Below are 55,157 nucleotides of genomic sequence, written 5' to 3'. Positions count from 1 at the left end.
GGTTGCCCCCAACACGCTTTCCAAGCGTGCGCCCTAGGCCACTAGGCGAATCCTCCGCCGCAAACAATACAAGACGTTGAGGGGTGCTCGCGAACGTGATCGTCGCGGGGAGGGCGGGCCGGGGTCCGGCTCGATTCCGGGGCCTTCCATCCGCTAGGGTGGGGCCAGCCCCTCACGTGGCGCTATCTCACCCAACTCCCCCAGGGCCGGAAGGCAGCAAGGGTAAGTGGGCTCTGGCGGGTGCGTGGGGGGCGCTTTGCGTTCCGGGCGGGGTCCGGGATGCCCTCCAGGGGCTTCGGCGGGCCGCTGATGTCGGTGGGCCCGGATAACCTCGTATACGTGTCGTCCCTTGCGCTGTACCGCCGCTACCGCCCCGAGTCGTTCGCCGAGGTCATCGGGCAGGAGCATGTCACTGCCCCGCTGATGCAGGCCCTGCGCAACAACCGGGTCAATCACGCGTACCTGTTCAGCGGGCCGCGCGGCTGCGGCAAGACCACCAGCGCGCGCATCCTCGCCCGGTGCCTGAACTGTGAGCAGGGTCCCACCCCCACCCCCTGCGGGGAGTGCCAGTCCTGCCGGGACCTGGCCAGGAACGGGCCGGGGTCCATCGACGTCATCGAGATCGACGCCGCCTCGCACGGTGGTGTGGACGACGCCCGTGACCTGCGCGAGAAGGCCTTCTTCGGGCCGGCGTCCAGCCGCTACAAGATCTACATCATCGACGAGGCCCACATGGTCACCTCGGCGGGCTTCAACGCCCTGCTGAAGGTGGTCGAGGAGCCGCCGGAGCACCTCAAGTTCATCTTCGCCACCACGGAGCCGGAGAAGGTGATCGGGACCATCCGGTCCAGGACGCACCACTACCCCTTCCGGCTCGTGCCGCCCGGCACCCTGCGGGACTACCTGGGCGAGGTCTGCGGGCGCGAGGGCGCCCAGGTCGAGGACGGCGTGCTGCCGCTGGTCGTGCGCGCCGGCGCCGGGTCCGTACGTGACTCGATGTCCGTCATGGACCAGCTGCTCGCCGGCGCCGCCGACGACGGTGTGACGTATGCCATGGCCACCTCCCTGCTCGGCTACACCGACAGCTCGCTGCTCGACTCCGTCGTCGACGCCTTCGCCGCCGGGGACGGGGCGGCCGCGTTCGAGGTCGTCGACCGGGTCGTCGAGAGGGGCAACGACCCGCGCCGGTTCGTCGCCGACCTGCTGGAGCGGCTGCGCGACCTGGTGATCCTGGCCGCCGTGCCGGACGCCGGGGAGAAGGGGCTGATCGACGCCCCCGCCGATGTCGTGGAGCGGATGCAGGCCCAGGCGTCCGTGTTCGGGGCCGCCGAGCTGTCGCGCGCCGCCGACCTGGTCAACACCGGGCTCACCGAGATGCGGGGCGCGACCTCGCCGCGGCTGCAGCTGGAGCTGATCTGCGCCCGGGTGCTGCTGCCCGCCGCCTTCGACGACGAGCGGTCCTTCCAGGCCCGGCTCGACCGGCTGGAGCGCAGCGGCCCGCCCGCCGCCGCGGCCTTCGCCGCGCAGCCGGCCGCCGCGCCCGCCATGGGCTACGTGCCCGGGCCCGAGGCGCATGCCATGGCGCCCGCCGGTCCCGGTGGGGGTGCGGCCGCCGCACGCGCCGCCGCGCCCGCGCCCGCCCCGGTGCAGGCTCCCGAGCCGGTTCAGGCCGCCCCGGCCCCAGCCCCGGCCCCCGCGCCCGCTGCCGCTCCCGCCCCGGCCGCCCCCGCCCCGGCCGCCCCCGCCCCCGGTGCCTGGCCCGGCGCCGCGCAGCCCGGGAGCGGCGCGCCCGGTGCCTGGCCCGGCGCCGCGGCCCCGGCCGCCGCAGCTCCCGCCGCGGGTGCCTGGCCCGGCGCCGCCGCGTCCGCCCCGGCCCCCACTCCCGCGCCCGCCGCCCCGCCCGCCGCCCCCGCTCCGGCCGCCGCGGCCCCCGCGCCCTCCCCCGGCATGGCCGCCGGAGCCGGGCAGGTGCAGGCGATGTGGCCCGGCGTGCTGGAGGCCGTCAAGAACCGCCGTCGCTTCACCTGGATCCTGCTCAGCCAGAACGCGCAGGTCACCGGCTTCGACGGGACCACCCTCCAGCTGGGCTTCCCCAATGCCGGAGCCCGCGACAACTTCGCCAGCAGCGGCAGCGAGGACGTCCTGAAGGCGGTCCTGTCCGAGCAGTTCCAGGTCAACTGGAAGATCGAGGCCGTCGTCGGCGGCGGAGCCCCGGCCCCGATCCAGACCTCCTCGTACGGCTCCTCGTACGGGGCCCCGGCCGCGCCCGCCCCCGCCTACGGCCCGCCGCAGACCCAGGCACAGCAGCAGGCTCCCGCCCCGCAGGCCCCGCCCGCCCCGCAGTACACGCCGCAGCAGCCGTCCCAGCAGTCGGCTCCCGCCCCGCAGCCCCCCGTACAGCAGGCGCCCCCGCCGGTCGCCCCCGAGGACGACTTCGCCGAGGAGGACGATCCCGACCTCGTCGAGAGCGCGCTGACCGGACACGACCTGATCGTGCGCGAGCTCGGAGCCACCGTTGTGGAGGAATACACAAATGAGTGACCGGTCCTGATTGGGTGGCCGCACGAAGGCGACCGCGCCGTCCCGGCTAGTCTGAGCAGCGTGAAGGTCCTCGTCATCGGCGGCGGCGCCCGCGAACATGCCCTGTGCCGCTCTCTGTCCCTCGACCCCGACGTCTCCGCGCTGTACTGCGCTCCCGGCAACGCCGGCATCGCCGAGGTGGCCGAGCTCCGCCCGGTCGACGCCCTCGACGGTGCTGCCGTCGCCGCTCTCGCCACCGAACTCGAAGCCGGGCTGGTCGTCGTCGGTCCGGAGGCCCCGCTGGTCGCCGGCGTCGCCGACGCCGTGCGCGCCGCCGGGATCCCCGTCTTCGGCCCGTCCGCCGAGGCGGCCCAACTCGAAGGCTCCAAGGCCTTCGCCAAGGACGTGATGGCCGCGGCCGGGGTCCCGACCGCGCGCAGCTACGTCTGCACCACCCCCGAGGAGGTGGACGAGGCCCTCGACGCCTTCGGCGCCCCGTACGTCGTCAAGGACGACGGCCTCGCCGCCGGCAAGGGCGTCGTGGTCACCGAGGACCTGGCCGCCGCCCGCGCGCACGCGCTCGCCTGCGACCGGGTGGTCATCGAGGAGTACCTCGACGGCCCCGAGGTCTCCCTCTTCGCCATCACCGACGGCGTCACCGTGGTCCCGCTCCAGCCGGCGCAGGACTTCAAGCGCGCCCTGGACGGCGACGAGGGCCCCAACACCGGCGGCATGGGTGCGTACTCCCCGCTGCCCTGGGCCGACCCGAAGCTGGTCGACGAGGTCATGGAGCTGGTCCTCCAGCCGACCGTCGACGAGCTCCGCCGCCGCGGCACCCCTTTCTCCGGGCTGCTCTACGCGGGCCTCGCGATCACCAGCCGCGGTACCCGGGTCATCGAGTTCAACGCGCGCTTCGGCGACCCCGAGACCCAGGTGGTCCTGGCCCGGCTGCGCACGCCGCTCGCGGGCGTGCTGCTGGGCGCCGCCAAGGGCACCCTGGACGCCCTGCCCCCGCTGGTCTGGCGTGAGGACGCGGCCGTCACGGTGGTCATCGCCTCCCACAACTACCCCGAGACCCCCCGCACCGGGGACCCGATCGAGGGTCTGGCCGAGGTGGCCGCCGAGGACGGGCCGGACGCCTACGTGCTGCACGCCGGGACCCGGCACGAGGGCGACGCGGTGGTCAGCGCGGGCGGCCGGGTGCTGTCGGTGACGGCGACCGGTTCCGATCTGGCGCAGGCGCGCGAGAAGGCGTATAAGGCGGTGGCGCGCATCCGTCTCGACGGCTCGCAGCACCGTACGGATATTGCGGCCAAGGCGGCCGAGGGCCGCTGACCAGCGGCTCCGCAGACCCGCGGGCCCGGTGCGCACCTCGTGCGCCCGGGCCCGCGGGCGTGTCCGCGTGCGACTGCATCCGGCCGCGTTCGAACGCATCCACCTTTACCCAAAGCCATTCCATCGGGTGATCGTCACCCGGTCTGCCTGACGGCCGCGCGTGCCCCAACTAGGGTGCGATGCCAAGCATTCCGGCACTTGGCCCACCGGCATTGCGATGTCAGTGGCGGGTGTCACAGTGGGGGAGTGAGCAACGTCGCCGCAGGGCAGAGGGGGTGAGGTCCGGCCGTGTCCGGAACCGGTTCGATCATGGAAGCGGGCGCACCGTCCGCGCGTTCCCGCGCTCTGGCCGTGCTGCGCGTGCGCAGCAGGGCCTCGGCCGTCGGGCTGCTGCCCGCCGCCCTCGCGGTGGTCCTCGTGGCCGCCCGGGCGACGGGCCGGCTGGCGGGTGACCCCTGGCCCACGGTGACCCTCGTCGTGTGCGTCGTCGCCGCGATCGTGCTGCTCGTCGGCGGTGCCTTCGCCGCGGTGGTGCTCCGGGCGAGCCCCGCAGTGACGCCGACGGTGCCGCTCTCGGAGGCCGCCGCGCCCGATCTCTACCGGCTGGTGCGGGACCTGGCCGACCGGATGGACGTGCCGCCGCCCTCCGCGATAGCCCTGACGCCGGACTGCGACAGCTGGCTGGAGGACCGCAGCCACGCGGCCCACCGTCGCGGCGCCGCCCGCGTCTTCGGCGGCGCGTCCGGACCCGTCGGGCCGGAGTCCGAGCCGGGCGCCGCCCCGGTGCTGGTGATCGGCTCGCCTTTCCTGTGGTGGATGCGGGTCGCGGAGCTACGGGCGGTCCTCGCGCCCGTCGTCGCCGGTACGGGCCCTTCCGCGCATCCGGACATAGCCGACGCGCGCGGCTTCGTACGCGGCCTGGACGCGGCCGTGGACGTGGGCAGCCGGCGCGGCCTCGCCTGGATCGCCCCGCCGGCCCGGCTGCTGCTGCGGCTGTGCCGGACGGACGCCGCCGAGATGGAGCGCGGGGTGGCCGCGGCCGCCTCGGAGCGTGCACAGGGTGTGGATTACGGGCTGCGCATCGTCGCCCAGGAGCAGGTCGGCCTCGCCTACGCGGGCTGGGACCGGCTGCTGACCCGGGTTGCGCTGCCCGCCTGGCGGATGGGCCGCTGGCCGGCGCACCTCGACGCCGGGGTGGTCTCCGCGCTGACCGAGCTGTCCCGGCGGGACCGGCTGGCCGACGGCTTCACCTCGCGGCTGGGCGAGCGCCCCGCCTGCGACCTGCTGGAGCAGCCCGGGCTCATCGACGAGGCGACCTCGCTGCTGGCCGCGCGGCTCTTCCACGGAGGTCCGGCCGAGGCCGGTCCGGACTGGTCCCCGGTGGACTGGACGGCGTACCCGGAGGAGGTCGTGGACCGCAAGTGGCGGACGGAGGCGGCCCGCCTGCACGCGGCGCTGGACGCCCTGGCCGTCCCTGCGGGGCTGCCCGCCGGCCCTGCGGGGCTGCCCGCCGGCCCTGCGGGATCCCCCGCACCGGCCGCTCCGGCCTCCCCTGCCGCTCCGGCCTCCCCTGCCGCCCCGGGCGGCTCCGCCGGGGCCGCGGCCCGCCCCGGCTCGTCGGGCGCCTCAGGAGCGGCCGGAGCGGCGGGTCCCGCCACGCTCGCGGCCGCCGACTCCCCCTCCCCCACCGGGGACGCCTTCGCCGGGCCCACCCTGGAGCGGGTGCTGGGCTACCTCACCGACCTCGGCGGCGAGGGCGCAGCCGGCGAGGCGCTGGCCGGCCGGATCACCGGGGAGCTGGCCCGCGAGGAACGCGCCGCCGGACCTGTCGCCGGGGCCGGGAAGGCGCGCGGCGCGGACGCCGTCCCGCTGTTCCCGCTCCAGCCGCCGCGCAGCGGCCGGGACCTGCTGGCCGACCACGTCACGGCGATGGTGTGCTGCGCGGCCGTGGACTCGGCCGGGGCCACCCCCGGGCTGGACTGGCTCGACGGGCCGGTCCTGCTGGTGGGCGGCGACCGCCGCTCCGACCTGGCGCCGCGCGTGCTGTGCCTGGTCGAGGAGGGGAACCCGGAGCCGCTGCGGGACTGGCTCTCGGCCCTCGGCGTCCGCCCGGAGAAGCCGGTCCGCCTGGTCTGAGGCGGGTCGAGGACGCCCCCCGGGAGGGCTACGGCTCGTACGGGAAACCGGATGTCAATGTTCCGGTCCCGCCAATTCGCGACGAACAGTGACGGAGTGCGTGCGTTATGTGATGTGCTGGGACCGGTCGCGGCTGGATGTTCCGAAGCGGGTGCCGGGAAACACCGTCTCAGCTCAGCCAGGAACCGCGCGCCGAAGCGATGTACGCCCGTTCGGGGGAGCGAGGGAGGGGAGCGGTCATGGGTGCGGACCAGATCCGGCGTTGGGAGTCAGGTGCGCTCGCGCACGCGGTGAACGACCCCTTCGGGCAGGGCCCCCTGCCCTGGTTCCGGGGCAGTGAGCTCTACTTCGACGACACCGGCCAGGTCGTGCCCTGGTACGTGGACCCGGCCGCCGCGGCGGCCGGCACCGGCCAGATCCCCCGCGCCCGCGGCAACGGCGGTCCCCGCACCGCCGACGACGTGCACCGCCAGATCAAGGGCTTCGCGTCCACCGGCGCCGTCACCCCCGGCGAGGCCATCGACTTCCACATCACCGTCGACCCGCCCCAGCAGTTCTCCGTCGACGTCTACCGGATCGGCCACTACGGCGGCGACGGAGCCTCCAAGATCACCACCAGCCCCCGGCTCTCCGGCATCGTCCAGCCGGCCCCCCTCGCCGCCGACCGCACCGTCTCCTGCCACCACTGGTGGCTGTCCTGGCGCCTGCAGGTCCCCTCCTACTGGAGCGTCGGCGCGTACGTCGCCGTGCTCACCACCGCCGACGGCTACCGCTCCCACATCCCCTTCACGGTCCGCGACGACCACCCCGCCGACCTCCTGCTCCTGCTCCCCGACATCACCTGGCAGGCCTACAACCTCTATCCGGAGGACGGCCGCAGCGGCGCCAGCCTCTACCACGCCTGGGACGAGGAGGGCCGGCTGCTCGGCGAGCAGGACGCCGCCGTCACCGTGTCCTTCGACCGCCCCTACGCGGGCGCGGGCCTGCCCCTGCACGTCGGCCACGCCTACGACTTCATCCGCTGGGCCGAGCGCTACGGCTACGACATCGCCTACGCCGACACCCGCGACCTGCACGCCGGCCGCGTGGACCCCACCCGCTACCGCGGCCTGGTCTTCCCCGGCCACGACGAGTACTGGTCGGCGCCCATGCGCCGCACCGTCGAGCGCGCCCGGCGGCACGGCACCTCGCTCGTCTTCCTCTCCGCCAACACCATGTACTGGCAGGTCGAGCTCGGCCCGTCGCCCTCCGGGGTCGACGACCGGCTCCTCACCTGCCGAAAACGGCGCGGCCCGGGCCGCCCCAGCCTGTGGCGCGAGGTCGACCGCCCGGAGCAGCAGCTGCTCGGCATCCAGTACGCGGGCCGGGTCCCCGAACCCGCGCCCCTGATCGTGCGCAACGCCACCCACTGGCTCTGGGACTCCACCGGCGCGGGCGAGAACGACGAGTTGCCCGGCCTGGTCGCGGGTGAGGCCGACCGCTACTTCCCGCGCACCCAGCTCCCCGAGCACCAGGACCGGATCCTGCTGGCACACTCCCCGTACCTCGACAGCGAGGGCCACCGCCGCCACCAGGAGACCTCCCTCTACCGGGCGCCCAGCGGCGCGCTGGTCTTCGCCTCGGGCACCTTCGCCTGGTCCCCGGCCCTCGACCGCCCCGGCCACGTGGACGAGCGCGTGCAGCGGGCCACGGCCAATCTCCTCGACCGGATCTGCAAGCACGACTGACCCCGCGACTGACCCCGCGACCGGCCCGCGACCGGCTCGCGGCCGACCCCGCGACGGCCCGCGATCGACGCCGCGACCGGCCCGCGGCGCGGACCCCTGTCCACGGGAGGGGAGTCAGGTGCGCGAGAATCGGGGTGCGCTTCATACAGAACCACAGGGAGACCCCGTGTCCGGATTCGTCGAAAAGCCCGAGCCGGTTCAGGTTCCGGGCCTCGTCCACCTCCACACCGGCAAGGTGCGCGACCTCTACCGTGACGAGGACGGCCGCCTCGTCATGGTCGCCAGCGACCGCATGTCCGCCTTCGACTGGGTGCTGCCCACCGAGATCCCGGACAAGGGCCGCGTCCTGACGCAGCTCTCCCTGTGGTGGTTCGACCAGCTCGCGGACCTCGTCCCGAACCACGTCATCTCCACCGACCTGCCCGCCGGCGCCCCCGCCGACTGGGCCGGCCGCACCCTGATCTGCAAGAACCTCGACATGGTCCCGGTCGAGTGCGTGGCCCGCGGCTACCTCACCGGCTCCGGTCTCGTCGAGTACGACCAGACCCGCACGGTCTGCGGGCTGGCCCTCCCCGAGGGGCTCGTGGACGGCTCCGAGCTGCCCGCCCCGATCTTCACCCCGGCCGCCAAGGCCGCCGTCGGCGAGCACGACGAGAACGTCTCCTACGAGGAGGTCGCGCGCACCGCCGGTGCCGAGACGGCGGCGCTGCTGCGCCAGACCACTCTCGCCGTGTACAGCCGCGCCCGGGAGATCGCGCGTGAACGCGGGATCATCCTGGCGGACACCAAGTTCGAGTTCGGTTTCGACCCGGAGGACGGCACCCTGATCGCCGCGGACGAGGTGCTGACCCCGGACTCCTCCCGCTTCTGGCCGGCCGACGCGTGGGAGCCGGGCCGCTCGCAGCCCTCCTTCGACAAGCAGTACGTCCGCGACTGGCTGGCCTCCCCCGAGTCCGGCTGGGACCGCAAGGGCGAGCTCCCGCCGCCGGCCCTGCCGGCGGAGGTCGTCGCCCGGACCCGCGCCAAGTACATCGAGGCCTTCGAGCGCCTCACCGGCCAGTCCTGGTCGTAGAGACGCAGGGACGAGAGAAGCCCCCCGGTCCGAGGACCGGGGGGCTTCTTCGTTACAGAGCGGACAACGCGACTCGAACGCGCGACATCCACCTTGGCAAGGTGGTGCTCTACCAACTGAGCTATGTCCGCAGGTGCGCCGTAACGCGAGAACTACTATACCCAACCTCGCTCGCGTGCGAGACGCACTGCCGTGTGCCGGTTCTCCGCACCCAGCTTCGTCGCCGCCGAGGACAGATAGTTCCGTACCGTCCCCTGCGACAGCGAGGCCCGCTCCGCGATCTCGGCGATCGGTGCCCCGTCCGCCGCGAGTTCGAGCACTTCCGCCTCCCGCGCGGTCAGCGGCGAGTCCCCCGCGCTGATCGCGTCGGCCGCCAACTCAGGGTCCACATAACGGCCTCCGGCGTGCACGGTACGGATCAGCTCGGCCAGCCGCTGCGCCGAAACGGTCTTCGGGGCGAAGGCCCGCACCCCCGCCGCCAGTGCCCGCTTCAGGTGCCCGGGGCGGCCGTGACTGGTCACGATCATGGTCTTGCAGCCGGGCAGTTCGGCCCGCAGGGATGTGGCGACACTCACACCGTCCGCCCCCGGCATCTGCAGGTCCAGCACCGCCACGTCCGGCCGGTGGGCCCGCGCCATCGCCAGCGCCTCGGGGCCCGAGGCCGCCTCCGCGACGACGAGCAGGTCGTCCTCCAGTGCGAGCAGCGCCGCCAACGCGCCCCGGATCAGATGCTCGTCATCGGCGAGCAGTACGCGTACGGGGCTCACGCCCGCACCTCCAGTCCTTGCAGTCGTCGGTCCGGGATCTGTGCCAGCAGCCGGAAGCGGCCGTCGCCGACCAGCCCCGCCTGCAACGTCCCGTCCAGGGCCGCGAGTCGTTCCCGCAGCCCGGCCAGCCCCGAGCCAGGCGGCCCGGCCGGGGCCTCGGGCGCCCCGTCGTTCTCCACCACCAGCGTCACGGATCCCGTCTCCTCGGCGGTCAGCCGGATCAGGCAGCGGTGCGCGTCCCCGTGCCGCAGGATGTTCGTCGTCGCCTCCCGCACCACCCAGCCGAGGGCCGACTGGACCTCGGCCGGCAGTTCCCTGCCCCGCACGGCCCGGAAGTCCACGCGGCAGTCCATCCCGGCCGCGCTGAGCACCCCGCGCGCGCCCTCCAGTTCCACCGAGAGGTCCGCCTCCCGGTAGCCCCGCACCACGTCCCGTACCTCCCGCTGGGACTCCTGGGCGATCCGCTGCACCTCGATCATCTGCTCCACCGCCTCCGGCCGTTCGCGCCGGGCCAGCTGTATCGCCAGCTCGCTCTTGAGCGCGATCACCGCCAGGTTGCGGCCCATCACGTCGTGCAGGTCACGGCCGAACCGCAGGCGTTCCTCCGCCACCGCGAGGCGTGACTGCACCTCGCGGGCCCGGTCGAGCTCGTGGACGGTCCTCAGCAGCCAGGCCGAGAACCCGCTGGTGGCGCTGAAGAAAAGGCAGCACAGCAGCACCCCGGCGAAGTACCCCAGAGCATGTGCGGCCGGCAGGCCCAGGGCGAGCGCGGGCACCCCCGTTCCGGCCGCCGCGACCGGGGCGACGTACCGCATGCTCCGCACCGATCGCATGCAGAGCACCAGCGATCCGGCGGTGAAACAGGTGAGCCCCAACACCAGCATCGGAGCCAACGCCGGCTCGTCGATCTTCCCGGCCGCCTTCAGGGCGAGGATTCCCAGGACGGCCGCGGCCGTCAGGGAGGCCGTGGTCACCGCCGGCCGGGTGGGGCGTTCACGCCGCCCCACCACCCAGGTGAGCGCCTTGGAGGAGAGCACCCCGCACAGCACCGCATGGGCGCACAGCAGCAGGAAGAGCGAGAAGGGCAGCGCCCGGTCGGAGGAGTTCTCGGCGGCGGAGCCCAGCGCCGGCAGTCCGAACGACATGATCTCGATGAGCACGAACAGATGGAACGACCACCGCGTGTACAGCTCGACCTTCCCCGCACTGCTGCGGTTCTTCCACCACCCGGTCATTTTCGACACGGTTCCCGTCCCCCGACTCGCTCTACCGGCGCGGTTCCCAGCGGAACCACCGCTGGACAGCAAACACGGTGATCACGGTCCAGGCCAATGTGTTCAGCCCGGCCCCCAGCAGGTCCCCGCCGGCCGAGCCGCCGCTCCACCCGGCCCGTACGAGGGTCATCACCCCGCTCAGCGGCAGCAGTTCGCACAGCGAGGCCGCCAGGTCCGGCAGCGAGTCGGCCGGGAGGAACAGCCCCGAGCCGAGCACGGTCGCCAGGAACAGCGGCAGCGTGGTGAGGCCCGCGGTCTCCACGGTCCGGGTGACGGAGCTGGTCAGCGCGGACAGCCCGGCCAGCAGCACGATGCCCGCGAGGACGGCCGCCACCAGCAGCAGGGGGTTCCGCGGCATGCGCACGTCCAGGGCGATCGCGCCGCCCACGCAGAGGACGGCGATCTGCCCGAGTGCCAGCACGGCGGCGGGCAGGGCGGTTCCGGCGAGGATCTCCAGGTCGGTCGCCTCACCGGTACGGAGCCGCTTGAGGACGAGCTCCTCGCACCGGGCCACGTAGGCGGACACCAGGTTCATGTGGACGACGAGGATCAGCACCATGCCGATTCCGCCGGTCAGGGTGGCCTCGCCGACGGCCTCGACGGCCTCGGCGCCCTCGGCCCCGCTCAGCGAGGAGCGCAGGACGAACACCATCAGCAGGGGCATCAGGACGGCCAGGCCGAGCGCCGCCCGGTTGCGCACCAGCAGGGTGAGCTCCGAACGGCCGAGCGCGGTGAGCCGGCCGGGGTTCAGGGTGAGCATGGTCATCGGGTCCCCGCCTTCGCGTCGTCCTCGGTGCGGCCGCCGGCGGTGCGGCGGTTCTCCGCGATCTCCAGGAAGGCCTCCTCCAGGGAGGCGGACCGGGCGTCGAGCCCGGCCAGTTCCACGCCGCCCTCCCGGGCCCAGCACAGCAGTTCGCCCAGGTCGGCCTGGAGGTGTTCCGTACGGATCTCCACGCGCTGCCCGCAGGCCGCCGCGCGCAGCCCCAGCGGGAGCCGGGCCGCGGGCACCCCGGCCGGCAGGGTGAAGCGGATCCGGGCCGGGCGGGTGGCGGTCACCTCGGCCGGGCTGCCGGAGAGGACGAGTTCGCCCTCGTGGAGGATGGCGAGCCGGTCCGCGAGCTCCTCGGCCTCCTCCAGGTAATGCGTGGTCAGCAGCACCGTGGTGCCCTGCGCGCGCAGCTCCCGGACCAGCGCCCAGGTGTCCCGGCGCCCCTCCGGGTCCATTCCGGTGGTCGGTTCGTCCAGGAAGAGCACCTCGGGCCGGCCGAGCAGGGCCAGCGCCAGGTCCAGGCGCCGCCGTTCCCCGCCGGACAGCTGTTTGACGCGTACGGAGGACCGCGCGGCCAGGCCGACCAGTTCCAGCACCTCCGCCGCCGGGCGGGCGCCCGTGGTGACCCCGCCCCACATCCGGACGGTCTCGGCCACCGTCAGGTCGGAGGGGAAACCGCCCTCCTGGAGCATGACCCCGGTGCGCGGGCGGACCTCGGCCCTCCGTGTGTACGGGTCGAGGCCGAAGACGCGGATTTGGCCCTCGCTCGGCGCGGCCAGCCCCTCCAGCAGTTCGACGGTGGAGGTCTTGCCCGCGCCGTTGGTGCCGAGCAGGGCGAAGATCTCGCCCCGGGCCACGGAGAAGGAGACGCCCCGTACGGCCTCGAACCCTCCTGCGTAGCCGCGGCGCAGGCCCTCGGCTTCGATCACGGTGTCAGTCATGATCCAAGGCTCGCGGCGCCGGAGCCGGGTCGGCAGTGCGCGCTGTCACCGCCGCCGATGACATTTGTCAGTGGGCCCGGCGCCCTGGGTGCCGACGTCGGGGAAACACGAAGAAGGCCCCGATCGCAATGATCGGGGCCTTCTTCATACAGAGCGGACGACGCGACTCGAACGCGCGACATCCACCTTGGCAAGGTGGTGCTCTACCAACTGAGCTACGTCCGCATGCACTGCATTGCATTGCCGTGGGGCGATGCGTGCATCACTCTACCCGATCCACAGCAGTGGTTCGGAGGTGATGCAGAGCGGGTGACAGGAATCGCACACTGCGCCTTCCCTCTGGAAGAGGGATGTTCTGCTACTGAACTACACCCGCACGACCTTGGAGGCTTTGACCTGCGGTCTGGCCCCTCGGCGTGATCCACACACTAGCCGACGGATGGGGGTGCATGGCAAATCGACGCTCAGTGAGCCGCGTTGTAGGCCTCGTAGATCTTCTTCGGGATGCGCCCGCGCGGCGGCACGTCGAACTGGTTCGACCGGGCCCAGGCGCGGACGACCGCCGGGTCCGGGGCAACGGCGGTGTGCTTGAAGGCCTTCCCCGAGCGCGACTGGCGGCGGCCGGCGGCCACGAAGGGGGCGAGGCCCTTCCGCAGTTTCTTTGCGTTCGCCACATTGAGGTCGATCTCGTAGGACTTTCCGTCCAGAGCGAACACGACCGTTTCCGCCGCTTCCCCGCCATCGATGTCGTCGGAGAACGTGACTACTACGCGCTGCGCCACGGATATCGGTCCCTTCGTGCGACGTCGCCACCTGCTGACGTGGGGCGATGTCGCCTGTGTGGATGTTTCGGGGCAATGCAACTTTCATCCGGAATCCGGAGTGATTCCTTTGTACCTCGATTCCCATTGCATTGCGAAGCCCAGTTAATTCTCTCCGCGTGTCCCACCGCAATGCCGGGCGCGTGGTTTTCCGGCGGATTTTGCGAAGCGTTGGTGAAGCCGAAACGGCCCGGTGATCACGCCCCCGGCATATCTACCCGCGTAGAAATTTCAGCCGGGTACGCTGATGGAACCGCCTTCGCACCAACCACCACACGGGAGTGCCCGATGGCACGCGTCGTAGTCGACGTCATGCTCAAGCCGGAGATCCTCGACCCCCAGGGCCAGGCGGTGCAGCGTGCACTGCCGCGCCTGGGCTTCGAAGGGATCGCCGACGTCCGCCAGGGGAAGCGCTTCGAGCTCGAGGTGGAGGGACCGGTCGACCAGGCCGCCCTCGACCGCATCCACAAGATGGCCGAAACGTTCCTCGCCAACACCGTCATCGAAGACTTCACCGTGAAGGTCGAGGCCTGACGGTGACCACTCGCATCGGAGTCGTCACGTTCCCCGGAACGCTCGACGACCGTGACTCGCTGCGCGCCGTCCGCCTCGCGGGGGCCGAGCCGGTCTCGCTGTGGCACCGCGACAAGGACCTGCACCAGGTCGACGCGGTCGTCCTCGCGGGCGGCTTCTCCTACGGGGACTACCTGCGCGCCGGGGCCATCTCCCGTTTCTCGCCGGTGATGGAGACCATCATCGAGCAGGCCAAGGGCGGCATGCCCGTCCTGGGCATCTGCAACGGCTTCCAGGTCCTCACCGAGGCCCACCTGCTGCCGGGGGCGATGCTCCGGAACAACCACCTGCACTTCATCTGCCGCGACCAGAAGCTGCGGGTGGAGAACGCGGAGACCGCGTGGACCGGCGACTACACCGCCGGCCAGGAGATCTCCGTACCGCTCAAGAACATGGACGGCCGCTACACCGCCGACGAGCGCACGCTCGACGAACTGGAGGCCGAAGGCCGAGTGGCCTTCCGCTACCTGGACGGCAACCCGAACGGTTCGCTGCGCGACATCGCCGGCATCACCAACGCCGCGGGCAACGTCGTCGGTCTCATGCCGCACCCCGAGCACGCGGTCGAGCCGCTGATCGGGACGGGCCGCACCGACGGCCTCCCGTTCTTCACCTCGGTCCTGAAGAAGCTGGTCAGCGCATGAGCCTCGACACCGTCAAGAACGCCACCGAAACCCCGGACGCCTCCCAGCCCTGGAAGGAACTCGGCCTCAAGGAGGACGAGTACGCCCGGATCCGGGAGATCCTCGGCCGCCGCCCCACGGGCGCCGAGCTCGCCATGTACTCGGTCATGTGGTCCGAGCACTGCTCGTACAAGAGCAGCAAGGTCCACCTGAAGCAGTTCGGCGAGAAGGCCCCCCAGAACGACGCCATGCTCGTCGGCATCGGCGAGAACGCCGGCGTCGTCGACGTCGGCCAGGGCTACGCGGTCACCTTCAAGGTCGAGTCGCACAACCACCCGAGCTACATCGAGCCCTACCAGGGTGCGGCCACCGGCATCGGCGGCATCGTCCGCGACATCCTCGCGATGGGCGCCCGCCCGGTCGCCGTCGTGGACCCGCTGCGCTTCGGTGCCGCCGACCACCCCGACACCCGGCGCGTCCTGCCCGGCGTCGTCGCGGGCATCGGCGGCTACGGCAACTGCCTGGGCCTGCCCAACATCGGCGGCGAGGTCGTCTTCGACGCCTGCTACCAGGGCAACCCGCTGGTCAACGCCGGCTGCATCGGCGTGATGAAGCACGAGGACATCCACCTCGCCCAGGCCTCCGGCCCCGGCAACAAGGTCATCCTCTACGGCGCCCGCACCGGCGGCGACGGCATCGGCGGCGTCTCGGTCCTCGCGTCCGAGACCTTCGACGACACCAAGCCCACCAAGCGCCCCGCCGTCCAGGTCGGCGACCCCTTCCAGGAGAAGCTCCTCATCGAGTGCACCCTGGAGATCTTCAAGGAGAAGCTGGTCGCGGGCATCCAGGACCTCGGCGGCGCCGGGCTCTCCTGCGCGACCTCCGAGCTCGCCTCCGCCGGCTCCGGCGGCATGCGGGTCGAGCTGGACACCGTGCCGCTGCGCGACGCGACGCTCTCGCCCGAGGAAATCCTCATGAGCGAGTCGCAGGAGCGCATGTGCGCGATCGTCGAGCCGCAGCACGTCGACCGCTTCATGGAGATCTGCGAGAAGTGGGACGTCATCGCCACCGTCATCGGTGAGGTGACCGAGGGCGAGCGCCTGGAGATCTTCTGGCACGGCGAGCAGATCGTGGACGTGCCCCCGGGCACCGTCGCCCACGAGGGTCCCGTCTACAACCGCCCCTACGCGCGCCCCTCCTGGCAGGACGCGCTCCAGGCGGACGACGCCGGCAAGCTGCCGCGCCCGCAGACCTCCGAGGAGCTGCGCGCGCAGGTCCTCGCGCTGGTCTCCTCCCCGAACCAGGCGTCGAAGTCGTGGGTCACCGACCAGTACGACCGCTTCGTCCAGGGCAACACCGTCCTCTCGCAGCCCGAGGACGCGGGCATGGTCCGCATCGACGAGGAGTCCAACCTCGGCGTGGCCATGGCCACCGACGGCAACGGCCGCTTCGCCAAGCTCGACCCGTACACGGGCGCGCAGCTGGCGCTGGCGGAGTCGTACCGCAACGTGGCGGCGACCGGCGCCAAGCCGCTCGCCATCTCCGACTGCCTGAACTTCGGTTCCCCCGAGGACCCGGACGTCATGTGGCAGTTCGCCGAGGCCTGCCGCGGTCTGGCGGACGGCTGCCTGGAGCTGGGCACCCCGGTGACCGGCGGCAACGTCTCGCTCTACAACCAGACCGGTGACATCGCGATCCACCCGACCCCGGTCGTGGCGGTCCTCGGTGTGATCGACGACGTCAACCGCCGTACGCCGATGGCCTTCAAGGAGGCCGGCCAGCTGCTGTACCTGCTGGGCGACACGGCCGAGGAGTTCGGCGGTTCGGCCTGGTCGCAGGTGGTCCACGACCACCTCGGCGGCATGCCGCCGAAGGTGGACCTGGGCCGCGAGAAGCTGCTCGGCGAGATCCTGATCTCCGCCTCGCGCGACGGCATGATCGATGCCGCGCACGACCTGTCCGACGGCGGCGTGATCCAGGCGCTCACCGAGTCCTGCCTGCGCGGCGGCAACGGCGCCCGGATCGTGGTGCCCGAGGGCCTGGACGCCTTCACCTTCCTGTTCTCCGAGTCCGCGGGCCGCGCCATCGTGGCCGTCCCGCGCAGCGAGGAGCTCCGCTTCACCGACATGTGCGGTGCGCGCGGCCTGCCGGTCACCCGCATCGGTGTGGTGGACGGCGAGGAGATCGAGATCCAGGGAGAGTTCACCCTCCCCCTGGCCGAGCTCCGCGAGGCCCACGAGACGACGATCCCGGCCCTGCTGGCCTGATCCCACCGCCTCCACCACGAGCCCCCGCCCGCATCACGCGGCCGGGGGCTCGTGGCGTCGGTGGAACCGACGGCCCGAGTAGGGTCGGGGCATGCCGCCCCGAGGGAAGAAGCCGCGTACCTACGACCCCGCGAAGATCCGTACGGCCGTCACCGCGCAGTTCGCGCATGTGTGCCGGGCCGTCGGGGAGTTGGGGCCCGAGCAGCTGGCGCGGCCCAGCGGGCTCGGCGACTGGAGCGTCGCCGAACTCGCCGGGCACATCGCCTGGATCGCGGACTCGCTGGCGGCCGGCCTGGCCCGGCCGCCCGCCGCCGTCGCCGAGCTGTCGGCGGTCGAGTGGCCCTTCGCCACCGCCTCGCTCGCCGGGGTGATCTCCGAAGCGGCCCGGGAGACCCTGACCGGGGCCCCGCTGCCCGAGCTGTACGACCGGGCGGCCGCCCGGATGGCGCAGGGCCTCGCGGCGCATCCGGGCGAGCGCGTGCTGGACCTGTGGATCGGGGACATGACCCTGGACGACTTCCTGGTCACCCGGACCGTGGAACTGGTGGTCCACACCGACGACCTGAACCGGGCCGCCGGACTGGACATCCCGATCGACCGGCAGGCCCTGGCCGCCTGCACCCGGCTGCTCGCCGACGCCCTCGCCCTCAAGGCACCGGGCGGTTCGGTCGAGGTCCGCGTCCCGCCCTTCGCGGTGGTCCAGTGCATCGAGGGCCCGCGGCACACCCGCGGCACCCCGCCGAACGTGGTGGAGACCGACCCGCTGACCTGGATCCGGCTCGCGACCGGCCGTACGGAATGGGCCGCGGCCCTCGACGGGGCGCACGTACGGGCCAGTGGCGAGCGGGCCGATCTGTCGGCGCTGCTCCCGCTGATGAGCTGAGGGGAACCATCATGGTGGAACCACTGCGACGCCCGGTCCGTCCCAGGGGCATGCGTACCTTCCGGCACGTCCCCGCCTCCGCGGGCCTGGCCCTGGCCCTCGCGCTCGCCCTCGCCGGCTGCGGCCGGACCGAGGACGGCCGCAGCGCCCGGCTGCCCGACCCCATGGGTTCCTGGGCCGTCGAGTCCCTGACCACGGGCGGCCGCACCCTGCACGCGCCCGAGACCGCCCACCTCGACATCGGCCGGAACGAGGTCAAGGGCAACTACGGCTGCAACGGCTTCACCGCGGTGGCGGCCTTCGCCGGTACCTCCGCGGTGACCGTCACGCCCGGTGCCTCGACCACCATGGCCTGCGCGGACATGGAGTTCGAGACGGCCTTCGCCAAGCTGTTCCAGGGCAAGCTGACGATCGATCGGGGACCCGACCGGCTCACCCTGAAGACCGCCGACGGGAACACCATCGCCATGACCTCGGCGCCCGCGGTCACGGACGCCCCGCTCACCACGACCGAGTGGACCGTGGAGTCCCTGATCAGCGGTGGGACCGCGGCCTCCCTGCCCGCCGAGGCGGCCGGGAAGGCACGGTTCACCATCGCCCCGGACCTCACCGTGAGCGGCAGCCTCGGCTGCAACCGGTTCAGCGCCCAGGCCACCGTGGAGGGCTCCACGGTCACCTTCGGGCCGCTGACCTCGACCCGGATGGCCTGCGAGGGACCGGTCGGCGAGCTTGAGCGGACGCTGACCGAGCTGTTCGGCAGCGGCCCGCTCACCGCGAAGGCCGAGGGCCGGACCCTCACCCTCACCGCGCCCGACGGCAAGGGCCTGACCGCGAAGGCGGCCTCCGCCGCCGAGTGACTCACACGTGCACCGTGCCGCCGTCCTTCGCCATGGCGGCGGCGATGGTGCGCGCCGATCCGGCCCACACCTCGTCGGGGATCCGCGGCAGCACGTCGTCCCACAGCGGCAGGTTGGAGCCGCGCAGCTGGAGCATGCCCTCCGGCCGGGCGAACTGGAACAGGTGCAGGTGGGCGGCCCCGTCCCCGTACTTGGCGACGTGCACCCGGGCGATCCCGCCCAGCTCGCGCACCGCCCGCTCGATCCGCTGCAGCATCGGACCCAGCTCCGCCGCCCGCTCGGGCGGCAGGTCCGTCAGGTCGCGGTGGACACGCGGGACGAGCTGCACGATCGCGGGCATGGCGGAGTGGATCCCCCGCAGCCGCCAGTGCTCGTCGGTCCACAGGAAGGCGGAGTCGGGCAGGACGCACACCTCGCAGCCCTCCGGCCCGTCCTCCCCGTTGCGCGGCGGCTCGGGGAGCACCGGCGGCTCCAGGGGCCTGACACCGAGCTCGCCCTCGAAGGGGAAGGTCTCCCACAGGGCGACGCCGTCGGAGGCGAAGGGTATGGGCTCTCCGACGGGCAACCGGCGTACGTTCTCACTGGGTTCGGTCATGCGGTGATCATGGCATCGGTCAGGCCGGGTACGGCAGGAGCTGGGCGTCCACCTTCTCCCAGGCCGTCCGCAGCTGCGCCAGCCGGGCCGGCTCCACGGCGGCCTTGTCGGCCTGCTCGCGGACGTCGCCGGCCAGGTTAAACAGCTGGTCCTTGCCCGCCTTGCCGCGGTAGTACTTCCAGTCCCCGCGGCGCAGCGCCCGCTCGCCCCGGACCCGCCAGAACAGGTCCCGCTCGGCCACCTTCTCGCCGCGCAGCAGGTACCCGGCCAGGCTCACCCCGTCCAGCGGGTAGGCCGGGTGCGGGCGGGCCCCGGCGACCTCCAGCAGCGTCGCCGTCCAGTCCGGGCTGAACACCGGGACGTGGCTGACCTGCCCGCCGTCCAGCCGGGCGGGCCAGCGCGCGATGTTCGGCACCCGGATCCCGCCCTCCTGCAGGGAGGCCTTGTTGCCGGACAGCGGCCAGTTGTACGAGAAGCGCTCGCCGCCGTTGTCGCTGGAGAAGACGACGAGGGTGTCCTCCTCCTGGCCGGACCGCTTGAGGGCCTTCAGCACTTCGCCGATCGAGCGGTCGAGGTCCTCGACCATCTCCTTGTACTTCTCGACCGAGCCGCCGTCCTGGTGCCACAGGGCGCGCCCGTCGCCGGCCTTGATCCGGCGGACGATCTCGGCGCTCTGCCCGGTGTCCCCGTCGGCGATCCACGGCCAGTGCGGGGTGGTGAAGTTGAGGTTCAGCAGCCACGGCTTGCCGTGGTGGTCGCGCGAGACGTACTCGCTCGCCCGCTCGGTGATGATCCGGGTGTAGTAGCGCAGGTCCTTGTACTCGGCGTCGCCCTCGTAGAGGTCGTACTCGCCGCCCAGGCCCAGCTTGGAGTAGTACTCCAGGGCGCCGCCGAAGTTGCCGAAGAACTCGTCCCAGCCGGACCTGGTCGGGCTGTAGTCGGGCAGGTAGCCCGCGTGCCACTTGCCGATCAGCGCGGTGGAGTAGCCGGCCGACTTCAGCAGCGAGGCCAGCGTCGGGTGGGTCGGGTCCAGGCCGGCCGACCTGTCGGCGATCGGCTCGGCCAGCCCGCCCTTGGTACGAGCCGGGTAGCGCCCGGTGTACAGGCTGAACCGGGTCGGCGAGCAGGTCGCGGAGCCCGAGTAGGCATCGGTGAACCGGACGCCCTGGCGGGCGAGGCGGTCCAGGTTCGGGGTCTTGATGTGCGGGGAGCCGTACGAGGACAGGTCGGCCCAGCCCAGGTCGTCGCCGAGGATGAACAGGATGTTCGGCCGGCGGGACGGCCGGGGCCGCCCGGCCCGGAACTCCCGCTCCTGCGGCGCGTTCTGCCCGTCCCCGGCGGCCGGTGCGGCGGCGGCCGGGGAGGCGCCCAGTCCCACCGCCGCGGCGGCCGCGCTCACGCCGACCGCGCCGCCGAAGGCGCGCCGGGACAGGTTGGGTTCGTACGAGGTCACAGGTACTCCAAGGCATGGCCCGCCGGCCCGCCCCGGACGGCGCGGGACGGCGCGCGGCACGGCAGGGCAGGCTCGGGCAGGGATCAGGAAAGGAAAAGAACGGAAAGCGGCGTGTGACTACGCAGAACAGCGACAGATGGCGCTCGCGACACGGACAAGGTCCACGTGCCGGCGCTCGACGAGGGTGACGGTTCGGTCACCGAGAGGCTGCATGGGGCGAGAGCCTGTACGAATGCCCATGCGCCTGTCAACAAGGGCATTCCGGATGCCGAGACGGAATGGATCGGTCACCCTCTGTGCTGTGACATTTCCCGGCCGTCCCCAATTCGGACCAGTGGTCGATCTCGCCTACACTCGGAAGCGTGCCTCGTGGTGATGGACGACTCAACCACGACCTGCTCCCCGGCGAAAAGGGCCCCCAGGACGCTTGCGGCGTCTTCGGTGTCTGGGCTCCGGGTGAAGAGGTCGCCAAGCTCACCTACTTCGGACTGTATGCCCTGCAGCACCGTGGACAAGAGTCCGCGGGAATCGCTGTGAGCAACGGTTCCCAGATCCTCGTCTTCAAGGACATGGGACTCGTTTCCCAAGTCTTCGACGAAACCTCTCTCGGCTCGCTCCAAGGTCATATCGCGGTCGGTCACGCCCGCTATTCGACCACCGGGGCCTCCGTCTGGGAGAACGCCCAGCCGACCTTCCGCGCGACCGCCCACGGCTCCATTGCCCTGGGTCACAACGGCAACCTGGTGAACACCGCCGAGCTTGCCGAGATGGTCGCCGACCTCCCCCGTCAGGACGGCCGTGCCACCCAGGTGGCCGCCACCAATGACACCGACCTGGTCACCGCCCTGCTCGCCGGTCAGACCGACGACGAGGGCAAGCCCCTGACCATCGAGGAGTCGGCCGCCAAGGTCCTGCCTCAGGTCAAGGGCGCCTTCTCCCTCGTCTTCATGGACGAGGGCACCCTCTACACCGCCCGTGACCCGCAGGGCATCCGCCCGCTGGTCCTCGGCCGCCTGGAGCGCGGCTGGGTGGTCGCGAGTGAGACCGCCGCCCTCGACATCTGCGGCGCCAGCTTCGTCCGCGAGGTCGAGCCGGGCGAGCTCATCGCGATCGACGAGAACGGTCTGCGCACCTCTCGATTCGCGGAAGCGAAGCCCAAGGGCTGTGTCTTCGAGTACGTCTACCTGGCGCGCCCGGACACCGACATCGCCGGCCGGAACGTCTACCTCTCGCGTGTCGAGATGGGCCGGCGTCTGGCCAAGGAAGCCCCGGTCGACGCCGATCTGGTGATACCGACGCCGGAGTCCGGCACGCCCGCCGCCGTCGGATACGCCGAAGCCAGCGGGATCCCGTACGGATCCGGCCTGGTCAAGAACGCCTACGTGGGCCGGACCTTCATCCAGCCCTCGCAGACGATCCGCCAGCTCGGCATCCGGCTCAAGCTCAACCCCCTCAAGGAAGTCATCCGGGGCAAGCGCCTGGTGGTCGTCGACGACTCGATCGTCCGCGGCAACACCCAGCGCGCCCTGGTCAAGATGCTCCGCGAGGCCGGTGCGGCGGAGGTCCACATCCGGATCTCCTCGCCGCCGGTGAAGTGGCCGTGCTTCTTCGGCATCGACTTCGCCACCCGGGCCGAGCTGATCGCCAACGGCATGACGGTCGACGAGATCGCCACTTCCCTGGGCGCGGACTCGCTGTCGTACATCTCGCTCGACGCGATGGTCGAGGCGACCACGATCCAGAAGCCCAACCTCTGCCGTGCCTGCTTCGACGGCGAGTACCCGATGGAGCTGCCCGACCCGCAGCTCCTGGGCAAGCAGCTGCTGGAGTCCGAGCTCGCGGGCGGCACGGACGCCGCCGACGCGCTCCGCCGCCCGTAGCCCTGGCTCAACCTGCGCCGGGCCCTGTCTTTGAGGCTTCTCCCAGGGCCCGGCACCACACGCAGTAACGACACGAAAGCTCTCTCCTGTCATGACAGAGAAGACCACCGGTGCCAGCTACGCAGCCGCAGGCGTGGACATCGAAGCGGGCGACCGCGCCGTCGAGCTGATGAAGGAGTGGGTGAAGAAGACGCAGCGCCCCGAGGTCCTCGGCGGCCTCGGCGGCTTCGCCGGCCTCTTCGACGCCTCCGCCCTCAAGCGCTACGAGCGCCCGCTGCTCGCCTCGGCCACCGACGGCGTCGGCACCAAGGTGGACATCGCCCGCCAGCTCGGCGTGTACGACACCATCGGCCACGACCTGGTGGCGATGGTCATGGACGACATCGTCGTCTGCGGCGCCGAGCCGCTCTTCATGACCGACTACATCTGCGTCGGCAAGGTGCACCCCGAGCGTGTCGCGGCGATCGTCAAGGGCATCGCCGAGGGCTGTGTCCTCGCCGGCTGCGCCCTGGTGGGCGGCGAGACCGCCGAGCACCCCGGCCTGCTGGGCCCGGACGACTTCGACGTGGCCGGTGCCGGAACGGGCGTCGTCGAGTACGACCGCCTGCTCGGCGCGGATCGCATCCGTACGGGTGACGCCGTCATCGCGATGGCTTCGTCCGGCCTTCACTCGAACGGGTACTCGCTGGTCCGCCACGTCCTCTTCGAGCGCGCCAAGATGTCGCTGGACCAGCACGTGGAGGAGCTCGGCCGGACCCTCGGCGAGGAGCTCCTGGAGCCCACCAAGATCTACTCGCTGGACTGCATGGCCCTCACCCGTACGGCCGAGGTGCACGCCTACTCGCACATCACCGGCGGCGGCCTCGCGGCGAACCTGGCCCGGGTGATCCCGGACCACCTGCACGCCACGGTCGACCGTTCGACCTGGGCCCCCGGCGCCATCTTCGACCTGGTCGGCAAGGCCGGTCAGGTGGAGCAGCTGGAGCTGGAGAAGACCCTGAACATGGGCGTCGGCATGATGGCCGTCGTTCCGCAGGAGTCGGTGGACGTGGCGCTGACCGCGCTGGCCGACCGGGGTGTCGACGCGTGGGTCGCGGGAGAGATCCTGGACCGCGGCGACCACGCCGAGGGCGCGACCATGACCGGTTCCTACGCGAGCTGAGCAGCACTGAAACCCGGCCCGGGGCGATGCCCCGGACCGGGTTTCAGTCTTTTGTCTGTCGTGCAGACGCCTCAGGGCGTCAAGCGCCGCGACGCTGTGACGACGGCCCGGACTCTTCGTCCTCGTCGTCGTCATCCCTGTTGTAGAGGTCCGCGTACCGAGCGTACGGGTCGTCCTCGTCCAGCTCGTCGTCGTCTACCTCGACCGGCTCGCTGACAGGCAGCGGTTCCACGGTCGATGCGCCCAGCTCGTTGGCCAGACGCGAGAGGTCAGTCCCGCCGCTGCTGTACTTCAGCTGGCGGGCGACCTTCGTCTGCTTGGCCTTTGCCCGGCCGCGCCCCATGGCTCGACCCCCTCGGTGACGGGGCTCGACGGCCCCAGAGTCTGACACGCGTTCATGGTTCGGAGCGGGCTCTCCGTGGAGAGACCGTCCGTAGGGGTTTAACGGTACCTGCTTCCGCGGCCATACGGTACGCCGCCCGCATGACGCGCCCCGGTGCAGAACCAACAAGGCGCCCCGTCCTCGCTGGTCAGCTGCGATTTTAACCTTTTCCTGGCGGGCGACCCGCCGAAGTGCAGTGAGTTCCGTCTCGCCGCACCCCGGCGGGCGCACCCAGGAGCCCCGGGAAGGGCCTAGACGGCGCGCGCGGCGCGGCCGTCGGCCATGCGCTGCTCGGCGATCCGGTCGGCCGCGGCGGCCGGCGGAATGCCGTCAGCCTTCGCACGAGCAAAGATCTCCAGCGTGGTGTCGAAGATCTTCGTGGCCTTGGCCTTGCAGCGGTCGAAGTCGAAGCCGCGCAGCTCGTCGGCGACCTGGATGACACCGCCGGCGTTGACCACGTAGTCGGGCGCGTAGAGGATCCCGCGGTCCGAGAGGTCCTTCTCGATGCCCGGGTGGGCGAGCTGGTTGTTCGCCGCGCCGCAGACGATCGCCGCGGTGAGCGCCGGGACGGTCTCGTCGTTGAGGGCACCGCCGAGCGCGCAGGGGGCGTAGATGTCCAGGCCCTCGGTGCGGATCAGCGCGTCCGTGTCGGCGACGGCGGTGACCTTGCCCGGGTGCTTGTCCAGGATCCGGCGTACGGACTCTTCCCGTACGTCCGTGATCACGACCTCGGCGCCGTCCTCCAGCAGGTGCTCGACCAGGTAGTGGCCGACCTTGCCGACACCGGCCACGCCGACCTTGCGGCCGCGCAGGGTCGGGTCGCCCCACAGGTGCTGGGCGCTGGCGCGCATGCCCTGGAAGACGCCGAAGGCGGTGAGGACCGAGGAGTCGCCCGCGCCGCCGTTCTCGGGGGAGCGGCCGGTCGCCCAGCGGGTCTCGCGGGCCACGACGTCCATGTCGGCCACGTAGGTGCCGACGTCGCAGGCGGTCACGTAGCGGCCGCCGAGGGACTCCACGAACCGGCCGTAGGCCTGGAGCAGTTCCTCGCTCTTGAGGACGTCCGGGTCGCCGATGATCACGGCCTTGCCGCCGCCGAGGTCGAGCCCGGCGAGCGCGTTCTTGTACGACATGCCGCGCGAGAGGTTCAGCGCGTCGAGGACGGCCTCCTCGTCGGAGGCGTACGCGTGGAAGCGCGTACCGCCGAGGGCGGGGCCCAGGGCGGTGGAGTGGATGGCGATGACGGCCTTCAGGCCGGTGGCGCGGTCCTGGCACAGCACGACTTGCTCGTGGCCGCCCTGCTCCGTACGGAACAGGGTGTGCAGGACGCCGTCGGTCATTTCGGTCACGGTGGTGACTCCCATGGAAGAGATGCGGCGGAAAGACGCCCGCCCTGCGGGTGGGGGAGGGCGTGCTGGGAGCAGAGTAAGACCTGGGGGCCGTTCGTAGGTGACCTGTCCGAGGATCGAAACACTCCCGTGGTGTGCGGCGGCGGGGGCGCCCCGGAGGTGAACCGGACCCCGTGGAAGGGCAGTACGAGAGCGTGAGCGAATCCTCCGATCTCCCGCTGCCGTCCGCGCGCTCGGCGCCGACCGTCCCGTACGCCTCCTACCTGCGTATCTACGAGCCCCTCGCGGCCTTCGCCGAGCCGGAGCGCACGCACTGGGCCGACTACGCCCGGCGCGGGACGGCCCCGACCGCCCAGGACGAACTGCGCCGGTCGCTGTCGGACTTGGTGCGGGTCCCGGTGGTGGGGGTGCCGGCCCACGAGAGCGCGGACGCCTTCACGGCGGTGGTCGACGGGGTGCTGCTGGTCTGCCCGTGGCGCACCCGGCTCCGCGGCTGGCTGGCCCTCCAGGAGCTCGTCGAGTGGTTCCCGCGCCCGGTGCTGGACGCGGCGCTCCCGCCGGGGGCGCGCCGGAGGGCGGCCGAGGAGTACGAGCAGTGGCGCGAACGGAACCCGGACGCGCGCCCCTGGATCCGTACGGGGGTGTGGCAGGTTCCGCTGCGCTGGTTCGTGCTGGTGGCGGACGAGGAGCGGGACCACGTGCCGGGCGAGCGGCTGCGCTACCGCACGCCGATGGTGCAGGCCCGGCGGCGGCTCGCCCGCGCGCTGCGGACCCTGCGCGACGCGGAGGGGTACGGGATGCTCGCCGACGGGCTGGTGGAGGTGGGGAGCTGGCTGGAGGAGTTCCACCCGCGCTCGATGGTCGAGCTGGACTACGGCGGCCTGCTGCACGCGCTGCCGGCGGACCGGCTGGCGGCCGACCGCTCGGCCGGGGATCTCGCGGCGGGTATCGCAGCCTTGCGGGCCGGGGACTCGGAGGGCGCGACCGAGGTGTACGAGGAGCTGGCGGAGCGGTGGCGGGCGGTCCGGGAGCGGCTTTTCGCGAATTAGGCCGAAAGTGGCCTGTGTGGCTGGTTTCACTCAGGAGGGGTCAGTACGTATCGTCCGGTATCGGTCGATCGGTCAATACTGGCTGATCAGAGGCCTGATCGTGGCATTTGGGACGTAGTGCCAGGACCTACGTCCCGATACGGGCCATTGGCCCAAGCGTGACGGACCGCACTAACTACACCCTTGCGCCCTTCCCCTACCCTCGTGCCAAAATAGGACAAGGAGTCCGGGGAGGGTTCCTTCCGCCCAACTAAGGGCGGAATGCTCGGCATTGCACTCTACGGGGGGTCTGACGACTCCTGATCGCTCTGTGACTGATCGTCACAGTGGGGTGACTGTCCGTTATGGGACGGTCCATCGGCTTCCGCCGCTGATGAACACCTCGGAGGGCAATTCCGTCGGTTTGGCCGTCGAGGCTGGACGGATGGTGTAGTTGTAGTGCCGAGGACAAGCCGTTCGTCCTATAACCGACTCGGCCCGCGTATGTCCATTTCGGGCAACGCGGGCCAAGGTGCAGAATTTAGAGGAAAGAACCGAGATGGTTCGGTTCTCCCGAGGAGGCCGCTCATGACCGCTCGCACCCCTGATGCCGAGCCGCTGCTGACCCCGGCTGAGGTTGCCACGATGTTCCGCGTGGACCCGAAGACGGTCACCCGCTGGGCCAAGGCTGGCAAGCTCACGTCCATCCGCACCCTGGGTGGACACCGCCGGTACCGCGAGGCCGAGGTTCGCGCACTGCTCGCGGGAATTCCGCAGCAGCGCAGCGAAGCCTGAGGTCGCGTAAACACCCCGCTTTAACGGGCTTATATCGGGTCCCCCAATCCGATGAAACCCACATAGCTTCATGCGACCGGGCCTGCCCCAACAGGTTCCAAGTCGTTCGATCGCGCTGGACTCCGCCGGGTCCAGCGCGATCTTTTTATGCCCAGGTCAGGGCTGTATCGAGCGCGCAGGGGACCATCGGCGGGGTAGGTGCCATTGCACATATTCTATCGAGCGGGCGTATGGGTGCGATAAAAGTATGAGTCTCGAAAACTCATGCGGTGACTCCCGTCACAGATGATCACTCTTGTATATCCGGTAATGCACCCCGTAAGGGGGACGCGCTTCGCGAGGCGCATCATGCGAACGGGGGATTCCGGGTGACGGCCGGCCCGGGGGGTGCCCCATCGGCGGCGCCAGAGGTCCGGAGAGGTCCGGCGAAGAGGTCCGGAGGGCTCCGGAGAGGTCCGGAGAGGTCCGGAGAGGTCCGTAGGAGGTCCGTAGGAGGTCCGGAGAAGTCGGGACGGGCTCGGGGCGGGCTCGGGGAGGACCCGGCGCGCGCTCGTGGGCGCCCCGCAGACGCGGCCGACGCGGCCCGGAGGCCGTTCACGGGCGGTGCCGCGCTCCACGGGCCCCAGGCGGCCCCCAAGGCCCCCCGGGCGGTGCCGCCCGCCTACGCGTCAGGGCCCGTATCCCCAGAGGGATACGGGCCCTGACGTTTCTGCGAACCTGACGGGACTTGAACCCGCGACCTCCACCTTGACAGGGTGGCGAGCTAACCAACTGCTCCACAGGTCCTTGATTTGCGGCCGCTGGGCGGCTACGAATCAGACTGTACCGCAGCTCAGGGGGTGCAGTCGAACCGGATCACGGTGACGGTCACGGCGCCGCCGCATCCACCGCCTTCACGATCCGCTTGTCGGAGATCGGGTAGGCCGTCCCGAGCGCGTGCGCGAAGTAGCTGACGCGCAGTTCCTCGATCATCCAGCGGATGTCGGTGACCGTGGACGGGACCGGGCGTCCCTTCGGCAACTGCTCCAGCAGCCAGGCGTACTCGTCCTGCATCTCGTGGACCTTGTCCATGCGCGTGGTGTCCCGCTGCACGCCCGTGGGCATCTGCTGGAGCCGCCGGTCCACCGCCACCAGGTAGCGCATCAGGTCCGGCAGCCTGCGCAGCCCCGTGAGCGTCACGAAGCAGGCCGGCATGAGGGCCGCCAGCTGCGTCTTGACGTCCTGGATGTTCGCGACCAGGGCCAGGCTGCCCGTGGCCTTCAGGCGGCGCTCACAGGCCTGCCAGGCGGCCAGCACCTGCTGCACCTGGCTCACCGTGCGCACGGTCGTGTCCACCAGGTCGGCGCGGACGGCCTCGTAGAGCCCCCGGAAGCCCGCCTCGTCCCACGCCGGGCCGCCGTGGTCGGCGATCAGCCTGTCGGTCGCCGCGGTCGCGCAGTCGTCGAAGAGCGCCTGGATGGAACCGTGCGGGTTCCTGGACAGGGCCAGCTTCTGCTGGTTGGTCAGGTGGTCCGAGGCGAACTTCGCCGGGTTCACCGGGATGTTCAGCAGGATGAGCCGCCGGGTGCCCAGCCACATCGCCTGCTGCTGCTCGGCCTCCGTGTCGAAGAGCCGTACGGACACGGTCGCGCCCTCGTCCATCAGCGCCGGGTAGGCCTTCACCGGCTGGCCGGCCCGGCGGGTCTCGAAGACCTTGGTCAGGGTGCCGATCGTCCAGTCGGTCAGCCCGGTGCGCTCCACCGACTCCCCGCCCGCCCGCTCGGCGGTGGCCGCGGCGGCCTTGGAGAGGGCCTGGCGGGCCTTCGGCTTCAGCCGCAGCCGCAGGGCCTCCAGGTCCTTGTCCTCGGCGAGGTTCTTGCGGCGCTCGTCGATGATCCGGAAGGTGATCTTCAGGTGGTCCGGGATCCGGGTGAGGTCGAAGTCCTCGGCCGAGACCGGGACACCGACCATCCGCTGGAGTTCGCGCGCCAGCGTGACCGGCAGCGGCTCCTGCAGGGGCACCGCCGTGTCCAGGAAGCGGCCGGCGTAGTTCGGCGCGGGCACGTAGTGCCGGCGGATCGGCTTCGGCAGCGAGCGGATCAGCTCGGTGACGACCTCCTCGCGCAGGCCCGGGATCTGCCAGTCGAACCCCTCGTCGGTGACCTGGTTCAGCACCTGGAGCGGGATGTGGACGGTCACGCCGTCGGCGTCCGCGCCCGGCTCGAACTGGTAGGTCACCCGGAACTTCAGCTGCCCCTGCCGCCAGGAGTCCGGGTAGTCGGCCTTGGTGACCCCGGCCGCCTTCTCGGTCAGCAGCATCTCGCGCTCGAAGTCGAGGAGTTCCGGCTCCTCGCGCTTCTTGTGCTTCCACCAGGAGTCGAAGTGCGCCCCCGAGACCACGTGGGCGGGGATCTTCTGGTCGTAGAAGTCGAAGAGCGTCTCGTCGTCCACCACGATGTCGCGGCGCCGCGCCCGGTTCTCCAGCTCCTCCACCTCGGTGAGGAGCTTGCGGTTGTCGGCGTAGAACTTGTGGTGGGTGCGCCAGTCGCCCTCGACCAGCGCGTTGCGGATGAACAGCTCGCGCGAGACCTCGGCGTCGATCCGGCCGTAGTTGATCTTCCGCTGGGCCACGATCGGTACGCCGTACAGCGTGACCTTCTCGTACGCCATCACGGCCGCCTGGTCCTTCTCCCAGTGCGGCTCGCTGTACGTGCGCTTGACCAGGTGCTGCGCCAGCGGCTCCACCCACTCGGGCTCCACCTTGGCGTTCACCCGGGCCCACAGCCGCGAGGTCTCCACCAGCTCGGCCGACATCACGAACTTCGGCTGCTTCTTGAAGAGCGAGGAGCCCGGGAAGATCGCGAACTTGGCGCTGCGGGCACCGAGGTACTCGTTCTTGTCGGTGTCCTTGAGCCCGATGTGCGAGAGCAGACCGGCCAGCAGCGAGACGTGGACGACCTGCTCCGGGGCGTCGGCCTCGTTGACGTGGATGCCCATGCCCTTGGCGACCGTGCGCAGCTGGGAGTAGATGTCCTGCCACTCGCGGATACGCAGGAAGTTCAGGTACTCCTGCTTGCACATCCGGCGGAACGAGGACGAGCCGCGCTCCTTCTGCTGCTCGCGGACGTAGCGCCACATGTTCAGGAACGAGAGGAAGTCGCTGGTCTCGTCCTTGAACCGGGCGTGGTTCTGGTCGGCCTGGGTCTGCTTGTCCGAGGGCCGCTCGCGCGGGTCCTGGATGGACAGGGCCGCCGCGATGACCATGACCTCGCGGACGCAGTTGTTCTTGTCGGCCTCGATGACCATGCGGGCCAGCCGCGGGTCCACGGGGAGCTGGGAGAGCTGGCGGCCCATCTGGGTGAGCCGCCTCGACGGGTCCTTCTCGGCCGGGTCCAGCGCGCCGAGCTCCTGGAGCAGCTGCACGCCGTCGCGGATGTTGCGGTGGTCCGGCGGGTCGATGAAGGGGAACTTTTCGATCTCGCCGAGGCCCGCCGCGGTCATCTGGAGGATGACGGAGGCCAGGTTCGTCCGCAGGATCTCGGCGTCGGTGAACTCGGGACGGGCGTCGAAGTCGGCCTCGGAGTACAGCCGGATGCAGATGCCGTCGCTGGTACGGCCGCAGCGGCCCTTGCGCTGGTTGGCGCTGGCCTGCGAGATCCGCTCGATCGGCAGGCGCTGGACCTTGGTGCGGTGGCTGTAGCGGGAGATCCGGGCGGTGCCCGGGTCGATCACGTACTTGATGCCGGGGACGGTCAGCGAGGTCTCGGCGACGTTGGTCGCGAGGACGATCCGGCGGCCGGTGTGCTGCTGGAAGACGCGGTGCTGCTCGGCGTGCGAGAGACGTGCGTAGAGAGGGAGAACCTCGGTGAAGCGAAGGTTCCGTTTGTTCAGGGCGTCCGCGGTGTCGCGGATCTCCCGCTCGCCGGAGAGGAAGACCAGGATGTCGCCCGGCCCCTCGGACTGGAGCTCGTCCACGGCCTCGCAGATCGCGGTGATCTGGTCCCGGTCGGAGTCGTCGCCCTCCTCGGCGTCCTCCTCCAGGAGCGGCCGGTAGCGGACCTCCACCGGATACGTCCGCCCGCTGACCTCGACGATCGGCGCCTCGCCGAAGTGCCGGGAGAAGCGCTCGGGGTCGATGGTCGCCGAGGTGATGACGACCTTGAGGTCGGGGCGCTTCGGCAGCAGCGTGGCCAGGTAGCCCAGCAGGAAGTCGATGTTCAGCGACCGCTCGTGGGCCTCGTCGATGATGATCGTGTCGTAGGCGCGCAGCTCGCGGTCCGTCTGGATCTCGGCGAGCAGGATGCCGTCCGTCATCAGCTTCACGAAGGTCGCGTCCTGGTCCACCTGGTCGGTGAAGCGGACCTTCCAGCCGACCGTCTGGCCGATCTCGGACTTCAGCTCCTCGGCGATCCGCTCCGCGACCGTGCGGGCGGCGATCCGGCGGGGCTGGGTGTGCCCGATCATGCCCCGGACGCCGCGGCCCAGCTCCATGCAGATCTTGGGGATCTGCGTGGTCTTGCCGGACCCGGTCTCGCCCGCGACGATCACGACCTGGTGGTCGCGTATCGCCTCGGCGATCTCGTCCTTCTTCTGGCTGACGGGCAGGTTCTCGGGATACGTGACCTCCGGCATCCGCGAGGCACGGCCGGCCAGTCGCTCGGCGGCCTTGGTGGCCTCCGCGGCGATCTCGTCGAGCACGGCCTGCTTGGCCTCGGGCTTGCGGATACGGCGGGCGCCTTCGAGGCGGCGGCCGAGGCGGTGCGCGTCACGGAGGGAGATCTCACCGAGAAGCGTCTGCAGGGCGGCGAAGGAAGTAGACATACCTGATCGAGGATCTCACCTGGGCCCTCCGGGTGGCGAACGCATTTGTCGGGTGGACCCGTACCATTTCGGGACGAGTCCGTCGGTCGTACGAGTGAGAGGCGTCCCACCTTGTCCCGCCCCCGCCTCTTCGGCTGCGCCGTGCTCGCGGTACTGGCCGTGCTGCTGGGCTGCGCGGCCCCGGCGGTGGCGCTCGCCCCGACGACCCGGACGGCTCCGGCCGCGGACCCGCCCCCGGCTCGGACGCCGACCCCGGCCCAGACGCCGACCCCGGCGCAGGCGCTGGTTCCGGCCCCGGTCCTGGACCCGGCTCCTGCCTCGGCCTCGGCAGCCGTCCCGGTTCCGGCCCCGGCCACCGGATCGGCCACGGCGTGGCCCCCGGCGGCCGCTTTCACCGACGCCGACGGTCCCGCCTGCGCGCCGGCGGCTCCCGGGCACGGCGGCACGCCCGCCGTCCCCACGCGCGCCGCGGGCGAGCAGCACGCCCAGGTCCCGCCGGCCCGGGCGGCGCCCGAGGACGCCGGTCCGGCCGCGGCCGTGCCCGTACGGACCCCCGTACGCGGCCCCGACCGCCCGGCCCCCGGCCGGCTGGAGCTCTGTGTGATGCGGGTCTAGGACCGGTCCCCCCGGTCCCGTCCCACCCACCCGCAGCACTGGAGCACCCGCATGCCCTCTTCCACGAAGTCCACCGCCACGAAGTCCTCCGCCAAGAAGTCCGCCACCAAGCCCCTGCTGCTCTCCGCCGGGGTGGCCCTCGCCGCGATCACCCTCGGCCTCGTCTCGTGGCGGGCCACCGCCCCCGCCGGGACCGGCTCGGCCGGTTCCGCCTCCGTCACCGCGCCCCGGACCGACCCCGCCGCCGAACTCAAGGCGCTGGCCCGCCGCGAGTCCGGCGACAAGCTCGCCGTCGGCCGCGCCGACGCGCCCGTCGTGCTCATCGAGTACTCCGACTTCAAGTGCGGCTACTGCGGCAAGTTCGCCCGGGACACCGAGCCCGAACTGATGAAGAAGTTCGTCGAGGACGGCACCCTGCGCATCGAGTGGCGCAACTTCCCGATCTTCGGCGCCGAGTCCGAGGCCGCCGCCAAGGCCGCCTGGGCGGCCGGGCAGCAGGACCGCTTCGACGCCTTCCACGCCGCCGCCTACGCCGCCGGCTCGAAGGAGAAGGGCTTCGCCGAGCCCCGGCTCGTGGAGCTGGCCCGGGAGGCCGGGGTGCCCGACCTGGAGCGCTTCAAGGCGGACCTGGCCGGCGAGCAGGCCGCGGCGGCCCTGAGGAAGGACCAGGAGGAGGGCTACCGCATCGGCGTCACCTCCACCCCGTCCTTCCTGCTGAACGGCAGGCCCATCGCCGGCGCCCAGCCGCTCGGCACCTTCACGGCCGCCATCGCCAACGCGAAGGCCGAGGCAGCGAAGCAGTGACCGACATCGGATACCTGGCCGCCCTGCTCGGCGGCCTCCTCGCGCTGCTCAGCCCCTGCAGCGCCCTGCTGCTGCCGGCCTTCTTCGCGTACTCCATCGACTCCGCCTCGCGGCTCCTGGCGCGCACCGGGATCTTCTACGCGGGCCTCGCGAGCACCCTCGTACCGCTCGGGGCGGCCGGCTCGTACGCCGGGCGGTTCTTCCACAGCAACCGCGACCAGCTCGTGCTGGCCGGCGGCTGGCTGATCATCGCGCTCGGCCTGGCGCAGATCCTGGGCCTCGGCTTCGCCCCGAAGCGGATCTCGGAGCTGTCGGGCCGGATCCGGCCGACCACCGCCCTGTCCGTGTACGCGCTCGGGGCGGTCTACGGGCTGGCCGGTTTCTGCGCCGGCCCCATCCTGGGCAGCGTCCTGACGGTCGCGGCGGTCAGCGGCAGCCCCGTCTACGGCGGCCTGCTGCTCGCGGTCTACGCCCTGGGGATGGCCGTACCGCTGTTCGTACTGGCACTGCTGTGGGAGAGGTTCGACCTGGGCAGGCGGCGCTGGCTGCGCGGACGGGCCCTGCGCGTCGGCCGCTTCGAGCTGCACACCACCTCGCTGCTGTCCGGGCTGTTCTTCATCACCCTGGGCGTGCTCTTCCTCGCCTACGACGGGGCGAGCGCGCTGCCGGGGCTGCTGGACGTGGACGACTCGTTCGCCGTGGAAGAGCGGGTCGGCTCACTGGCGGACGCGGTCCCGGACGGGGTGCTGCTCGGGCTGGTGGCCGCCGGGGCGGTGGCCGTCGGCGTGGTGCAGTGGCGTCGCAGGGAGCGCGCGGCGGCGGCCGAGGCCGAAGGGGAGTAACCACAGAAGGCCCCGTCCGATGGACGGGGCCTTCTTGATGGTGGCTGGGGCCGGGGTCGAACCGGCGACCTATCGCTTTTCAGGCGATCGCTCGTACCAACTGAGCTACCCAGCCACGAAACCGTTTCCGGCTTCAGCGAACCTGACGGGACTTGAACCCGCGACCTCCACCTTGACAGGGTGGCGAGCTAACCAACTGCTCCACAGGTCCTTGCAGTGTGCGAGAACAAGTCTTGCACACGGTAATGCGTACCCCCAACGGGATTCGAACCCGTGCTACCGCCTTGAAAGGGCGGCGTCCTGGGCCACTAGACGATGAGGGCTAAAGGCCCGCCGGGCACTTCTCAGCGCGTCGGGGACGTGAGAAGCATATGGGATCCGGGGAGCTATCGCCAAAACGGTTTCCCCCGGAGCGACAATGGCCGGGTGCTGGAGATGACGCGCGAGGAGTTCGAAGAGCTCGTCGCAGAGGCCCTGGACCGGATCCCGCCGGAGCTGACGCGGCTGATGGACAACGTGGCGGTGTTCGTCGAGGACGAACCGCCCGCCGACGACCCCGAGCTGCTCGGTCTGTACGAGGGAACTCCGCTGACGGACCGCGGCGAGTGGTACGCCGGGGTGCTGCCGGACCGGATCACGATCTACCGCAATCCCACGTTGCGCATGTGCAAGGACCGGGAGAGCGTGATCGCGGAGACGGAGGTCACCGTGGTGCACGATATCCCGTCGTACACCTTTTCGGGTGAGGTTTCCCCTGTTCAGGTGAGTCTCGCGGCCTGAGCGGGCCGTCCTGGATCAGCCCCAGCCCAGTTCGTGAAGCCGCTCGTCATCGATGCCGAAGTGGTGGGCGATCTCATGGACCACGGTCACGGCAACCTCGTGAACCACGTCTTCCGGGCTCTCGCACATCCGGAGCGTCGGCCCCATGTAGATCGAGATGCGGTCGGGGAGAACCCCCGCGTACCACTCGCCCCGCTCCGTGAGCGGAGTTCCCTCGTAGAGCCCCAGAAGCTCAGGGTCGTCGGCCGGCGGCTCGTCCTCCACGAAGACCGCGACGTTGTCCATGACCCGCGTCAGCTCAGGCGGGATCGAGTCCAGGGCTTCGGCCACCAGCTCTTCGAAGGCGTCTCGCGTCATCTCCAGCACACGGCCATTCTCCGTGACGACCATCACTCCCGAGGGGGTCGGACGCGGAGAGCCCCACTCGGCTGTCCTGCTCGCCGCCGCCGGAGGGGGCGCGAGGGTAGTCCACGTCACAGATGTTCGCTGCGGAGCGGGGGTGGCGATCTCCTGCACTCACCGCAAGCCGCATGACGAAAGCCCCCACCAGCGCACCGGACAGACGCGCGAGCGGGGGCTCTGTTGTTACTGCGAGTACACGATCACTCCGGTGCTCGGGCGTACTGCTCCAGCGTCGCCTTGCTGGTGGAGCGGTCGACCAGCCGAAGCTCCCACGGCCCGGTGTTCACGTCGAAATCCTTGCCGAACCCGACCCACTTCCCGGCCATGCGTCGGCCTGTCGGCTCGACCAGCATTTGCAGGGCTCCGTGGTACCGGGCGCCGTTGTAGTAGCCGTTCGAGGCGGTCTGCTCCACCCACGATCCGGTGACCACGTTGCGGTCCACGGTCAGGTCCAGCGAGAGCGGGCTGTCAGGGTTGCTGCTCGCGCCCGGCAGGCTCTGAGCGGTGAGCCGGTTCCCGTGCTGCACGATCACCACGTAGTGCTTGCACTCGTAGGTGGTGTCCCGGCTCGACGAATAGAACTCGTACCGGCTGAGCCACACACCCGAGAACGTCTCTCCGGTCGCCTGAGCCGCCAGAGGGGTTCCGGTGGCGACGGCGATCCCTTCCGTCCCAGCGTCCATGTCATGTCCTCCCATCCCGTCCGCGTGCACCCTCGCTGTCGGTACCGGCAGGGAGAACCCGAGAGCTTCCACGGGTCGCCCCGTGACCCGCTCCAACGCCCTCGCGTACACGCCACGGGGTGTCTTGCTCGTACCTGATTCCCAACGCTGCACCAGTCGCTTGGACGCCTCGTTGGGCTCGCCCAGCTCCTCGCCGGCCCGGCGAAGGGCCTTGGCGAAATCGTCCTGGCTTAATCGCAGACCGATTCGAACGGCCCGCAGCACATCATTCGGCACCACGGCGGTTGTCGTCATGACGTCAAAGCTAGAGGGAACAGCCGCCCAATGACACCGGTTTGACGCCCCCGCAGACGTCATTGACGCCCCGTCAAGTGACGCCCGGCCGACGCCCGATGTGTCGTCGTTCTGGCACTTCCATCGGCGGGAACATCGGTGCACCGACACGGCAACCGGACGAGAGGGCGTGAGTGGATGGCCGGCTACAACCAGGGGATCCCTGGGGGCAGCGTCGGCAGGGCCGTGACCCTGTCCATGCCGGAACTGCACCCCACGCCGGTGGAGGGCTGCGAGATCTGCGGGGAGCAGGCCGCTCTGCGCACTGCCGCCTTCAAGCGCGGTGACCACTCCGCTGTCTCGGACGCGAACGTGAGGATCCGCAACCACCAGCACCACCGGAACACCCGGTGACGTTGACCATCCGGGTTTCCCGCGATTCCGGGCGGACGTGGGGCGCCGCAGTCACCTACCCCAGCACCACCACCGAGAAGCCCCTGTCACCGGCAGCCTCCGCACGCTGGCCACCGTGTGACTGCTCCCAGTGCGCCCCCTCTCCTGCACCGTCGCCTGCTCAGCCGATCTCCTGACAAGGAAGGCACAGACGTGACGATCACCCGACTGAACCCCTCCGAGGTTCTCAACCTCATCAGTCCCGACCTCCGGGGCCGTCTCATCCAGGACGTGCGCAAGACCTGGCCCGACCTGTCGGACGACATGGGCACCCGCGGCGTGACCCAGATGGCGGCTTTCCTGGCTGCCTCCGTCCAGACGGACGCGGCGCTGACTCCGTCACTTCGAGTTGACCTGTTCTGGCACGCGTTCGTGCAGCGGAGCGTGCAGTACGTCGCGTTCTCCCGAGCCCTCGGAGCCGACTACATCCACCACGTGCCGGAGGACGAAGCGGCCGGGGCGGACCCCGAAGCGGGCCGGGCCGCCATGGCGGCGACCACCGCCGCGATCCGCGCGTCCGGGTTCGAGATCGACGCCGAGTTCTGGCCCTACGAGGGCGCCGCCGACTGCTCGCAGTGCCATGCAGGCTGCACCGACAGCCCGAACGGTGGCAAGAAGTAGCAACCCAACCCCTCGGACAGCCGCACGAACGCTTCAGCCGCTCGGTATCGTGCCGGGCGGCTGCTGCCGTGAACGAGAACGGACACGCAATGACTGACGCCCGCAGTGCCGCTTGGGACACGTACTCGCAGAGCAAGCCCCAGAGGAGGCAGACCAACGCCAGGGGCGAGACCACGTGGTTCAACTGGACCCAGTACGCGGACCACGGCCCCGGAGCCGAAGTTCTCTCGGTCAAGCCCGGGGAATCGGTACTCGACCTTGGCTGCGGGTCCGGCGGAAACCTCGCCCATCTCGCTTCCATGGAGATGAGGGCCGTGGGTATCGATCTTTCCCCCGCACAGCTCACCAAAGCTCATGAGCGCTGGCAGGACGCGGACGGCATGGAGCTGCACCGAGGTGATGCCGTCTCCTACCTCAGCAAGACGTACACGGTCTTCGACGCGGTCTACAGCGTGTTCGGAGCGGCCTGGTTCACCGACCCCGGCTCGCTGCTCCCGCAGGTTCACGCCGGGCTGAAGCCGGGGGGCGTATTCGCCCTCTCACAGCGGCCCCCGGTGGAAGGCTGCTACGGATGTCAGGCTTCGTACATCCCGCGAGGGGACGACCAGGACCCCGCCATCGTGAAGCGCTGGGACTACGAACCCGACATCTGGTGCGCGCTCCTCAAGGAGTACGGGTTTGAGGAAACGACGGCCACCGTGATCCCCGCCCCCTCCCATGAGCAGCGCACCATTGGCACGCTCCTCGTCCGGGCAGTACGCGGGGACGATCCGCAAACCTAGGGCGAGAACGCAAAGAAGCCCCGCACCCGCCGCCCTGTGAAGGGAGACGAGCACGGGGGCTCTGTGGGTTGATCAGCCGTTCAGTACGTTCGTCAGTCGGGCTGCCGCCTTGCCACCGAACAGGGCGAGGCCGCAGTAGAAGTCGATGCGGGTCCGGTAGACGGGCTTGTCGTGGGACTCGCCGAGGTCGGTTGCCTGCACACCACCATTGGTCAGTCCGGTGACCCCTGCGTCAGCCTCAGTGGACCCGAAGCGGACCGCGTAGATGTCACCGGTCTGCTTACCGCCCGTTCCGGCCGTCAGGGGCAGCACGTCCGTACCGTCCAGCTTCTGGCCCGCGTCGAGCATCGGGATTCCGTTCCACATCACGGCACGCTTACCGGCGATCTCGGACGTCAGCAGTTCGGAACCCCCGAGCCGGCGGAACCCTGACGCGATCTTGGCCCGGATGTCGGCGTTCATGTAGAGCGCGCCGTTGGCACCGTTGATGCCGCGGACGCGTGCGGTCAGCGTGTCCAGCGCATCGAAGAACTCGTAGCCGTTGGCCACCGGACCGAGCCCCTTGGCATCAGCTACCTGAGTGCCGAAGAGGCGCTTACGCAGACCGTCGAACCCCTTCGGGTCCACCATCACGTCACCGTTGAAGAACTGATCTGAGAAATGAACGGATGCCGCCTTGACCTTCATCATGATCTGAACTGCCCGCTGATCGTTCAGGTTGCCGCGGGTCTGCACGATGAACTTGTCCACGTCCGCGTCACCGCCCAGGATGGCGAGCGTCTCGATCTTCTGGTTGAGCGTCCCGGTGCTCTCCGGGTACGCCTCGTTGACCGCACGGAAGGAGACACCCGGGAGGGTGGACTCCTCGTTGTATCGGTAGGCGTTGCCGGCGATCTTCAATAGCGGAAGGCGATCCAGGATCGGCGATTCCTGAACGAACGTCTCGATGACACCGCGCTGCAACTGGTCCTGCGAGAGCTTGGCGGATTCGGCCAGAGTGAGCGTCATTTAATTCTCCAATAGTGATGGCGAATACAGCAAAGGAGCGAAACCGTGAACTCGGTATCGCTCCACAAGAAGGCTCTAATGAGCCATGCGAGTTTTTTGCCTCCCTGCCGTGCGGCCTCGGGAGGGGCAGGGGTCACCCCCCTGGTCAGAACGGCGGACGCTCCAGCGATTCGCGCCGTGACCGCGCTTCCGCGGCGAATCCGCCCGGCTGATGCTTCGCTGTCTCCCTGCTGTGGCACGACGTGCACAGCGGACGCAGACGAGAGGCAACGTCCGGATCGGCGACACCCCGAGCCAGCAGCGAACGGCGCGACTTGGGGAAGTGGTCTGCAACCGTCGCGGTCTTCCCGCACAGCACACACCACGGATTCCGATACAGGTACGCGCGCCGGATGTAAGGCCAGCGAGGCCCGTACGCGCTCGTCCCCGGTGTGACCCGCTGTGCAGTCGCCTCGCGCTCATGCTCGACACAGCGGCCACCACGGGCGGTCAGCTCGGGGCACCCGGGGACAGAGCAAGGGGGGCGGGGTCGTCGGGGCATTACATACCCCCCTGGATGTGAATTCGCATGCTTGTTCGCGATGCGGGAGCTGTAGGTAAAAAAACTGAGGTGTGCCGCAAGTTTTTCCCGACAGGATTTGAACTGATCACATGGGGTTCTGGAAGATGAGGTGCGAACCAACCCACATCATTTGGAGGGCATTGCCTTGTCCAAAAACCCGCCGCACCCGCCGCACCCATTTTTTGAACTCCGGTGCGGCAGCCTGCACTTGAGCCTCCAGCATGTGCCCGTGTGGCTGGTATCGCTGATCACCACAGCTGCCGGAACCGGAGTCGCATGGTGGGCGAACCGATGAGCGGGGTGCACGGACTCGAACCGTGACTACCGCCGTGTTCAACCCCAGGACCATCGGGCGCCTACTAGGGCAGCGTGCGCACCTACACCGCGCCCCTTCCGCACCCGCAGGGGTCTGGTCGGGGCCCGTACGGGCGGCGTCTGTGAGTCGGGCGTGCCCCCGACCGCGCAAGATCGTTCGCAGCGCATGAACAACACCAAGCGTGTACTCGCCGCCATCGCCCTCGCCGGTGCCGCACTGTCCATCACGGGGGCCGCTCACGCAGACGTAGTCATCACCGACGACAGCGCCGTATCCTCCGACACCGGAGACAGCTCAACGTTCACATCGAACGGAGAGAACAAGGCTTCTTTCAACGACGCAGGCCCGAACCTGGTGGCCATCCGCAAAGACGGCGGGAACAGCTTTCCCTTTGGGGACGGCTTCCTCGCCTAATCAGTACGGCGGAGCCTTAACCCCCAAATCCTGACGAGTGTTGGTTCCGATAGAGCGCCTGTACGTTCCCGTAGGTGTCTCGCTACCGGGGCAAGTGCTAGCACCACCGAACTCGGCGCTCGTCTTGAGCTGGTGGCAGTCGTGGCACAGCACGTGCACGTTGCCGTCTGTGTCCTCGCCACCGAGGGACAGCGGGCGCACGTGGTCCACGTCCACTTCATCGGCGCCGTACGTTTCCAGGCACCAGGCACACCAGGCCGAGCCCCGGTTCTGCACGAGCCGGCGGAGCCGGGCAGCAGCGTCGTACCGGGCCGCTCGTCGCCGGCTCCGTGACCGCCGTGCCCGAACAGCGGGGCGAGGTTCGTAGTCCTGGTGGTGACCGTGGCAGCGTCCGCGGTGCGTCGCGGGCTCGGTGCAGTCGATACAGGACACGGTCACCCCTTGTCGTTGGTCCTGGTGGTCGTCGTCTGACTTGGAACTTGCGAAGGGTGCCGGGTTTCATGCGGTGCCTCTTGCTCTCTGGTCTGCCATACGCTCAAGGGGTGGGAAAGAGGAAACCGCACGAAGTGCCCCCGCCATACCGGCGGTTCGCTGGCACATGTTTGATCTGTGGCATGGGCCTTCAGTGGGAGGCAAGCAGCAACCGGACGTTGGTTGATCGTGAGGGCAGCTCGTACTGCGAGCTCCGCGAGGGGCGGCACGTGCTGGCGTACCGCAGGTAGCGCCGTCCTCGCCGGCGGAACCGGTCCGGACGTGTGGGGGACTGCACGTGCTTGCAACCCCTTTTGGCACCCCGGAGGGGGTTACCCATGGGCGGTGTGGTCCCCGCTCGCTGCCTCACGACCCCTGCGGCCACCCCCATAACGGGAGGGTGCGTGGTGCATGGGCAACGTTGAATCCGAGAGCGGGAACTCTGTCCGCTGGTTCCCCCGCTCCCTCTTGCCCCAGCAGTAGGGACCGAGGGTGTTCCGAGGATGCCGAGCCGTGTCGGTGGTGTCGGCTGTGACCCCGGTTTCTCTTCTCTCTAGTTTTTTCTATGGGTTCAAAAAAGTGTTGAAAGTCGTCACTCTCAACACTCTTCGCGTCGCCTCGCCGCTGTGGGACGACTCCGCCGACTTGGGGCGCCCCTCTTTCTCCCGGTCTTAGTGGAGAGCAGACCTTGCCCGGCCTGCGCGCTGGCAGCGGGCAGGATTTTGGGTTTGCCATAGTGGAGGCCGGAGGTTTCCCGCACCCTGCCAGGCCGCATTGGTGTTCAGGGTTCCACTCCGTCTCCCTGCTTGTTGGGGAGAGCAAGGGGTGCCCGAGGGGCTGCCAGTGGTGCAGTGCTGTTCGGGACGCCGGTCTCTCTTCTTTCTTAATTTTTCTATGTGTTCTAAAAAATCGGTTGTAACCGTCACTCCAGCACCGATCGCTCCGCTGTCAGGCAGTCCGGCCCCGAGGGCTCGCAGGCGAACAGTCACGGAACGCCCGTACGCCTGCCTGCGGGCACAAGACAGCCCCGGACGGTCACGGGGACCATCCGGGGCTGTGCGCCCGACTGGGGGCGTCTGAGGGGTTACGCGGGCGCTGGCTTGGCGTCGGCCTCAGCGAGCGTTGTGGGGAAGGACAGGCCCTCGGGGCGTTCCTCCCCGACCCACCAGAAGCGGAAACGGTCGAAGGACGGGCGGACGCCGGTCTTGCGGGCCTTGAAGACCCACGCGCGTTCCAGCACGAGACCGACGATCTCGCGGCGCTCGGCAAGCGGCCAGTTCGCCCATGCCTCCTTGAAGAGCTCCGTGTCCCGCAGGAACGTGATGTCGAGTGCCTGTCCTTCGGGAAGCTCCCTCAACTCCTTCTCGTACCCGTCCAACCGCCCGTTGCTCACGTCGTAGCGGCGCTTGAAGCGGGCTTCACCGCGAGTGCCTTGGAAGAGGCCGTTCAGCTTCTCGTCCTCAAGGCGGTCGAGGAACTGTTCCTCTTCCCGGATCAGCGCCTCAAGCTGGGAACGGCGGGCCTTGCGGTCCGGGTGCTTCATGTCGGCCCAGCGCTGAGCGATGGCCAGGATCGCCGGGTCGTCGTCATCGAGTGCGCCGAGGCGGTTGATCATCGCTTCGGTCACCAGGGCATCGGCGTGGGTACCGCTGATCAGCACACCGGGGCACCGTCCGCTGAAGTGTCGGCGGACGCAGCGATAGCGGGGCCAGACCTCACCCTTCCGGACGAACGCAGTGTCGTAGGACATGCGGGACCCGCACTCGCCGCAGTCGAGGTAATCCGACATGAGACCGGTGACCGCCCGGCCCGTCTCCTTGGACTTGCTGCCGGGCGTGGCGTCACGGGTCCAGTGGACGGGGACGCGGCTGCCGAACATCGATCGCAAGCGGGTGTGGTCCGCGAAGCTGATGATCTCCTCGCTGACCCGGACCATCTCGCCCGTCACGGTGTGACGGTGGACTTCACCCTTGTGAGGCAGGTATCCGGCCAGTGTGGGCGAGATCACAAGCTGTCGGACGACTGGCCACGACCATGAGTTCGGGGTCTTGATCGGCTTCTCGCGGAGCTTATGAGCCTTGAGGGGTTCGCCCTTGGCCTCAAGCTGGGCGATCCGCTGCTTCCGGCTCGCCCAGCGCGGAGAGTCGTGGCCCTGGTCATTGATCCACTTGGCGACGGAGCGCAGTGACTGGCCGTCCAAGAGCTTCGCGACCACGGTGCGGATGATCTCCGACTCCTCCGGGTGCGGGGTGAGCTTCCGTTCCGGCGTGACGATGAAGCCGTACGGGCGGCTGCCCATCCAGCGGCCCTCGTCCCGTTCGTCCGCCCGGAGGTCCGTGACCCGGATGGACGTGTTCTTGGATTCCGTGTGGGCCTGGTGCGCGGCCAATGTGAGCTGGATCTCCCAGCCCTCGTTGTTCGAGTCGATCCCGTCCGCGATGGAGATGAAGCGGCACCCGGTCTCGTAGACGATCCGGATGATCTCCGATGCCTGCGGGATGCCCTGCCGGGTCGCCCGGTCCACCTTGAAGACGATCAGCACGTCCGCCAGGCGCTCGCGGAGCATGGTGAGCGCGGCTTCCCAGTCGGGTCGGTTCACGTAGGTGTGGAACCCGGACTTGTCCTCGTCCTTGAAGACCTTGATCACGTCCGCGCCCAGGTCATCGGCCCGGCCCCGGCCCGCCTTCTCCTGGCGGGGGATGGACGTGGACGTGTCCGTGAGATCCGAGATCCGTAGGTACAAGATCGCGCGCAGGATGGCCACGGCGCGCGAGAATGGCTCTCGTGGTGACATGCAAACCTCCCCTAACCCCGCTGACCAGCCTAGATCCGAGGTCGGACAAGGTGTCTAACGGGTGTTCCTGCGTGCACGAGATCGCCCACCACTTCGGGATCGACGACGACCGGCTGCACGCGCTGGGGTACGGGTGACCCGGCCGGTCCCGGTTCCCGGTGACGGGGCGCCGCATGCGGCGCAGTCGGCGGAGGCGATCGATCCGGACGTCGACCTGCACGTACCCGCGCAGCGCGCCGAGCCGCAGGGCCGGGTGCTCGCGGCGGTGGCGGCGGGCGGCGCGATCGGGGGCGCGGCGCGGTACGGGATCTCCCTGCTGTGGCCGGCCGGGCCCGGGGCCTTCCCCTGGGCGACCCTGTGGATCAACGCCTCCGGCAGTGCGCTGATCGGCGTACTCATGGTGCTGATCAGCGAGGGCGGCCGGACGTCCCCGCACCCGCTGCTGAGGCCCTTCGTGGGGGTCGGCGTGCTCGGCGGCTTCACCACCTTCTCCACCTACGCGGTGGACTTCTCGCGGCTCCTGGACGAGGGGGAGACGGGAACCGCCCTGGCCTACGGCGGGCTCACGGTGACGGCGGCGCTCGGCGCGGTGTGGGCGGCGGCCGCGGCGACCCGGCGCGCGGTCCGCGGCCGCGGACCCGGGCGCGTTCCACGGTGAACTGGCTGCTCGTGGTGGCGGGGGCGGCCGTCGGTGCGCCGCTGCGCTACCTGCTGGACCGGGCGGTGCAGGCGCGGCACGAGTCCGTCTTCCCCTGGGGCACCTTCGTGGTCAACGCGGCCGCCTGCCTGGTGCTCGGGGCGCTGGCCGGGGCGGCGCTGGCGGGAGCCGCCTCCTCGCGGCTGCAGTTGCTGCTCGGGGCCGGGCTGTGCGGGGCGCTCAGCACGTACTCGACGTTCTCGTACGAGACGCTGCGGCTGGCCGAGCGCGGCCGGGGGTTCCTGGCCGCGGCGAACGTGGTGATGTCGGTGCTGGTCGGGCTGGGCGCGGTGCGCCTCGGGTCGCAGGTGGCGCTGCGGCTCTTCGGCTGAGGGGTCCGGCCCAGGGCTTCGTCCCGGTGTTCGTCCGAGGGCGTGTCCCTTGCGGGTCAAAGGGAGTTGGGCACATTGACCCGCTCATGCGGAAAGTTCACCCTCAGGCTCCGGAGGTGCCCCCGTGCGCCAGTTGTCCGCTTCCCTCCGACTGGCCGTCACCGCGCTCGCGGTCGCGGCGACGGCCGGCTGCATGAGTGTCGGCGAGAACGCGGCCAAGCCCGGGCCCTCCGCTTCCGGGGACCGCCGCGGCGGCGCCGAGGCGGGCGCGGGGACCACCTCGGGGCGGGGCTCCGGGGTCCGCGGCAACGGGCACGGCACGAAGGACGGTACGGGGACCCAGGACGGCAGGCCCAAGGAGGACGGCAAGGCCTCCGGTGCGACCGGGGCCTCGCCGAGCCCGGGCGCGCCGAGCGGCCGGCCGGGAGTGCCCGCACCGTCGGCGGGACCGGGCGGCGGCGCGGGCGGGCAGGGCCCGCAGGAACCCACGACGGGTGGGTCGGGCGGCGGCTCCGGCGGCCCGGGTGGTTCGGCCGGCGGGCAGCAGTCGGCGAGCCCGACCCCGGCACCCCCGGCCACGACTCCCCCTGTGACGGAACCCACTCCTCAGCTGCCGAGTCCGCAGCCGGAGCCGACCACCCAGCCGGCCCCCGAGCTGTAGGCCCGGCGGGCACCCGGCCGGGTCCGTGAGGGCCCGGTCCGGTGCCGACGCCGGAAGCGTCTTCGCAGGTCAGAGACGTTTCTGCGGGAGCGACTTGCCAGACCCCGGGGAGGGTGCGTATGGTTATAGATCGTTTGATCCCATTGCCCGGCGCCGAATCCGAAGAGCGCCGTGTGGCGCGTACTCTCCCTAGCCGTGGCTGACCGCATTGAGGCGGTCGATTTGCGATTCACGGAGTTTGGGCGCGTGCCGAGACTCCGGAAGGTTTCGCATTTCGCATGTCCATTTCCAGTTCTGACCGTTCCGTCATGCCCGAGAACGACTCCAACGAGATGATCGACGCCGAGGCCCTTGTGGTCACCGAGGCGATCGAGGCCGCCGAGGCGGACGAGATCATCGAGGCTCTTGAGGCCGACGTGAACACCGACGGGTCCTTCGAGGACTCGACCACCGACTTCGACGACGACGCGGACGCTGACGCCGACGCCGAGCCCTCGATCACCTTCGGCGACCTCGGTCTGCCCGAGGGCATCGTGCGCAAGCTCGCCCAGAACGGTGTCACCGCCCCCTTCCCGATCCAGGCCGCGACCATCCCGGACGCCCTGGCCGGCAAGGACATCCTCGGCCGTGGCCGCACCGGCTCCGGCAAGACCCTCTCCTTCGGTCTGCCGACCCTGGCCTCCCTGGCCGGCGGTCACACCGAGAAGAAGAAGCCCCGCGCGATCATCCTCACGCCGACCCGTGAGCTCGCGATGCAGGTCGCGGACGCCCTCCAGCCCTACGGCGACGTGCTCGGCCTGAAGATGAAGGTCGTCTGCGGCGGTACCTCCATGAGCAACCAGATCTACGCTCTGGAGCGCGGTGTCGACGTCCTCGTCGCCACCCCCGGCCGTCTGCGCGACATCATCAACCGTGGCGCCTGCTCCCTGGAGAACGTCCAGGTCGCGGTTCTCGACGAGGCCGACCAGATGGCCGACCTGGGCTTCCTGCCCGAGGTCACCGAGCTGCTCGACCAGATCCCCGGCGGCGGCCAGCGCATGCTCTTCTCCGCCACCATGGAGAACGAGATCGGCACCCTGGTCAAGCGCTACCTGTCCAACCCCGTCACGCACGAGGTCGACAGCGCGCAGGGCAACGTCACGACCATGACGCACCACGTCCTCGTCGTGAAGCCGAAGGACAAGGCGCCGGTCACGGCCGCCATCGCCGCCCGCAAGGGCCGCACCATCATCTTCGTCCGCACCCAGCTGGGCGCCGACCGCATCGCCGAGCAGCTCGTCGAGGCCGGCGTGAAGGCCGACGCGCTGCACGGCGGCATGACGCAGGGTGCCCGTACCCGCGTCCTCGCCGACTTCAAGGACGGCTACGTCAACGCGCTCGTCGCCACCGACGTCGCCGCCCGCGGCATCCACGTCGACGGCATCGACCTGGTCCTGAACGTGGACCCGGCCGGCGACCACAAGGACTACCTGCACCGCTCGGGCCGTACCGCCCGCGCCGGCAAGTCCGGTGTCGTGGTCTCCCTCGCGCTGCCGCACCAGCGTCGCCAGATCTTCCGCCTGATGGAGGACGCGGGCGTCGACGCCTCGCGTCACATCGTCCAGGGCGCCGGCGCCTTCGAGCCGGAGGTCGCCGAGATCACCGGTGCCCGTTCGCTGACCGAGGTCCAGGCAGACTCCGCGAACAACGCCGCCAAGCAGGCCGAGCGCGAGGTCGCCGAGCTCACCAAGCAGCTTGAGCGCCTGTCGCGCCGTGCCGTGGAGCTGCGCGAGGAGGCCGACCGTCTGGTCGCCCGCTCCGCCCGTGAGCGCGGCGAGGACCCGGAGGCCGCTGTCGCCGAGGTGGCCGAGGCCGCCGAGGCCGAGGTCGCGGCTGCTGCCGCCGCCGCTGCCGCCGAGCTGGCCGCGCAGGAGCGCCGCGAGGAGCAGCGCGCCCAGCGGGACGACCGTGGCAACTTCGAGCGTCGCGACAACCGTGGCGGCGACCGCGGTGGCGACCGCGGTGGCGACCGCGGTGGCGACCGTGGTGGCTTCCGCCGCGACGACCGCGGTGACCGCGGTGGCCGTCCGTCGGGTGGCTTCAACCGTGACGACCGTGGTGGCGACCGTGGTGGCTTCCGCCGCGACGACCGTCCGTCGGGTGGCTTCCGCTCCGGTGGCGACCGTCCGTCCGGTGGTGGCTTCCGTCGTGACGACCGTCCGTCCGGTGGCTTCAACCGCGATGACCGTGGTGGCGACCGTGGTGGCTTCCGCCGCGACGACCGTCCGTCGGGTGGCTTCCGCTCCGGTGGCGACCGTCCGTCCGGTGGTGGCTTCCGTCGTGACGACCGTCCGTCCGGTGGCTTCAACCGCGATGACCGTGGTGGCGACCGTGGTGGCTTCCGCCGCGACGACCGTCCCTCCGGCGGCTTCAACCGTGACGACCGCTCCTCGGGCGGCTTCAACCGTGACGACCGTCCCTCCGGCGGCTTCCGCTCCGGTGGCGGCGACCGCCCGTTCAACCGCGACCGTCGTGACGACCGTCCGGCCGGCGGCTTCCGCTCCGGCGGCGGCGACCGCCCGTACGGCCGCCGCGACGACCACCGTCCGTCCGGCTCCGGCTCCGGCTCCGGTTCCGGTTCCACCGGCGGCTTCGGCGGCCGCCGCGACGACAAGCCGCGCTGGAAGCGCAACGGCTGATCGCAGCTGAGCTGAACCCCTGAGAAAGGGCCCGTACGACACCCAGGTGCCGTACGGGCCCTTTCTTCACTCCCGGGAACTGATGGTGCGTAACACCCCCTCGGGGGCAGGTCCCAGGCCCTGCGGAGCGCCACTGGACCGGCGGCGACAGGCCGGTCGGCGGATACCCGATCGGCTGACCGGCGCGGTCCGGCTATGCTCTGGGGTGAGCACCTGGAGGGCCATTAGCTCAATTGGCAGAGCAGCGGACTTTTAATCCGTTGGTTGTCGGTTCGAGTCCGACATGGCCTACTGCTCGCAGGCGGGGGTTTCCCACCCCTGACCTGCTACTAGCGCCCCACCCGATTTCGGCCGGGTGGGGCGCTCAGTCGTTTCCGGGCCCGGGTGCGGAGGCAGATCAGAGCCAGCGTCTGTGGGCGGCCTTGATGCCGGCTTCGAAGCGGCTACTGGCGCCCAGGCGTTCCATGAGCGAGGACATGTGACGTCCGACGGCGCGCGAGGGGGTTCCCAGGCGCTGGCCCACCGCTTCGTCGGTGAGGCTGGTGCTGAGCAGGCGCAGGATTTCGCGTTCTGTGGTGGTGATGCTGGTCCGGGGGTCCTCGGGGCGAGCGGCGCGCCGAGCGGGACGGCGGTGTTCCAGGCCTGTTCGAAGAAGTCGAGCAGTGCGGCGAGAATGCCTGGTTCGGTGACGTGGAGGGCGCCCTGGCGCGTGTCGGCGGGGTCGATGGGAACCAGGGCCTGGGTGCGGTCGACGACGACCAGGCGCTGGGGAATCGTGGGGGCGGTGCGGACCTCGCCGCCCCGGCCGAGCAGCCGGTGCGCAGCGGCTGCGAGCGTGGGTGTGTGGCGCAGCGGTAAGTTCCATCTGCGTGATGACGACGGGCCGTTGGCTCTGGTGGACTGGGGTCAGTCGGGTGACCTGCCGGTTTCCGCGAACTGGGATGGTTCGGGTCCGGGCAATCTGGGTGTGTTCCGGCCTTCGACCGGTCAGTTCCACCTGCGCAACGACGACGGCTCCCTCACCACCCTCGACTGGGGCCGGCCCAGGTAGTCCTTCGGCCCTTGTGCCAGCCCTGGACCTGCGCAAGAGCGCACCATCCGATTCCTTCGGGCGGGGCGCTTCGCCGTACCGGTAAATCCGGTGACCCCGCAGGTCGGTGACGGTAGCGTCGCCGACCATGACGCCTGTTCTCCGTACCGAACGCCTGCTCCTCGGCCCGTACACCCCCGAGGACGAGGAAGGTTTCGTCGCACTCTTCCAGGACACCCGGGTGTCCCGGTGGATGGGCGACGGTCCCACCTCCGAGGCCGAGGACCGGGCGCTCTTCGGACGGGTCTTCACGAAGGTCTACGCCGAGAGCCTCTTCGACGTGTGGGCCGTACGCCGGGACGGACGGCTGGTCGGGCACGCCGAGATCAAGCGGACCGACGAGGTCGACGGCCACGAGATCATCTACGCCCTGGCTCCCGAGGCCTGGGGAGCGGGCCTCGGTACCGAGATCGCCGAGGCGATCGTCGCGTACGGCTTCGGTCCCCTCGGCCTGACGGAGGTGCACGCCACCGTGGCCGACGCCAACACGGCCTCCCTGGTCCTGCTGGAGCGCATCGGCTTCACCCGCGTACGGGACCTGAGGGAGGACGACGGGAGCACCACCCACGTGCTGACCCGCCGCCGGGACCCGGCACGCGGCCGGCTCCGGGCCGGCTCCGGGCCGGTTTCGGGGGCTTGACCTGCGGTGATGCGGATCTGCGGGTGGTTCGGCGGTTAATTGGCGAAGGACTCCCCCCGGATGGCGTAGAGTTGTGTTTACCGACGCGGGGTGGAGCAGCTCGGTAGCTCGCTGGGCTCATAACCCAGAGGTCGTAGGTTCAAATCCTGCCCCCGCTACTCAGTACGAAGGCCCGGTTCCTCCAGAGGAACCGGGCCTTCGTCGTGTTCCGGCCCCGCCGGTCGCTCTTCTCACGTTTTCTCACACCTCGTCACCCGTCCGGCCGCCGTCAGGTCGCCGTACGGATCCTCCTGCCGCCAGCCTTGAGGGGCGAGGAGGCGGCGGGTCCGGACCCGTGCGGCGACCGGGCGGCAGGAGAGCAGCGTGGTGGGGCTGGGCCGGCAGGGCAACGGCGTTGGGCGCGCGGGCGTGGGCCTGGGCGGGAACGGTGTGACCCGTCGCGTGCTCCTGGTGCTGCCGGGTGTGCTGATCGCCCTCGGGATGGTCTTCGACGTGCTGACCCCGCCCAGCTTCACGGGGTCCCCGTTCTTCACGGCGGCCCCGCTGATCGCCGCCCCGCTGTTCACCCTCTGGGCCACGGCCCTGACCGGCGGCCTGGCCGTGTTCGCGGTGTTCGTGCTGCACATCCTCAACGGCACCAGCTGGAAGGTCGAGGCGCTGACCGAGCTGGTGACCGTACTGACCGTCGCCGGGCTGGCGCTCCTGATCAACCGCATGGTGCGGCGCAGCGGCGAGCGGCTCGCCTCGGCGCGCGGGATCGCCGAGGCCGCGCAGCGGGCGGTCCTGCCGAAGCCGGCCGAACGCATCGGGGGGCTGTACGTGTCCGCCTGGTACGAGGCCGCGCAGGCCGACGCCTTCATCGGCGGCGACCTGTACGCGGTCCAGGAGACCCCGTACGGAGTGCGGCTGGCGGTGGGCGACGTACGGGGCAAGGGGCTGGGGGCGGTGGAGGCCGTCGCGGTGGTCCTCGGGGCGTTCCGGGAGGCGGCGGACACCGAGCCCACGCTGGAGGCGCTGGCGCAGCGGCTGGAGCGGGCGCTGGCCCGCGAGGGCACCCGGCGCGACAGCCTGGACGCGGTGGAGGGGTTCACGACCTGCGTGCTCGGGGAGATCCCGCCGGGCGTGGGTGTGCTGCGGCTGCTCAACCGGGGTCATCCCGAGCCGCTGCTGCTGCACGAGAACGGTGAGCTGGCGGTCCTCGCCCCGGCGGAGCCGGCCCTGCCGCTCGGCATGGGGGAGCTGGGCGGCTGGCCCGACCTGGTGCAGGAGTGGCCCTTCCCGGCGGGGACCACCCTGCTGCTCTACACGGACGGTTTGACCGAGGCCCGGGACGGGGCGGGGGAATTCTACGATCCGGCGGCCCGGCTGCGCGGGCGGATCTTTCCAGGGCCGCAGGCGCTGCTCAGCGCGCTCAGCAGCGATGTGCGCCGGCATACGGGCGGCGGGGCGACGGACGACATGGCGCTGCTCGCGGTGGGCCGTCCGGGGCAGCGGGAGCCGGAGCGGCGCCGGACCGTGCCGGTGGTGCCCCGCGCGACATGATGTGACGGTCCGTAATGGGAAGGGTGCTCTCTGCAAGGGGGTTGACGAGTCGTCATTTCCGGCCTGTGGCTGAAGAGGTGGAGGAGTCGCTTGAGTTTTGCCCTGGTTGAGGACGGTTTGCTGTGAAAAGGAATGGCCAAAGCCGGTCGTTGAGTGGCTGATTGGTGGGAACGATCAAGCGGAGAAGCTTGGAATCACTCCCCTACGTCTATTACCTTTCGATAACGCAGCGCGGTCGTCCCAGCCGTCGCAAGAGACGGCACCGTGCGCGCGCGCGTCCTGCGCGTCGATGAGGAGTGTGCCCCGGTGGCCTCCAACTTGCCTGCCCCTGAAGGCATCGAGATCCAGGAGCCGCCCACCGCGGGTGCCTGGGGCGAGTGGAACCCCACCGAGGATTCGGTGCGGCCGGTCCGCGGCAAGCACCGGGTCGCCAAGCAGCGCGGGGGACTTGCCCGCAGCTCCACCGTGCTCGGCGTCGGTGTCATCGCGGCGGTCGGCGCCGGCGGTATCGCCACGGCGCAGGACCGGCCCCAGGTCGCGATATCCCTGCCGGACCTGTCGGCTCTGCCGGCCCTGCCCGACTTGATGACCGGGGACAAGGCCCAGCAGGAGGACGGCGGTTCCGGACCGGCGGCCTCGACGGGCGAGCGGACGGGGATCATCGCGCAGCAGTCCGCCCAGGGCGCGGACGCGGGCGAGGTGTTGCGCAACCGCATCCTCCAGCAGGCCGAGTCCCAGCAGGACGCCGCCGAGGCCAAGGCCCGGGCGGACGCCGAACAGGCCGCGCAGCAGGCCGCCGCCCAGGAGGCCAAGGAGAAGCTGGAGGCGGCCCGCACGGCCGCCGAAGAGGCGAAGACGCAGGCCGAGGCCAAAGCCAAGGAAGAGGCCGAGGCGAAGGCCGCGGAGGAGGCGGCGGCCAAGGCCGAGCAGGAGCGCCTCGCCAAGCCCGCCGGCAGCTACTCCCTGCCCACCTCCGCCTACACCCTCACCTCGCACTACGGGGACTCCGGCTCCATGTGGTCCTCCGGCCACCACACCGGCCTCGACTTCGCGGCCCCGACCGGGACCCCGGTCAAGGCCGTGGCCGACGGAAAGATCACCTCGGCCGGCTGGTCCGGCGCGTACGGCTACCGGATCGTGCTGGAACTCCCGGACGGCACGGAGATCTGGTACTGCCACCTCTCCTCGATGTCGGTGACCTCCGGCGCGGTCGGCGCCGGCGAGACCATCGGCCGCGTCGGTGCCACCGGCAACGTCACCGGACCTCATCTCCACCTGGAAGTACGCAAGGGCGGATCGACACAGGACCCGCTGGCGTGGCTGAACTCCAAGGGCCTGAACGTCTGAGTCCCGGGTCCGGGTTCACTCCCTGGGCCGTCCCGGGGTTCGTTCCCGGCTTCGTTCCCTGGGCCGGGTCCGGCGTGCCGCGGTCGTGGTCCGTCCGCCGCGGCCCGGGTACGTCCGCCGGTGCGGCCGCCGGGTCCAGAAGGTCGAACCACGGCGGAACCAGCTCCTCGATGACCGCCGCCCGGGCCAGCGCGGGACCCGCCGTCGCCCGGGACTGCCAGAGCCGGTGCAGCAGCTCCCGCTCCCGGCCCGCGAAATCCCGTTCCCGTACGGGGCCGCCGCGCCGCGCCCGGTTCCGCAGCAGGGCCAGGGCCGCCGCGTCCGCCTCGTAGCGGGCGACCGTGCGTCCGGCCGCCCGGCCCCCGCTGCGCCGGGCCAGGGAGCGGGCCAGTGACCGGGCCGGCATCGAAGCCAGGGCCGGGACCTCGGCCGGACCGAGCCAGCCCGCGGCGGCGTACAGCGCGAGCTCACCCTCGACGGCCCGCAACCGGTTGCGCCTTATCCGCACCGCCAGCCACACCAGCAGCCCGAACACCGGGACCATCACGCAGCTGTAGACCACGTAGAACCCGTGCTCCCCGAACTGCGAGGAACCGTTCCACAGCGCGTGCATGCCCATGGCCAGCGCCAGGCCGAGCAGCGGCGGGCAGATCCTGCGCGAGCGGCGGGCGCTGACGGCGGCCACGCCGAAGCCCAGCCCGGTGAGCACGGTGAACAGCGGGTGCGCGAACGGCGACAGCACTATCCGCACGAAGAAGGTCGCCGCCGTCACCGATTCCAGTGCGCCGCTGCGGTCGGCCAGGTCCTCCACGAAGGCGTTGCCGAGGTAGAGGATGTTCTCGGTGAAGGCGAAGCCGGTGGCGGTGAAGCCGGCCACCACGAACCCGTCGGCGGGGCCGGTGAAGTGACGTCTCCGGAAGACGAACACCAGCAGCAGGGCGGCCGCCTTGGCGCTCTCCTCCACCACCGGGGCGATGGCCACCGAGCCGAGGTGATCGGCGGCGGAGGCGTCGGTGGTGGTCGCGGCTATCCACTGGGTGGCGAAGTTGTTGGCCAGTATCGCGATCAGCGCCGCGGTGCAGGCACCCCAGCCGAAGCAGAACAGCAGCTGCGACCAGGGCACCGGCGCGGCCCGGCCCAGCCACCGGAAGGCCGCCATGAGCGGCGCCACCGGCAGCAGGGCCAGACCGAGACCGACGAAGAAGCCGGAGGTGCCGGTCTGTTCCCGCACGAGTTCGAGGATGGTGACCCCGGTCGCGGCGAGCAGGGCGAGGAGCACGCACGTGCGGACCGTGCCGGACGGACGTGGGAGCACGAGGTGGAGCGCTCGGTACACACCATGACCCTAGCGAGCCGGTCTGACACGCGCGGTGACCTTGTCAGTTCTCCGTGCGACGGAAGAGCAAGTCGTGTACGAGGTGGCCCTTGTCGAGGCCCTGGCCCTCGAAGCGGGTCAGCGGCCGGAAGGCGGGGCGCGGGGAGAAGCCGCCGCCGGGCTGCGTGTTCTCGAAGTCCGGGTGCGCGGTGAGCACTTCGAGCATCTGCTCCGCGTACGGCTCCCAGTCGGTCGCGCAGTGCAGTACGGCCCCGGGCGCCAGGCGGGTGGCGGCCAGCGTGAGGAAGTCGGGCTGGATCAGTCGGCGCTTGTGGTGGCGGGCCTTGGGCCACGGGTCCGGGAAGTACACGCGGATGCCGGCCAGCGAGTCGGGCGGCAGCATCTCGCGGAGCAGGATGATGGCGTCGCCGTTGGCCACCCGGACGTTGGTCATCCCGCCGCGCTCGGCGAGGGCGAGCAGGTTGCCCTGCCCGGGGGTGTGCACGTCGGCGGCGAGGATCCCGGTGCCGGGATCGTCGGCGGCCATCTGGGCCGTGGCCTCGCCCATGCCGAAGCCGATCTCCAGGACGACCGGGAGGCCGCCGAAGAGCTCCTCGAGGTCGAGGACCCGGTGGCCGTCGATGTCCAGGCCCCAGGTGCCCCACAGGCGCTTCAGGGCCTCGCCCTGGCCGGTGGTGACCCGGCTGCGCCGGGGCTGGAAGCTCCGGATCCGCCGCTCGTGGTGCGAGCCGGCCGGGTCCGGCGCGGGCCCGTCGGGGAAGCGGGGCTCGGTGCGCCACTTGGGCGGCACGTACGAGTTCGTCTCCGGCGCGGCGTCCGGGAGGCGGGGCGACTGGGGATTCAGGGACTCAGACACAATGCGCTGATTCTACGACGGGGGGTGGGGGGGGGGGGGGGAGAGAACCCCCCCCCCCCCCCCCACCGGGTCCCACCACCACCACAGGTCTCCCAACGCGAGGGGGGAGCCCCCCCCCCCACTCACAGAAAAAAACCACATCAGGTAAAAGA

General features: G+C 70.7%; 49 protein-coding genes, 10 tRNA genes, 1 other RNA gene and 1 pseudogene (1 of these 61 cut by a window edge). 34 read left to right on the top strand and 27 right to left on the bottom strand.

The annotated features are described in order from the left end of the window. Positions 1–56 (bottom strand) — tRNA-Ser (locus ACZ4YL_RS24795) (it extends 32 nt beyond the left edge of the window). Positions 57–163: 107 nt separating this feature from the next. On the opposite strand from ACZ4YL_RS24795, the gene ffs reads away from it, so the two are divergent. From ffs to ACZ4YL_RS24765, 6 genes are all read left to right on the top strand, one after another. Further along, an RNA gene (ffs, locus tag ACZ4YL_RS24790) (signal recognition particle sRNA small type) lies at positions 164–262 on the top strand. A 77-nt stretch (positions 263–339) separates the two neighbouring features. Continuing rightward, the gene (locus ACZ4YL_RS24785; RefSeq protein WP_468119399.1) at positions 340–2,541 is read left to right on the top strand and encodes a DNA polymerase III subunit gamma and tau; all 2,202 of its coding nucleotides are present in this window, start codon (positions 340–342) and stop codon (positions 2,539–2,541) included. Between the two features lie 60 nt (positions 2,542–2,601). Beyond that, entirely contained in the window at positions 2,602–3,855 is a 1,254-nt protein-coding gene (purD, locus tag ACZ4YL_RS24780; protein WP_468119398.1) for a phosphoribosylamine--glycine ligase, read from the top strand. 288 nt (positions 3,856–4,143) lie between these two features. Next, positions 4,144–5,991: a M48 family metalloprotease gene (locus ACZ4YL_RS24775; protein ID WP_468119396.1), complete on the top strand. Its 1,848-nt coding sequence runs from the start codon at positions 4,144–4,146 to the stop codon at positions 5,989–5,991. 239 nt (positions 5,992–6,230) lie between these two features. Beyond that, positions 6,231–7,718 (top strand): N,N-dimethylformamidase beta subunit family domain-containing protein, encoded by a 1,488-nt coding sequence (locus ACZ4YL_RS24770; protein WP_301369289.1) that lies wholly within the window; start codon positions 6,231–6,233, stop codon positions 7,716–7,718. A gap of 166 nt (positions 7,719–7,884) precedes the next feature. Then, positions 7,885–8,790: a phosphoribosylaminoimidazolesuccinocarboxamide synthase gene (locus ACZ4YL_RS24765; RefSeq protein WP_468119394.1), complete on the top strand. Its 906-nt coding sequence runs from the start codon at positions 7,885–7,887 to the stop codon at positions 8,788–8,790. Positions 8,791–8,848: 58 nt separating this feature from the next. Here ACZ4YL_RS24765 and ACZ4YL_RS24760 read toward each other — a convergent pair. The 8 genes from ACZ4YL_RS24760 to ACZ4YL_RS24725 all read right to left on the bottom strand — a co-directional run bounded on the left by ACZ4YL_RS24760 (position 8,849) and on the right by ACZ4YL_RS24725 (position 13,323). After that, a tRNA-Gly gene (locus ACZ4YL_RS24760) sits at positions 8,849–8,921 on the bottom strand. Between the two features lie 24 nt (positions 8,922–8,945). After that, complete coding sequence (locus tag ACZ4YL_RS24755) at positions 8,946–9,557, bottom strand: response regulator transcription factor (protein ID WP_030009443.1); 612 nt, start codon at positions 9,555–9,557, stop codon at positions 8,946–8,948. Next, entirely contained in the window at positions 9,554–10,792 is a 1,239-nt protein-coding gene (locus tag ACZ4YL_RS24750; protein WP_468119392.1) for a sensor histidine kinase, read from the bottom strand. The genes ACZ4YL_RS24755 and ACZ4YL_RS24750 overlap by 4 nt, the downstream gene beginning before the upstream one ends. A 31-nt stretch (positions 10,793–10,823) precedes the next feature. Further along, on the bottom strand, positions 10,824–11,597 hold the full coding sequence (locus tag ACZ4YL_RS24745; protein ID WP_468119391.1) for an ABC transporter permease: 774 nt from the start codon (positions 11,595–11,597) through the stop codon (positions 10,824–10,826). Further along, on the bottom strand, positions 11,594–12,541 hold the full coding sequence (locus ACZ4YL_RS24740) for an ABC transporter ATP-binding protein (RefSeq protein ID WP_468119390.1): 948 nt from the start codon (positions 12,539–12,541) through the stop codon (positions 11,594–11,596). Before ACZ4YL_RS24740 ends, ACZ4YL_RS24745 begins: the two co-directional genes overlap by 4 nt. A gap of 152 nt (positions 12,542–12,693) precedes the next feature. After that, positions 12,694–12,766 (bottom strand) — tRNA-Gly (locus tag ACZ4YL_RS24735). A gap of 79 nt (positions 12,767–12,845) precedes the next feature. Next, positions 12,846–12,917, bottom strand: a tRNA-Gly gene (locus tag ACZ4YL_RS24730). Between the two features lie 88 nt (positions 12,918–13,005). After that, positions 13,006–13,323 (bottom strand): histone-like nucleoid-structuring protein Lsr2, encoded by a 318-nt coding sequence (locus ACZ4YL_RS24725; RefSeq protein ID WP_468119389.1) that lies wholly within the window; start codon positions 13,321–13,323, stop codon positions 13,006–13,008. Between the two features lie 327 nt (positions 13,324–13,650). Between ACZ4YL_RS24725 and purS the strand changes: the two genes are divergently transcribed. The 5 genes from purS (at position 13,651) to ACZ4YL_RS24700 (ending at position 18,565) form a co-directional block, all read left to right on the top strand. After that, positions 13,651–13,896, top strand: coding sequence for a phosphoribosylformylglycinamidine synthase subunit PurS (gene purS / locus ACZ4YL_RS24720; protein ID WP_030009438.1), 246 nt, complete (start codon positions 13,651–13,653; stop codon positions 13,894–13,896). A gap of 2 nt (positions 13,897–13,898) precedes the next feature. Continuing rightward, complete coding sequence (purQ, locus tag ACZ4YL_RS24715) at positions 13,899–14,579, top strand: phosphoribosylformylglycinamidine synthase subunit PurQ (protein WP_030768819.1); 681 nt, start codon at positions 13,899–13,901, stop codon at positions 14,577–14,579. Beyond that, a complete protein-coding gene (gene purL / locus ACZ4YL_RS24710; protein ID WP_301369308.1) occupies positions 14,576–16,825 on the top strand; it encodes a phosphoribosylformylglycinamidine synthase subunit PurL in 2,250 nt (749 codons plus the stop codon). Before purQ ends, purL begins: the two co-directional genes overlap by 4 nt. A 91-nt stretch (positions 16,826–16,916) precedes the next feature. After that, positions 16,917–17,708 (top strand): maleylpyruvate isomerase family mycothiol-dependent enzyme, encoded by a 792-nt coding sequence (locus ACZ4YL_RS24705; RefSeq protein WP_468119387.1) that lies wholly within the window; start codon positions 16,917–16,919, stop codon positions 17,706–17,708. Between the two features lie 11 nt (positions 17,709–17,719). After that, on the top strand, positions 17,720–18,565 hold the full coding sequence (locus ACZ4YL_RS24700; RefSeq protein WP_468119385.1) for an META domain-containing protein: 846 nt from the start codon (positions 17,720–17,722) through the stop codon (positions 18,563–18,565). Between the two features lies 1 nt (position 18,566). Here ACZ4YL_RS24700 and ACZ4YL_RS24695 read toward each other — a convergent pair whose 3' ends face one another. From ACZ4YL_RS24695 to ACZ4YL_RS24685, 3 genes are all read right to left on the bottom strand, one after another. Next, complete coding sequence (locus ACZ4YL_RS24695; RefSeq protein ID WP_468119383.1) at positions 18,567–19,160, bottom strand: HIT family protein; 594 nt, start codon at positions 19,158–19,160, stop codon at positions 18,567–18,569. A 19-nt stretch (positions 19,161–19,179) separates the two neighbouring features. Next, positions 19,180–20,613 (bottom strand): sulfatase-like hydrolase/transferase, encoded by a 1,434-nt coding sequence (locus ACZ4YL_RS24690; RefSeq protein WP_468119381.1) that lies wholly within the window; start codon positions 20,611–20,613, stop codon positions 19,180–19,182. A 117-nt stretch (positions 20,614–20,730) separates the two neighbouring features. Next, the gene (locus tag ACZ4YL_RS24685) at positions 20,731–20,826 is read right to left on the bottom strand and encodes a putative leader peptide (protein ID WP_324617183.1); all 96 of its coding nucleotides are present in this window, start codon (positions 20,824–20,826) and stop codon (positions 20,731–20,733) included. Between the two features lie 149 nt (positions 20,827–20,975). Between ACZ4YL_RS24685 and purF the strand changes: the two genes are divergently transcribed. Both purF and purM read left to right on the top strand, forming a co-directional pair. After that, positions 20,976–22,493 (top strand): amidophosphoribosyltransferase, encoded by a 1,518-nt coding sequence (purF, locus tag ACZ4YL_RS24680; protein ID WP_189737618.1) that lies wholly within the window; start codon positions 20,976–20,978, stop codon positions 22,491–22,493. A gap of 91 nt (positions 22,494–22,584) precedes the next feature. Next, positions 22,585–23,655, top strand: a complete 1,071-nt coding sequence (gene purM / locus ACZ4YL_RS24675; RefSeq protein WP_468119379.1) for a phosphoribosylformylglycinamidine cyclo-ligase — start codon at positions 22,585–22,587, stop codon at positions 23,653–23,655. Positions 23,656–23,734: 79 nt separating this feature from the next. Here the strand turns inward: purM and ACZ4YL_RS24670 are convergent, their stop codons facing one another. Next, positions 23,735–23,998 (bottom strand): DUF3073 domain-containing protein, encoded by a 264-nt coding sequence (locus ACZ4YL_RS24670; RefSeq protein WP_030009392.1) that lies wholly within the window; start codon positions 23,996–23,998, stop codon positions 23,735–23,737. A gap of 290 nt (positions 23,999–24,288) precedes the next feature. Then, positions 24,289–25,383 (bottom strand): Leu/Phe/Val dehydrogenase, encoded by a 1,095-nt coding sequence (locus ACZ4YL_RS24665; RefSeq protein ID WP_389124786.1) that lies wholly within the window; start codon positions 25,381–25,383, stop codon positions 24,289–24,291. A 194-nt stretch (positions 25,384–25,577) separates the two neighbouring features. Here ACZ4YL_RS24665 and ACZ4YL_RS24660 point away from each other — a divergent pair, with 194 nt between their 5' ends. Both ACZ4YL_RS24660 and bldC read left to right on the top strand, forming a co-directional pair. Continuing rightward, on the top strand, positions 25,578–26,432 hold the full coding sequence (locus ACZ4YL_RS24660; RefSeq protein ID WP_468119377.1) for a DUF8083 family protein: 855 nt from the start codon (positions 25,578–25,580) through the stop codon (positions 26,430–26,432). 567 nt (positions 26,433–26,999) lie between these two features. Further along, positions 27,000–27,206: a developmental transcriptional regulator BldC gene (gene bldC, locus ACZ4YL_RS24655; protein WP_003949541.1), complete on the top strand. Its 207-nt coding sequence runs from the start codon at positions 27,000–27,002 to the stop codon at positions 27,204–27,206. A 712-nt stretch (positions 27,207–27,918) separates the two neighbouring features. Here bldC and ACZ4YL_RS24650 read toward each other — a convergent pair. Together ACZ4YL_RS24650 and hrpA are read right to left on the bottom strand one after the other, a co-directional pair. Beyond that, positions 27,919–27,992: transfer RNA gene (locus ACZ4YL_RS24650), tRNA-Asp, on the bottom strand. A gap of 81 nt (positions 27,993–28,073) precedes the next feature. Beyond that, complete coding sequence (hrpA, locus tag ACZ4YL_RS24645) at positions 28,074–32,006, bottom strand: ATP-dependent RNA helicase HrpA (protein WP_468119375.1); 3,933 nt, start codon at positions 32,004–32,006, stop codon at positions 28,074–28,076. 111 nt (positions 32,007–32,117) lie between these two features. On the opposite strand from hrpA, the gene ACZ4YL_RS24640 reads away from it, so the two are divergent. From ACZ4YL_RS24640 to ACZ4YL_RS24630, 3 genes are read left to right on the top strand one after another with little or no spacing between them, the layout of a single operon-like run. Further along, entirely contained in the window at positions 32,118–32,621 is a 504-nt protein-coding gene (locus ACZ4YL_RS24640) for a hypothetical protein (RefSeq protein ID WP_468119374.1), read from the top strand. 51 nt (positions 32,622–32,672) lie between these two features. Next, positions 32,673–33,425: a DsbA family protein gene (locus ACZ4YL_RS24635; RefSeq protein ID WP_468119372.1), complete on the top strand. Its 753-nt coding sequence runs from the start codon at positions 32,673–32,675 to the stop codon at positions 33,423–33,425. Continuing rightward, on the top strand, positions 33,422–34,267 hold the full coding sequence (locus tag ACZ4YL_RS24630; protein ID WP_468119371.1) for a cytochrome c biogenesis CcdA family protein: 846 nt from the start codon (positions 33,422–33,424) through the stop codon (positions 34,265–34,267). Before ACZ4YL_RS24635 ends, ACZ4YL_RS24630 begins: the two co-directional genes overlap by 4 nt. Before the next feature lie 38 nt (positions 34,268–34,305). Here ACZ4YL_RS24630 and ACZ4YL_RS24625 read toward each other — a convergent pair. From ACZ4YL_RS24625 to ACZ4YL_RS24615, 3 genes are all read right to left on the bottom strand, one after another. Next, positions 34,306–34,382: transfer RNA gene (locus ACZ4YL_RS24625), tRNA-Phe, on the bottom strand. 22 nt (positions 34,383–34,404) lie between these two features. Continuing rightward, positions 34,405–34,478 (bottom strand) — tRNA-Asp (locus tag ACZ4YL_RS24620). A 39-nt stretch (positions 34,479–34,517) separates the two neighbouring features. After that, a tRNA-Glu gene (locus tag ACZ4YL_RS24615) sits at positions 34,518–34,590 on the bottom strand. A gap of 103 nt (positions 34,591–34,693) precedes the next feature. Between ACZ4YL_RS24615 and ACZ4YL_RS24610 the strand changes: the two genes are divergently transcribed. Next, positions 34,694–35,047, top strand: a complete 354-nt coding sequence (locus ACZ4YL_RS24610; RefSeq protein ID WP_468119370.1) for a metallopeptidase family protein — start codon at positions 34,694–34,696, stop codon at positions 35,045–35,047. A 15-nt stretch (positions 35,048–35,062) separates the two neighbouring features. Here ACZ4YL_RS24610 and ACZ4YL_RS24605 read toward each other — a convergent pair whose 3' ends face one another. Together ACZ4YL_RS24605 and ACZ4YL_RS24600 are read right to left on the bottom strand one after the other, a co-directional pair. Next, entirely contained in the window at positions 35,063–35,413 is a 351-nt protein-coding gene (locus ACZ4YL_RS24605; RefSeq protein ID WP_266352419.1) for a metallopeptidase family protein, read from the bottom strand. Positions 35,414–35,649: 236 nt separating this feature from the next. Further along, on the bottom strand, positions 35,650–36,426 hold the full coding sequence (locus ACZ4YL_RS24600) for a helix-turn-helix domain-containing protein (RefSeq protein WP_468119368.1): 777 nt from the start codon (positions 36,424–36,426) through the stop codon (positions 35,650–35,652). Positions 36,427–36,603: 177 nt separating this feature from the next. Between ACZ4YL_RS24600 and ACZ4YL_RS24595 the strand changes: the two genes are divergently transcribed. The 3 genes from ACZ4YL_RS24595 to ACZ4YL_RS24585 all read left to right on the top strand — a co-directional run bounded on the left by ACZ4YL_RS24595 (position 36,604) and on the right by ACZ4YL_RS24585 (position 38,261). Continuing rightward, complete coding sequence (locus tag ACZ4YL_RS24595; RefSeq protein ID WP_468119366.1) at positions 36,604–36,819, top strand: hypothetical protein; 216 nt, start codon at positions 36,604–36,606, stop codon at positions 36,817–36,819. Positions 36,820–37,011: 192 nt separating this feature from the next. Then, entirely contained in the window at positions 37,012–37,479 is a 468-nt protein-coding gene (locus tag ACZ4YL_RS24590; RefSeq protein WP_468119364.1) for a glycine-rich domain-containing protein, read from the top strand. A gap of 89 nt (positions 37,480–37,568) precedes the next feature. Beyond that, on the top strand, positions 37,569–38,261 hold the full coding sequence (locus ACZ4YL_RS24585) for a class I SAM-dependent methyltransferase (protein ID WP_468119363.1): 693 nt from the start codon (positions 37,569–37,571) through the stop codon (positions 38,259–38,261). A gap of 72 nt (positions 38,262–38,333) precedes the next feature. Here ACZ4YL_RS24585 and ACZ4YL_RS24580 read toward each other — a convergent pair whose 3' ends face one another. After that, entirely contained in the window at positions 38,334–39,269 is a 936-nt protein-coding gene (locus tag ACZ4YL_RS24580) for a major capsid protein (protein WP_371588043.1), read from the bottom strand. Between the two features lie 1,043 nt (positions 39,270–40,312). Between ACZ4YL_RS24580 and ACZ4YL_RS24575 the strand changes: the two genes are divergently transcribed. Further along, a complete protein-coding gene (locus tag ACZ4YL_RS24575; RefSeq protein ID WP_266352413.1) occupies positions 40,313–40,561 on the top strand; it encodes a hypothetical protein in 249 nt (82 codons plus the stop codon). Here ACZ4YL_RS24575 and ACZ4YL_RS24570 read toward each other — a convergent pair whose 3' ends face one another. Beyond that, positions 40,562–40,762 (bottom strand): HNH endonuclease, encoded by a 201-nt coding sequence (locus ACZ4YL_RS24570; protein ID WP_468119624.1) that lies wholly within the window; start codon positions 40,760–40,762, stop codon positions 40,562–40,564. It lies immediately after the preceding gene. Between ACZ4YL_RS24570 and ACZ4YL_RS24565 the strand changes: the two genes are divergently transcribed. Then, on the top strand, positions 40,703–40,894 hold the full coding sequence (locus ACZ4YL_RS24565; protein ID WP_328966155.1) for a hypothetical protein: 192 nt from the start codon (positions 40,703–40,705) through the stop codon (positions 40,892–40,894). The genes ACZ4YL_RS24570 and ACZ4YL_RS24565 overlap by 60 nt on opposite strands. 1,222 nt (positions 40,895–42,116) lie before the next feature. Here the strand turns inward: ACZ4YL_RS24565 and ACZ4YL_RS24560 are convergent. Next, positions 42,117–43,826, bottom strand: coding sequence for a recombinase family protein (locus ACZ4YL_RS24560; protein WP_468119362.1), 1,710 nt, complete (start codon positions 43,824–43,826; stop codon positions 42,117–42,119). A 20-nt stretch (positions 43,827–43,846) separates the two neighbouring features. On the opposite strand from ACZ4YL_RS24560, the pseudogene ACZ4YL_RS24555 reads away from it, so the two are divergent. The 6 genes and pseudogenes from ACZ4YL_RS24555 to ACZ4YL_RS24530 all read left to right on the top strand — a co-directional run. After that, positions 43,847–43,963: pseudogene (locus ACZ4YL_RS24555) on the top strand (metallopeptidase family protein); the annotation flags it as partial. Beyond that, complete coding sequence (locus ACZ4YL_RS24550; protein ID WP_468119361.1) at positions 43,960–44,484, top strand: FluC/FEX family fluoride channel; 525 nt, start codon at positions 43,960–43,962, stop codon at positions 44,482–44,484. The pseudogene ACZ4YL_RS24555 and the gene ACZ4YL_RS24550, both read left to right, overlap by 4 nt. Next, entirely contained in the window at positions 44,481–44,855 is a 375-nt protein-coding gene (gene crcB, locus ACZ4YL_RS24545) for a fluoride efflux transporter CrcB (protein WP_468119360.1), read from the top strand. The genes ACZ4YL_RS24550 and crcB overlap by 4 nt, the downstream gene beginning before the upstream one ends. A gap of 124 nt (positions 44,856–44,979) precedes the next feature. Beyond that, positions 44,980–45,516, top strand: a complete 537-nt coding sequence (locus tag ACZ4YL_RS24540; RefSeq protein ID WP_468119359.1) for a hypothetical protein — start codon at positions 44,980–44,982, stop codon at positions 45,514–45,516. A 308-nt stretch (positions 45,517–45,824) separates the two neighbouring features. Beyond that, on the top strand, positions 45,825–48,194 hold the full coding sequence (locus tag ACZ4YL_RS24535; protein WP_468119358.1) for a DEAD/DEAH box helicase: 2,370 nt from the start codon (positions 45,825–45,827) through the stop codon (positions 48,192–48,194). Positions 48,195–48,412: 218 nt separating this feature from the next. Next, positions 48,413–48,485, top strand: a tRNA-Lys gene (locus ACZ4YL_RS24530). A 106-nt stretch (positions 48,486–48,591) separates the two neighbouring features. On the opposite strand, the gene ACZ4YL_RS24525 is transcribed toward ACZ4YL_RS24530, so the two are convergent. After that, the gene (locus ACZ4YL_RS24525) at positions 48,592–49,059 is read right to left on the bottom strand and encodes a helix-turn-helix transcriptional regulator (RefSeq protein ID WP_468119622.1); all 468 of its coding nucleotides are present in this window, start codon (positions 49,057–49,059) and stop codon (positions 48,592–48,594) included. A gap of 313 nt (positions 49,060–49,372) precedes the next feature. Between ACZ4YL_RS24525 and ACZ4YL_RS24520 the strand changes: the two genes are divergently transcribed. The 4 genes from ACZ4YL_RS24520 to ACZ4YL_RS24505 all read left to right on the top strand — a co-directional run bounded on the left by ACZ4YL_RS24520 (position 49,373) and on the right by ACZ4YL_RS24505 (position 52,813). Further along, a complete protein-coding gene (locus ACZ4YL_RS24520) occupies positions 49,373–49,924 on the top strand; it encodes a GNAT family N-acetyltransferase (protein WP_468119356.1) in 552 nt (183 codons plus the stop codon). A gap of 84 nt (positions 49,925–50,008) precedes the next feature. Continuing rightward, a tRNA-Met gene (locus tag ACZ4YL_RS24515) sits at positions 50,009–50,082 on the top strand. A gap of 205 nt (positions 50,083–50,287) precedes the next feature. Then, on the top strand, positions 50,288–51,466 hold the full coding sequence (locus tag ACZ4YL_RS24510; protein ID WP_468119354.1) for a PP2C family protein-serine/threonine phosphatase: 1,179 nt from the start codon (positions 50,288–50,290) through the stop codon (positions 51,464–51,466). A gap of 306 nt (positions 51,467–51,772) precedes the next feature. After that, positions 51,773–52,813 carry a M23 family metallopeptidase gene (locus ACZ4YL_RS24505; protein WP_468119353.1) on the top strand — a complete coding sequence of 347 codons (1,041 nt, stop codon included), beginning with the start codon at positions 51,773–51,775 and terminating at the stop codon, positions 52,811–52,813. On the opposite strand, the gene ACZ4YL_RS24500 is transcribed toward ACZ4YL_RS24505, so the two are convergent. Continuing rightward, positions 52,722–54,149, bottom strand: a complete 1,428-nt coding sequence (locus ACZ4YL_RS24500) for a PrsW family intramembrane metalloprotease (RefSeq protein WP_468119351.1) — start codon at positions 54,147–54,149, stop codon at positions 52,722–52,724. The genes ACZ4YL_RS24505 and ACZ4YL_RS24500 overlap by 92 nt on opposite strands. 43 nt (positions 54,150–54,192) lie before the next feature. Then, positions 54,193–54,939, bottom strand: coding sequence for a tRNA (guanosine(46)-N7)-methyltransferase TrmB (gene trmB, locus ACZ4YL_RS24495; RefSeq protein ID WP_468119620.1), 747 nt, complete (start codon positions 54,937–54,939; stop codon positions 54,193–54,195). Between the last annotated feature and the right edge of the window lie 218 nt (positions 54,940–55,157).

It is taken from the genome of Streptomyces sp. NPDC030021, from assembly GCF_055574035.1.
The sequence above is the reverse complement of the archived record's forward strand: the minus strand, read 5'-3'. Positions and strand labels throughout refer to the sequence as shown.

Bases quoted from the DNA above. Each gene is read 5' to 3' on its own strand.
- ACZ4YL_RS24700 (WP_468119385.1), top strand. From the start codon at position 17,720: ATGGTGGAACCACTGCGACGCCCGGTCCGTCCCAGGGGCATGCGTACC.
- ACZ4YL_RS24600 (WP_468119368.1), bottom strand. From the start codon at position 36,426: ATGACGACAACCGCCGTGGTGCCGAATGATGTGCTGCGGGCCGTTCGA.
- ACZ4YL_RS24745 (WP_468119391.1), bottom strand. From the start codon at position 11,597: ATGACCATGCTCACCCTGAACCCCGGCCGGCTCACCGCGCTCGGCCGT.
- ACZ4YL_RS24580 (WP_371588043.1), bottom strand. From the start codon at position 39,269: ATGACGCTCACTCTGGCCGAATCCGCCAAGCTCTCGCAGGACCAGTTG.
- ACZ4YL_RS24595 (WP_468119366.1), top strand. From the start codon at position 36,604: ATGGCCGGCTACAACCAGGGGATCCCTGGGGGCAGCGTCGGCAGGGCC.
- ACZ4YL_RS24635 (WP_468119372.1), top strand. From the start codon at position 32,673: ATGCCCTCTTCCACGAAGTCCACCGCCACGAAGTCCTCCGCCAAGAAG.
- ACZ4YL_RS24740 (WP_468119390.1), bottom strand. From the start codon at position 12,541: ATGACTGACACCGTGATCGAAGCCGAGGGCCTGCGCCGCGGCTACGCA.
- ACZ4YL_RS24575 (WP_266352413.1), top strand. From the start codon at position 40,313: ATGAACAACACCAAGCGTGTACTCGCCGCCATCGCCCTCGCCGGTGCC.
- ACZ4YL_RS24560 (WP_468119362.1), bottom strand. From the start codon at position 43,826: ATGTCACCACGAGAGCCATTCTCGCGCGCCGTGGCCATCCTGCGCGCG.
- ACZ4YL_RS24705 (WP_468119387.1), top strand. From the start codon at position 16,917: ATGCCGCCCCGAGGGAAGAAGCCGCGTACCTACGACCCCGCGAAGATC.
- purL (WP_301369308.1), top strand. From the start codon at position 14,576: ATGAGCCTCGACACCGTCAAGAACGCCACCGAAACCCCGGACGCCTCC.
- bldC (WP_003949541.1), top strand. From the start codon at position 27,000: ATGACCGCTCGCACCCCTGATGCCGAGCCGCTGCTGACCCCGGCTGAG.
- ACZ4YL_RS24695 (WP_468119383.1), bottom strand. From the start codon at position 19,160: ATGACCGAACCCAGTGAGAACGTACGCCGGTTGCCCGTCGGAGAGCCC.
- purM (WP_468119379.1), top strand. From the start codon at position 22,585: ATGACAGAGAAGACCACCGGTGCCAGCTACGCAGCCGCAGGCGTGGAC.
- ACZ4YL_RS24750 (WP_468119392.1), bottom strand. From the start codon at position 10,792: ATGACCGGGTGGTGGAAGAACCGCAGCAGTGCGGGGAAGGTCGAGCTG.
- ACZ4YL_RS24770 (WP_301369289.1), top strand. From the start codon at position 6,231: ATGGGTGCGGACCAGATCCGGCGTTGGGAGTCAGGTGCGCTCGCGCAC.
- purS (WP_030009438.1), top strand. From the start codon at position 13,651: ATGGCACGCGTCGTAGTCGACGTCATGCTCAAGCCGGAGATCCTCGAC.
- ACZ4YL_RS24685 (WP_324617183.1), bottom strand. From the start codon at position 20,826: ATGCAGCCTCTCGGTGACCGAACCGTCACCCTCGTCGAGCGCCGGCAC.
- ACZ4YL_RS24520 (WP_468119356.1), top strand. From the start codon at position 49,373: ATGACGCCTGTTCTCCGTACCGAACGCCTGCTCCTCGGCCCGTACACC.
- ACZ4YL_RS24670 (WP_030009392.1), bottom strand. From the start codon at position 23,998: ATGGGGCGCGGCCGGGCAAAGGCCAAGCAGACGAAGGTCGCCCGCCAG.
- ACZ4YL_RS24585 (WP_468119363.1), top strand. From the start codon at position 37,569: ATGACTGACGCCCGCAGTGCCGCTTGGGACACGTACTCGCAGAGCAAG.
- hrpA (WP_468119375.1), bottom strand. From the start codon at position 32,006: ATGTCTACTTCCTTCGCCGCCCTGCAGACGCTTCTCGGTGAGATCTCC.
- ACZ4YL_RS24535 (WP_468119358.1), top strand. From the start codon at position 45,825: ATGCCCGAGAACGACTCCAACGAGATGATCGACGCCGAGGCCCTTGTG.
- ACZ4YL_RS24525 (WP_468119622.1), bottom strand. From the start codon at position 49,059: ATGGAACTTACCGCTGCGCCACACACCCACGCTCGCAGCCGCTGCGCA.